This window comes from Streptomyces sp. NPDC056580 (genome assembly GCF_042793175.1).
Lineage (GTDB): Bacteria > Actinomycetota > Actinomycetes > Streptomycetales > Streptomycetaceae > Streptomyces.
The window spans coordinates 1-57033 of sequence record NZ_JBHTVE010000004.1; the positions used below are offsets into that span (position 1 = coordinate 1).

The 57033-nt window shown below is 72.5% G+C and carries 45 protein-coding genes, 1 tRNA gene and 5 pseudogenes (1 of these 51 only partly in view); 31 read left to right on the forward strand and 20 right to left on the reverse strand.

Annotation, left to right across the window (positions count from 1 at the left end):
* Positions 1-128: 128 nt before the first annotated feature.
* Positions 129-433, forward strand: a pseudogene (locus tag ACFQ9Z_RS08960) (DUF6158 family protein).
* A 4-nt stretch (positions 434-437) separates the two neighbouring features.
* Here the strand turns inward: ACFQ9Z_RS08960 and ACFQ9Z_RS08965 are convergent.
* From ACFQ9Z_RS08965 to ACFQ9Z_RS08980, 4 genes and pseudogenes are all read right to left on the reverse strand, one after another.
* A pseudogene (locus tag ACFQ9Z_RS08965) lies at positions 438-977 on the reverse strand (type 1 glutamine amidotransferase domain-containing protein); the annotation flags it as partial.
* Positions 978-1064: 87 nt separating this feature from the next.
* A complete protein-coding gene (locus ACFQ9Z_RS08970) occupies positions 1065-1442 on the reverse strand; it encodes a DUF2795 domain-containing protein (protein WP_383013146.1) in 378 nt (125 codons plus the stop codon).
* A gap of 249 nt (positions 1443-1691) precedes the next feature.
* Positions 1692-2706 (reverse strand): annotated as a pseudogene (locus tag ACFQ9Z_RS08975) (thiamine pyrophosphate-binding protein).
* A gap of 54 nt (positions 2707-2760) precedes the next feature.
* A complete protein-coding gene (locus ACFQ9Z_RS08980; protein ID WP_383013149.1) occupies positions 2761-3690 on the reverse strand; it encodes a hypothetical protein in 930 nt (309 codons plus the stop codon).
* A 368-nt stretch (positions 3691-4058) separates the two neighbouring features.
* Here ACFQ9Z_RS08980 and ACFQ9Z_RS08985 point away from each other — a divergent pair, with 368 nt between their 5' ends.
* Positions 4059-5315, forward strand: a complete 1257-nt coding sequence (locus tag ACFQ9Z_RS08985) for an aminotransferase class I/II-fold pyridoxal phosphate-dependent enzyme (protein ID WP_383013152.1) — start codon at positions 4059-4061, stop codon at positions 5313-5315.
* On the forward strand, positions 5312-6418 hold the full coding sequence (locus tag ACFQ9Z_RS08990; RefSeq protein WP_383013155.1) for an MBL fold metallo-hydrolase: 1107 nt from the start codon (positions 5312-5314) through the stop codon (positions 6416-6418). Before ACFQ9Z_RS08985 ends, ACFQ9Z_RS08990 begins: the two co-directional genes overlap by 4 nt.
* Positions 6419-6469: 51 nt before the next feature.
* Here ACFQ9Z_RS08990 and ACFQ9Z_RS08995 read toward each other — a convergent pair whose 3' ends face one another.
* Positions 6470-7114 carry a DedA family protein gene (locus ACFQ9Z_RS08995; protein WP_383013158.1) on the reverse strand — a complete coding sequence of 215 codons (645 nt, stop codon included), beginning with the start codon at positions 7112-7114 and terminating at the stop codon, positions 6470-6472.
* Positions 7111-7884 carry an MBL fold metallo-hydrolase gene (locus tag ACFQ9Z_RS09000; protein ID WP_383014420.1) on the reverse strand — a complete coding sequence of 258 codons (774 nt, stop codon included), beginning with the start codon at positions 7882-7884 and terminating at the stop codon, positions 7111-7113. Before ACFQ9Z_RS09000 ends, ACFQ9Z_RS08995 begins: the two co-directional genes overlap by 4 nt.
* 84 nt (positions 7885-7968) lie before the next feature.
* Between ACFQ9Z_RS09000 and ACFQ9Z_RS09005 the strand changes: the two genes are divergently transcribed.
* The 4 genes from ACFQ9Z_RS09005 (at position 7969) to dnaK (ending at position 13235) form a co-directional block, all read left to right on the forward strand.
* On the forward strand, positions 7969-8400 hold the full coding sequence (locus tag ACFQ9Z_RS09005; protein WP_281296018.1) for a hypothetical protein: 432 nt from the start codon (positions 7969-7971) through the stop codon (positions 8398-8400).
* Positions 8401-8560: 160 nt separating this feature from the next.
* Positions 8561-10639: a phage holin family protein gene (locus tag ACFQ9Z_RS09010; RefSeq protein ID WP_383013163.1), complete on the forward strand. Its 2079-nt coding sequence runs from the start codon at positions 8561-8563 to the stop codon at positions 10637-10639.
* Positions 10640-10739: 100 nt separating this feature from the next.
* Entirely contained in the window at positions 10740-11165 is a 426-nt protein-coding gene (locus ACFQ9Z_RS09015; RefSeq protein WP_383013166.1) for an OsmC family protein, read from the forward strand.
* Positions 11166-11345: 180 nt separating this feature from the next.
* A complete protein-coding gene (gene dnaK, locus ACFQ9Z_RS09020; RefSeq protein ID WP_383013169.1) occupies positions 11346-13235 on the forward strand; it encodes a molecular chaperone DnaK in 1890 nt (629 codons plus the stop codon).
* A gap of 15 nt (positions 13236-13250) precedes the next feature.
* Here dnaK and ACFQ9Z_RS09025 read toward each other — a convergent pair whose 3' ends face one another.
* Both ACFQ9Z_RS09025 and ACFQ9Z_RS09030 read right to left on the reverse strand, forming a co-directional pair.
* Entirely contained in the window at positions 13251-14114 is an 864-nt protein-coding gene (locus ACFQ9Z_RS09025) for a helix-turn-helix domain-containing protein (RefSeq protein ID WP_383013173.1), read from the reverse strand.
* Positions 14115-14212: 98 nt separating this feature from the next.
* Entirely contained in the window at positions 14213-15046 is an 834-nt protein-coding gene (locus tag ACFQ9Z_RS09030) for a helix-turn-helix domain-containing protein (RefSeq protein ID WP_383013176.1), read from the reverse strand.
* Positions 15047-15246: 200 nt separating this feature from the next.
* On the opposite strand from ACFQ9Z_RS09030, the gene ACFQ9Z_RS09035 reads away from it, so the two are divergent.
* Both ACFQ9Z_RS09035 and ACFQ9Z_RS09040 read left to right on the forward strand, forming a co-directional pair.
* Positions 15247-15552: a 4a-hydroxytetrahydrobiopterin dehydratase gene (locus tag ACFQ9Z_RS09035; RefSeq protein WP_360667652.1), complete on the forward strand. Its 306-nt coding sequence runs from the start codon at positions 15247-15249 to the stop codon at positions 15550-15552.
* 3 nt (positions 15553-15555) lie between these two features.
* Entirely contained in the window at positions 15556-16305 is a 750-nt protein-coding gene (locus ACFQ9Z_RS09040) for a class I SAM-dependent methyltransferase (RefSeq protein WP_383013181.1), read from the forward strand.
* A gap of 279 nt (positions 16306-16584) precedes the next feature.
* Here ACFQ9Z_RS09040 and ACFQ9Z_RS09045 read toward each other — a convergent pair whose 3' ends face one another.
* From ACFQ9Z_RS09045 to ACFQ9Z_RS09055, 3 genes are all read right to left on the reverse strand, one after another.
* The gene (locus tag ACFQ9Z_RS09045) at positions 16585-17319 is read right to left on the reverse strand and encodes a ferritin-like domain-containing protein (RefSeq protein ID WP_383013184.1); all 735 of its coding nucleotides are present in this window, start codon (positions 17317-17319) and stop codon (positions 16585-16587) included.
* Positions 17320-17423: 104 nt separating this feature from the next.
* On the reverse strand, positions 17424-20102 hold the full coding sequence (locus ACFQ9Z_RS09050) for a cellulose binding domain-containing protein (RefSeq protein WP_383013187.1): 2679 nt from the start codon (positions 20100-20102) through the stop codon (positions 17424-17426).
* Positions 20103-20243: 141 nt separating this feature from the next.
* Positions 20244-23159 (reverse strand): glycoside hydrolase family 48 protein, encoded by a 2916-nt coding sequence (locus ACFQ9Z_RS09055; RefSeq protein ID WP_383013190.1) that lies wholly within the window; start codon positions 23157-23159, stop codon positions 20244-20246.
* Between the two features lie 263 nt (positions 23160-23422).
* Between ACFQ9Z_RS09055 and ACFQ9Z_RS09060 the strand changes: the two genes are divergently transcribed.
* The 4 genes from ACFQ9Z_RS09060 (at position 23423) to ACFQ9Z_RS09075 (ending at position 28621) form a co-directional block, all read left to right on the forward strand.
* Complete coding sequence (locus ACFQ9Z_RS09060) at positions 23423-24913, forward strand: cellulose binding domain-containing protein (RefSeq protein WP_383013193.1); 1491 nt, start codon at positions 23423-23425, stop codon at positions 24911-24913.
* 33 nt (positions 24914-24946) lie between these two features.
* On the forward strand, positions 24947-26752 hold the full coding sequence (locus tag ACFQ9Z_RS09065; protein WP_383013196.1) for a glycoside hydrolase family 6 protein: 1806 nt from the start codon (positions 24947-24949) through the stop codon (positions 26750-26752).
* 146 nt (positions 26753-26898) lie between these two features.
* The gene (locus ACFQ9Z_RS09070) at positions 26899-27795 is read left to right on the forward strand and encodes a class I SAM-dependent methyltransferase (protein ID WP_383013198.1); all 897 of its coding nucleotides are present in this window, start codon (positions 26899-26901) and stop codon (positions 27793-27795) included.
* Positions 27796-27919: 124 nt separating this feature from the next.
* Positions 27920-28621 (forward strand): SDR family oxidoreductase, encoded by a 702-nt coding sequence (locus ACFQ9Z_RS09075; protein WP_383013201.1) that lies wholly within the window; start codon positions 27920-27922, stop codon positions 28619-28621.
* Positions 28622-28630: 9 nt separating this feature from the next.
* Here the strand turns inward: ACFQ9Z_RS09075 and ACFQ9Z_RS09080 are convergent, their stop codons facing one another.
* On the reverse strand, positions 28631-29365 hold the full coding sequence (locus ACFQ9Z_RS09080) for a glycoside hydrolase family 75 protein (protein WP_383013204.1): 735 nt from the start codon (positions 29363-29365) through the stop codon (positions 28631-28633).
* A gap of 186 nt (positions 29366-29551) precedes the next feature.
* Between ACFQ9Z_RS09080 and ACFQ9Z_RS09085 the strand changes: the two genes are divergently transcribed.
* A complete protein-coding gene (locus tag ACFQ9Z_RS09085) occupies positions 29552-30163 on the forward strand; it encodes a hypothetical protein (RefSeq protein WP_383013207.1) in 612 nt (203 codons plus the stop codon).
* 313 nt (positions 30164-30476) lie between these two features.
* Here ACFQ9Z_RS09085 and ACFQ9Z_RS09090 read toward each other — a convergent pair whose 3' ends face one another.
* The 3 genes from ACFQ9Z_RS09090 to ACFQ9Z_RS09100 form a co-directional block, all read right to left on the reverse strand.
* Positions 30477-31313, reverse strand: coding sequence for an aldo/keto reductase (locus ACFQ9Z_RS09090; RefSeq protein WP_383013210.1), 837 nt, complete (start codon positions 31311-31313; stop codon positions 30477-30479).
* A gap of 127 nt (positions 31314-31440) precedes the next feature.
* The gene (locus ACFQ9Z_RS09095) at positions 31441-33267 is read right to left on the reverse strand and encodes an AMP-dependent synthetase/ligase (protein WP_383013213.1); all 1827 of its coding nucleotides are present in this window, start codon (positions 33265-33267) and stop codon (positions 31441-31443) included.
* 249 nt (positions 33268-33516) lie between these two features.
* Positions 33517-34395 carry a LysR substrate-binding domain-containing protein gene (locus tag ACFQ9Z_RS09100; RefSeq protein WP_383013216.1) on the reverse strand — a complete coding sequence of 293 codons (879 nt, stop codon included), beginning with the start codon at positions 34393-34395 and terminating at the stop codon, positions 33517-33519.
* A gap of 171 nt (positions 34396-34566) precedes the next feature.
* Here ACFQ9Z_RS09100 and ACFQ9Z_RS09105 point away from each other — a divergent pair, with 171 nt between their 5' ends.
* A complete protein-coding gene (locus ACFQ9Z_RS09105) occupies positions 34567-35577 on the forward strand; it encodes a bile acid:sodium symporter family protein (RefSeq protein ID WP_383014423.1) in 1011 nt (336 codons plus the stop codon).
* A gap of 308 nt (positions 35578-35885) precedes the next feature.
* Here the strand turns inward: ACFQ9Z_RS09105 and ACFQ9Z_RS09110 are convergent, their stop codons facing one another.
* Positions 35886-36803, reverse strand: a complete 918-nt coding sequence (locus tag ACFQ9Z_RS09110) for a zinc-binding alcohol dehydrogenase family protein (protein ID WP_383013219.1) — start codon at positions 36801-36803, stop codon at positions 35886-35888.
* Between the two features lie 123 nt (positions 36804-36926).
* Here ACFQ9Z_RS09110 and ACFQ9Z_RS09115 point away from each other — a divergent pair, with 123 nt between their 5' ends.
* Together ACFQ9Z_RS09115 and ACFQ9Z_RS09120 are read left to right on the forward strand one after the other, a co-directional pair.
* Positions 36927-37364: a MarR family winged helix-turn-helix transcriptional regulator gene (locus tag ACFQ9Z_RS09115; RefSeq protein WP_383013223.1), complete on the forward strand. Its 438-nt coding sequence runs from the start codon at positions 36927-36929 to the stop codon at positions 37362-37364.
* A 19-nt stretch (positions 37365-37383) separates the two neighbouring features.
* On the forward strand, positions 37384-37911 hold the full coding sequence (locus ACFQ9Z_RS09120; RefSeq protein ID WP_383013226.1) for an isochorismatase family protein: 528 nt from the start codon (positions 37384-37386) through the stop codon (positions 37909-37911).
* 209 nt (positions 37912-38120) lie between these two features.
* Here the strand turns inward: ACFQ9Z_RS09120 and fdhD are convergent, their stop codons facing one another.
* Together fdhD and ACFQ9Z_RS09130 are read right to left on the reverse strand one after the other, a co-directional pair.
* A complete protein-coding gene (gene fdhD / locus ACFQ9Z_RS09125) occupies positions 38121-38969 on the reverse strand; it encodes a formate dehydrogenase accessory sulfurtransferase FdhD (protein WP_383013229.1) in 849 nt (282 codons plus the stop codon).
* Positions 38970-38976: 7 nt separating this feature from the next.
* A pseudogene (locus ACFQ9Z_RS09130) lies at positions 38977-39273 on the reverse strand (Fe-S-binding domain-containing protein); the annotation flags it as partial.
* Here ACFQ9Z_RS09130 and ACFQ9Z_RS09135 point away from each other — a divergent pair.
* From ACFQ9Z_RS09135 to ACFQ9Z_RS09160, 6 genes are all read left to right on the forward strand, one after another.
* The gene (locus tag ACFQ9Z_RS09135) at positions 39182-39406 is read left to right on the forward strand and encodes a hypothetical protein (RefSeq protein ID WP_383014487.1); all 225 of its coding nucleotides are present in this window, start codon (positions 39182-39184) and stop codon (positions 39404-39406) included. The pseudogene ACFQ9Z_RS09130 and the gene ACFQ9Z_RS09135 sit on opposite strands and share 92 nt — an antisense overlap.
* The gene (locus ACFQ9Z_RS09140; protein WP_383013232.1) at positions 39403-40728 is read left to right on the forward strand and encodes an OFA family MFS transporter; all 1326 of its coding nucleotides are present in this window, start codon (positions 39403-39405) and stop codon (positions 40726-40728) included. The genes ACFQ9Z_RS09135 and ACFQ9Z_RS09140 overlap by 4 nt, the downstream gene beginning before the upstream one ends.
* Positions 40703-40831, forward strand: a complete 129-nt coding sequence (locus tag ACFQ9Z_RS09145; protein WP_383013235.1) for a hypothetical protein — start codon at positions 40703-40705, stop codon at positions 40829-40831. Before ACFQ9Z_RS09140 ends, ACFQ9Z_RS09145 begins: the two co-directional genes overlap by 26 nt.
* Before the next feature lie 132 nt (positions 40832-40963).
* The gene (locus ACFQ9Z_RS09150) at positions 40964-41911 is read left to right on the forward strand and encodes a beta-ketoacyl-ACP synthase III (protein WP_383013238.1); all 948 of its coding nucleotides are present in this window, start codon (positions 40964-40966) and stop codon (positions 41909-41911) included.
* Positions 41912-42199: 288 nt separating this feature from the next.
* Positions 42200-42284: transfer RNA gene (locus ACFQ9Z_RS09155), tRNA-Leu, on the forward strand.
* 163 nt (positions 42285-42447) lie between these two features.
* Positions 42448-43053 (forward strand): class I SAM-dependent methyltransferase, encoded by a 606-nt coding sequence (locus ACFQ9Z_RS09160; protein ID WP_383013241.1) that lies wholly within the window; start codon positions 42448-42450, stop codon positions 43051-43053.
* Between the two features lie 184 nt (positions 43054-43237).
* Here the strand turns inward: ACFQ9Z_RS09160 and ACFQ9Z_RS09165 are convergent, their stop codons facing one another.
* Positions 43238-43990: a helix-turn-helix domain-containing protein gene (locus ACFQ9Z_RS09165; RefSeq protein WP_383013244.1), complete on the reverse strand. Its 753-nt coding sequence runs from the start codon at positions 43988-43990 to the stop codon at positions 43238-43240.
* Positions 43991-44273: 283 nt separating this feature from the next.
* On the opposite strand from ACFQ9Z_RS09165, the gene ACFQ9Z_RS09170 reads away from it, so the two are divergent.
* The 4 genes and pseudogenes from ACFQ9Z_RS09170 to ACFQ9Z_RS09185 all read left to right on the forward strand — a co-directional run.
* On the forward strand, positions 44274-44906 hold the full coding sequence (locus tag ACFQ9Z_RS09170; RefSeq protein ID WP_383014426.1) for a DUF4097 family beta strand repeat-containing protein: 633 nt from the start codon (positions 44274-44276) through the stop codon (positions 44904-44906).
* A gap of 32 nt (positions 44907-44938) precedes the next feature.
* Positions 44939-45901, forward strand: coding sequence for an ATP-binding cassette domain-containing protein (locus tag ACFQ9Z_RS09175; protein WP_383013247.1), 963 nt, complete (start codon positions 44939-44941; stop codon positions 45899-45901).
* Positions 45898-46689: an ABC transporter permease gene (locus tag ACFQ9Z_RS09180; RefSeq protein WP_383013250.1), complete on the forward strand. Its 792-nt coding sequence runs from the start codon at positions 45898-45900 to the stop codon at positions 46687-46689. Before ACFQ9Z_RS09175 ends, ACFQ9Z_RS09180 begins: the two co-directional genes overlap by 4 nt.
* Positions 46690-46833: 144 nt before the next feature.
* Positions 46834-47172, forward strand: a pseudogene (locus ACFQ9Z_RS09185) (SAM-dependent methyltransferase); the annotation flags it as partial.
* A gap of 47 nt (positions 47173-47219) precedes the next feature.
* Here the strand turns inward: ACFQ9Z_RS09185 and ACFQ9Z_RS09190 are convergent.
* Positions 47220-49205 carry an N-6 DNA methylase gene (locus ACFQ9Z_RS09190; RefSeq protein WP_383013253.1) on the reverse strand — a complete coding sequence of 662 codons (1986 nt, stop codon included), beginning with the start codon at positions 49203-49205 and terminating at the stop codon, positions 47220-47222.
* 140 nt (positions 49206-49345) lie between these two features.
* Here ACFQ9Z_RS09190 and ACFQ9Z_RS09195 point away from each other — a divergent pair, with 140 nt between their 5' ends.
* The 4 genes from ACFQ9Z_RS09195 to ACFQ9Z_RS09210 form a co-directional block, all read left to right on the forward strand.
* Positions 49346-50287, forward strand: coding sequence for a serine/threonine-protein kinase (locus ACFQ9Z_RS09195; RefSeq protein ID WP_383013256.1), 942 nt, complete (start codon positions 49346-49348; stop codon positions 50285-50287).
* Between the two features lie 184 nt (positions 50288-50471).
* The gene (locus tag ACFQ9Z_RS09200) at positions 50472-51737 is read left to right on the forward strand and encodes a protein kinase (RefSeq protein WP_383013259.1); all 1266 of its coding nucleotides are present in this window, start codon (positions 50472-50474) and stop codon (positions 51735-51737) included.
* A 145-nt stretch (positions 51738-51882) separates the two neighbouring features.
* Positions 51883-55125, forward strand: coding sequence for a DISARM system SNF2-like helicase DrmD (drmD, locus tag ACFQ9Z_RS09205; RefSeq protein WP_383013262.1), 3243 nt, complete (start codon positions 51883-51885; stop codon positions 55123-55125).
* A protein-coding gene (locus tag ACFQ9Z_RS09210; RefSeq protein WP_383013265.1) for an Eco57I restriction-modification methylase domain-containing protein crosses the window boundary here: on the forward strand, positions 55122-57033 show its beginning. Its footprint extends 2417 nt past the window's final position; 1912 of the gene's 4329 nt are visible here — the first part of the coding sequence; the start codon lies at positions 55122-55124; the stop codon falls past the right edge of the window. Before drmD ends, ACFQ9Z_RS09210 begins: the two co-directional genes overlap by 4 nt.

Below are 57033 nucleotides of genomic sequence, written 5' to 3' on the forward strand. Positions count from 1 at the left end.
CTCAACTCCCTCACCGACTACCTCACCAAGGTCGGCACCACCGGCCAGAAAACAGAGCAGAACTAACCCTCAGGATTTCTGGCGCATCACACTAGACAGGCCCGGGCGCCCGGATGTTCGTACAGTGGATGCAGGGGCGCGAGCCGCGGACACGACACGACGAGCGGGGCACACCATGACCGGAGTCGAGCCCAGCCGACTGGACGACCAGCAGCTCATGAAGGAGCTGGAGACGATCCACCGCACGCGTCACGACACCCTGCTGTACGGCTCCAACGACGCGCTGCGGGCCCACAACGAGCGGATGGCGCAGCTCGAGGGCGAGTACCTGCGCCGCAACCCGCGCCGTCTGGTGAGCGCGGGCCGCACCCGCGAGGGCGCCCGGGAGCGCGGCTGCGGCGAGGCGGTGACCCCGGGCGCGTCCGGCACCTGATCCGGGCCGCCTCACCGGCGAACACATGCAGGAACGCGTCGCAGAACGCCTTCAGGTCGTCCGGCTTGCGGCTGGTCACCAGCTTGTTCGACCCGTGGTCGCAGATCTTGACCTGCTCGTCCACCCAGGTGCCGCCCGCATTGCGGATGTCCGTACGGAGGCTGGGCCACGACGTCAGCTCCCGGCCGCGTACGACGTCCGCCTCGACCAGCGTCCACGGTGCGTGGCAGATCGCGGCTACCGGCTTGGCCTGCTCGAAGAACCCCTTCACGAAGGCGACGGCCTTCTCGTCCATCCGAAGGAAGTCGGGGTTGGCGACACCGCCGGGCAGCACGAGAGCGCCGAACCCGTCGGCCGAGGTCTCACCCACGACCTCGTCCACCGGGAAGGTGTCCGCCTTGTCCAGGTGGTTGAACGCCTGGATCTTGCCGGACGCGGTCGACACCAGCACCGGTTCGTGGCCGCCGTCGGATGCGGCCTGCCACGGCTCGGTCAGCTCGACCTGCTCGACACCCTCGGGGGCCACCAGAAACGCGATACGCATGACTTCTCACTTTCCCTTTCACAGTACGGACAACGGCCTCACCGGCCCGGGCACGCCGGCTCCTCGTCCCGGCCGCCCGGTCCCGGCTCAGGCCCCGCCGACCAGCGCCTCGGCCAGCTGCTGCACGTTCTCGTAACGGTTCGAGCGGGGCAGCCCCGCCACCGCGTCGATCAGCGGGCCGGGGGCGTTGCCACGGCGCAGTGCCCGGGCCAACTCGCCCGCGTTCGCCGGGAACGCGTGCCGTCCCAGGTGCCGTGCCAGCTCCAGCCGCACCTTCTCCAGCGACGCGCCCGCCTGGCCCGGCGCCACGGGCCCGGCCCACACCTCCGGGTCGTCGTCCGCGGTGGGCTCCGGGTCGTGCCACTCCTCGGTGCGCGTCGGGTGCCCGGACCTGAGCAGGCCCTGCAGCTCGTGTTTCATCTCGTCGTCCCGGTGGACGTTCAGCCGGTCACTGCCTCGCTGCATGTTCTCTCTCCAGAGAGTCGAAGGTCCGCACCCGTACCCGGCGACCGGGGCCCGACACCGGATCCCCGGGGATGCGCCGCCGCCGTGCGCACACGCGTACCCGGCAGGGCCGACGCATAACGGCCCGCGCCGGCGACGAGGGGCGGACGGCGGCCGCCGGGCCGTGCGGCCCGACGTCGTCCCGGCGCCGACGCGAGGGTCGGCCGGGTGCCGTACCACGGGTGAGAGGGCCTGGCGGGCCTCTCCCGGCTAATGCCTGTCGCCCGGCAGGAACTCCTGCACCTTGGCCTTCAGCCCCTGCTTGATCATCGACCCCCGGTCCTCGTCGCCCTTGAGGATCGACTCGGCCGTCGCCTCCATCTGCTCCCAGGAGGCGTGCGGCGGGATGGGCGGTACGGCGGGGTCGGTGACGAACTCGATCACGGCCGGACCGTCCGCCTCAAGGGCCGCCCGCCAGCCCGCCTCGACCTCCTCGGGCTCCTCCACCCGGACTCCGGTCAGGCCGAGGGTGCGGGCGAAGGCCGCGTACTGCACGTCCGGGATCTCCTGCGACGGCAGGAACGACGGGGCGCCCTCCATCGCGCGCATCTCCCAGGTCACCTGGTTCAGGTCGCGGTTGTTCCACACGCCCACCACCAGCCGGGGATCGGACCAGCGGTCCCGGTACTTGGCCGCCGTGATCATCTCCGCCAGCCCGTTCATCTGCATCGCGCCGTCCCCGACCAGCGCGAACACCGGCCGGTCGGGATGCGCGAACTTGGCACCGATCGCGTACGGCACGCCCGGGCCCATCGTCGCGAGGGTCCCGGACAGCGAGCCGCGCATGTCCCCGCGCATCGACGTTCGGCAGTTGCTCGGGCACCATCACCGTCTCGACGAACTCCGAGGCGACGTCCTTGTACAGCGTGTGCAGGTCGACTTCCTGCTGGTAGGAGCCGCCGATCGCGGTCCGGTTGGTCTGGCCGACGATCGCCAGCACCGGGACGTGGTCCAGCTTCGCGTCGTACAGGCCGTTGAGCAGGTGGATCGCGCCGGGACCGGAGGTGGCCGCGCACACCCCGAGCCGGCCGCTGAACTTGGCGTACCCGACCGCTTGGAACGCGGCCATCTCCTCGTGCCGGGACTGGATGAAGCGGGGCTGGTCGTCAGCCCGCCCCCAGGCGGCGAGAAGCCCGTTGATGCCGTCTCCGGGATAGCCGAAGACCTGTTCCACGCCCCAGACGCGCAGCCGCTCGAGGATGTGGTCGGAGACCTTGCTGCTCATGGAGGGGACCTCCCGGTGCGGCCGGTGGTGCGGTTCACGTCGGTCCGTGCCGAGTCACCTGCGGCGGGTGCGGAGAACCCGCGGGGAGCGGGTGCGCGGGCCGCCGGGCGGTGTCACCCGCCCGGCCCCCGGGGTCCCGCGAATGGGGTCCGGCCGCGCGCGGTACGGCGCCGGGCGGGCTGTGATGGCAGACGAGGGCACCTGGGTGTCCCGCCGACCGCCGACCGTCGACCGCCGTTTCGCCGAGGAGTCCGCCCCATGCGCCGCACCGCCCGTGCCCTGTCCGTCACCGTTCTGGCTGGCGCCGCGCTCGTCATGACCGGGCCCGCCGCGTCCGCGGACGCGGGGGCCGGGCAGAGCCCCGGCGCCGTCCGGCCCGGCGCCCCGCCCACCATGCTCGGCCCGCTGCCGCCACCCGCGACCTGCCCCGGCGGCACCGGTGCGGGTGCCGTGCCCGGAGGGGCCTGCGTGCCGGAAACTGTGCGCCCGACGCCGGCACCCCAGCAGGAGACGCCGGCACCCCAGCAGGAACAGGAACAGGGACAGGGGCAGGGACAGGGACAGGAAGCGGGGGAGGGGGACGGGGGCGCGGATACCGATGCGACTGTGCTGAGGGAGGAACCGGGGCAGGCCCTCGGGCAGTTCGGAGTGGGACAGGAGCAGGGCGAAGGGCAGGAGACGGGACAGGGAGAAGGACAGGGGCAGGGCCTGGGACAGGGCCAGGGTCAGGGCCAGGGTCAGGGCCAGGGCCAGGGCCAGGGCCTGGGCCAGGGCCAGGGCCAGGATCAGGGCCAGGGCCAGGGGCAGAGCCTGGGCCTGGGCCAGGGCCAGGGCCAGGGCCTGGGCCAGGGCCAGGGTCAGGGTCAAGACCAGGGACAAGACCAGGGACAAGACCCGGGACAGGACCAGGGCACGGACGACGGCGGGGACGACTGCCGGGCGTCCGACGGGGACGACGACTGCGCCCCCGCGCAGTTGGGGCACGGGGTACAGGCGGGACAGGGAGGCTCCTTCGGTGACTCGGTCCCGGCCCTGGTGGCCGGCGGTGTGCTGATCGCGGCCGCCTGCGCCGGCGCGGGCTACCGGCTCCTCGGCCGCCGGCGGAGCGCGTCCGGCTGACACCGGGCCGGACCGGCGGTGTGACGGGCGCGACCGTGCTCACCGGCCTTGGCGGGCCGCCCGGCGGGTACACACCCTCCCGAGGGCACTACCCATGCGCACCGGACGCACCGGTCACACGGTTGCCGTCACCGCGGTGGCCGCGGCGGCCGGCGGCCAGTGGTGGAGGCCGGCGGAGCGGGGCACGGACCGGGCGGGACGGCGGACGGCACCACGACAGCGCGGAGGCGGGCATGCGGCGGACGGACCCGGAGGGGCACGGCCCCGTCCGCTACGGGCCTCCGCTGCCCGGCGACGGCCTGCCCGTCCTGCCGGAGCTCTCCGCCGTCCTCGCCGCCGCCGCGGGCCGGGCCGGGGCCCAGCCGGTCGGCGGCGCCCCCGCCCTGCTGGAGGCGGCCTGCGGCTACTGGACCCGGCGCGGGCTGACCTGCGTCCCCGACCGGGTGGCCGCGGGTCCCGGCGCGCCCTCGCTGCTGCTCGCCGTGACCGCCGCGCTCGCCGGGGACGGCGGCGACGTGCTGGTGCCGCGTCCGTGCGCCGCCTGGTGGGCGCCCTACGCCCGGCTGCTCGGCAGACCCGTGTTCCACGTGCCGACCCCGGCCGAGAGCGGCGGCGTCCCCGACCCGTACGCGCTGCTGGAGACCGTCCGCCGGGTCCGCGCCGAGGGCGGCGACCCCAGGCTGCTGGTGCTCTCCGTCGCCGACGACCCCACCGCCACCGTCGCCCCGCCCGAACTGCTGCACGAGACCGCCGAGGCGGCCGTCGCCGAGGGCCTGCACCTGGTCAGTGACGAGACCTGGCGCGACACCCTGCACGACCCGCACGGGACCGTCCTGCTGAGCCCCGCCGAGATGCTGCCCGACCGGGTCACCGTCGTCGCCGATCTGGCCGGCGCCCTGCTGCCGCCGGGCTGGCCCGCCGCCCTGGTGCGCGTGCCCTCCGGTGCGGCGGGGGAGCGGCTGCACGCGCGCGTGCTCGACATCCTCACCGCCCTGGACGCCCGGGTCGCCACGCCCGTCGCCGCCGCCGCCGGGTACGCGCTCGACGAGCCCGCGCCCGTCACCGAGCGCCGTGAGGCCGCCGTACGCCTGCACGCGCGGGTGGCCGCAGCAGCGCATTCCGCGGTCGTCGCGGCCGGCGCGCTGGCCCGGCCCCCGCAGGCCGGCCGCCACCTGTACGCCGACCTCTCGCCGCTGCGCGGGGCGCTGGCCGCGCGGGGCGTGACGGACGCACAGGAACTTGAGGACTTCCTCACCTCCCGGCTCGGCATGCCCGCGCCCGGCGGCCACCGCTTCGGCGACGACCTCGGGGAGCTGCGGGTGCGGCTCGCCACAGGACCCCTGCTGGGCGGCTCGGACGAGGAACGCACGGAATCCCTCACGTCACCCTCACCGTTGGAACTGCCACACGTGCACCGCGCGTTGATCTCCTTGAGGTCGGTCTTCGACGGCCTCAGCGACGACGCTCAGCGACGGGAGCCTCCTCGATGACGCAGCAGACGCATGAGCCCGGGTCCACCGCCACGACGTCCACGACGACGACCACGTCCGCGCCCGACCCGGTCGGCCCGGCGGACGGCGCGCCCGCCGCCCCGGTGGCCCGGGCCGCGCTCGCGCCCCCCTTCCCGCCGCTGGCCGAGCCCCGCCCGCTGGGCGAGCACCGGGTGTGGCCGCGTACGTTCCACGACCGGCTCACCGCGCCGCTGCCCGGCCTCAAGGCGCTCGCCCGCTTCGCCCGCGAAGGCGCCGTACGCCCCGGTCCGGAGGGTCTCGCCGACATCTCCCTGGTCCCGTACGCCCCCGGCCCGCTGCCGAGCGCGGGCACCGACACCCTCGCCGTGACCTGGGCGGGCCACGCGAGCTGGATCGTCCGGGCCGGCGGGCTGACCGTCCTCACCGACCCCGTCTGGTCCCGCCGCATCCTCGGCACGCCGGCCCGCATCACCCCCGTCGGCGTTCCGTGGGAGAGCCTGCCGGGCGTCGACGCGGTCGTCATCAGCCACAACCACTACGACCACCTGGACGCCCCCACCCTGAGCCGGCTCCCGCGCGACACCCCGGTGTTCGTGCCGGCCGGTCTCGGCCGCTGGTTCCTGCGGCGCCGGTTCACCCGCGTCACCGAGCTCGACTGGTGGGAGGGCGCCGAACTGTCCGGCGTCCGCTTCGACTTCGTGCCGGCCCACCACTGGTCCAAGCGCACCCTCACCGACACCTGCCGCAGCCTGTGGGGAGGCTGGGTCCTCACCGCCCCCGACGGCCGGCGCCTCTACTTCGCCGGCGACACCGGCTACGGCCACTGGTTCGCCCGCATAGGCCGCCGCTACCCGGGGATCGACCTCGCCCTCATGCCCATCGGCGCCTACGCCCCCCGCTGGTGGCTCAGCGACGTCCACTGCGATCCGGAGGAGGCGGTACGGGCCACCCTGGACCTGGGGGCGCGCAGGATGGCCCCGATGCACTGGGGCACCTTCGTGCTGTCGGCGGAACCGGTCCTGGAGCCGCTGACCCGGGTCCGCGCGGCCTGGGAGAAGGCGGGCCTGGAACGCGAGGACCTGTGGGACCTCCCGGTGGGCGGCTCGCGCGTGCTCGAGTGAAGAGGGCCGCCTCCGCTACCACCGCCGGGACCTCAGGGAGCCGTCGCCGGGCTATCGCCCGGCCCCCCGGAGGCGGCGCATCGCACTCGGCGCGGCGCTGACCAGCACGGTCAGCGCCACCGCCGCGGCCACGCCCTCCCAGGGCTCAGGGAACAGGGAGCCCCCCAGGATCCCGATCACCTGGTACGTCAGCGCCCACGCCAGGCAGGCGGGCAGGTTGCCCCGCGAGAAGCGGCGCAGCGGCCACTCGGCCAGCAGGCAGGCCAGCATCACCGGTATTCGCCCCGCGGGCACGAGCCGGGACAGCACGAGCACCGCGACCCCGTGGTCGGCCAGCTTCCCCTGTGCCTGTTCCAGGCGTTCCTCCGGCGCCCGCGACCGGATCGCCTCCAGCCAGCGCGAGCCGTTCCTCGACGTCAGCCCGCGCCGCCCGAGCCAGTACAGCGCCGCGTCCCCGAGGAAGGCCGCGAGGGAGGCCGTGACGAACACCAGCAGCATGGACAACGGCGCCGTCTGATGGAACGCCACCACCGCCGCCGTGCTGACCAGGGCGCCGGTCGGCACCACCGGTACCAGTGCGCCGATCAGCACGAGCAGGAACAGCGACGGGTAGCCGAGCGCCTGCTGGGTGGATTCCGGGGGCACGGTCCGCACCGACGCGGCGGCCAGCGTCGCCGCGTCCGGCAGCCATCTCACCGCGCGACCTCCAGCCGCACCCGCTCGCCGTGCCCCAGCTTGTGCACCGCCACCTCCGGCGCGGCCGCGGCGGCCAGGCGCACGAACTCGTCACCCGGCGCGTGGAACTCGTGCGGGCGCACGGCGTCCATGCCGATCGGCCAGTACGTCCCGTAGTGCACCGGCACCGCGGCGCGCGGCGCGAGCCGGGCCAGCGCCTGCGCCGCCCGCCCCGCGTCCAGGTGCCCCGCCCCGAGGAACGGCCCCCAGCCGCCCACCGGCAGCAGCGCCGTGTCCACCGGCCCCACCTGCTCGGCCATGTCGTCGAACAGGCCGGTGTCCCCGGCGAAGTAGGTCCGGGCCTCGCCCGTGACGACGTATCCGAGCGCCGGCGAGCGGTGCGGGCCGACCGGCAGCCTGCGCCCGTCGTGCCGCGCGGGCACCACCTGGACCAGCAGGTCGCCGACCCGCACCTCGTCGCCCGGCGCCACCTCGGTGATCCGCAGCTGCCGCAGCCGGCGCAGTCCGGGCACCGCCCGTGGTGCGCCCCGGGGCACGAGCAGGCGCGTGCCCGGGGGCAGCGTGGCCAGCGAGGGCGGATGCAGGTGGTCGGCGTGGAGGTGGGACACCAGCGCCAGGTCCGCGCGGCGGGCCTCGGCGGGCGGCACCGCGCCCCGGCGGCGGCGCAGATGCGCGAGCCGGGCGGCGAACAGGGGATCGGTGATCACGCGTGCGTTCGCGTCCTCGAGTGTGCAGGTGGCATGCCCCCACCAGGTGATCTCCACCGGCACCTCCTTCGCCTCCTTCACGCGACTCCCCGAAGCCTACGGGCAGGAGTAGGGTCGCTGGCGAAACCCGGAGGTGAGGGGGACGCCATGGGACAGCCGCGGGGTGCCTCCGGCGGGCGCGCGCCGGTGCGGGTCACCGCCATCGCGAGCCTGACGCCGCTGGAGGAACTGGAGGCCGACCCCTTCCTGGTGGATTCCCGCAGCCAGCACGCGATGTGCGCCCGCTGGGCGGCGGAGCGCGGTTACGTCGTCGCGCGGGAACTCCTCGTGGGCGGCCTTCGTTTCGACCATTGCGCACTGTGGGACGGTGTGCGGCCCGGGGTGGACGTCTTCGTCGCGCCCAGCAGGCGCGTGCTGGAGCGCGCCCTGTCCTCGGTCGAGGAGTTCACCGCCGAGTGCGCGCGGCGCGGGGTGCGCGTGGAGACGGTGGGGCGGGCCGAGCCGTCGTACGACGCGCAGATGAAGGCACGGGTGCACCGCAGGCTGTCGATGCCGACGGCCGGCTACGACGGACGCTGACGGGACGGGCGCGGGCACGGTCCTCGGCACGGGCTTCGACGCCGGCACCCTGCACCCTGGCCCGGGGTGCCACGCCCGGGCCAGGTGCGCCCGGCCCGTGTGACAAGGTGGGAGCCGGGGCCCGGTCGGTCGAACGGGCGGGACGTGAGGTGTGCGGGGCGTGCGGGACGTGCGGTGGCGGCGGGTGGCCAGTCAGATCGGGCGAAGCGCCACGGTGTGGGCGGTCTCCACGCTCACCATGCTCGTGCTCGCCGGTCTGCTGCCCGACTTCAGGCTCCGGTCCACGGACGGTGACAGCGCCACCCACATAGCCATCACGGCCGCCTGCGGCGCCGGCGCGTTCGGTCTGCTGTCGGCCCTGGTGTGGCCGCTGCTGGTGCGGCTGCTGCTGCTCGTGCCCGCCCTCGTCCTCGGCCTGCTGGTCTTCTTCCTCAACGGCTCACTGCTGCTGCTCGCCCTCTGGCTCAACCCCTCAGGCCGCCCCGAGGCCGCCCCGGAGACCGCCGTCGTGGTGGCCGCCGTGATGTCCGCCGTCGCCTCGGCCACCGGCGGGGCACTCGCCGTACGCGACGACGACGCCTACCGCAGCCGGCTGCTGCGCCTCGCCGACCGCCGCCGAAGAACCGGGCCGCCCTGCGCGGACACGCCCGGTCTGGTCTTCATCCAGCTCGACGGCGTCGGCCACGACGTGCTCACCGACGCCGTCCGCAGGGGCCTGATGCCGACCGTCGGCCGCTGGCTGGCGACCGCCGACGGCATGCGGCCCACCCACCGGCTCACCCCGTGGCGCACCGACTGGTCCAGCCAGACCGGCGCCAGCCAGCTCGGCATCCTGCACGGCAGCACCTTCGACGTGCCCGCCTTCCGCTGGTACGAGAAGGACCGCGGCGAGGTGATCGTGTGCAACCGCCCGACCAGCGCCGCCGAACTGCAGCGCCGCGCCGTGCGGCGCACGGGCGACGGGGGACTGCTCGCCGTGGACGGCGCGAGCCGGGGCAACCTGTTCAGTGGCGGCGCGGGCGAACAGGCCCTCGTCCTGTCCATCGCCATCCGCCGCCGCGGCCGGGACAACCGTTCCCGCGCCGGCTACTTCGCCTACTTCTCCGACCCCGCCAACGCCGTGCGCACGGCCCTGTCCTTCGCCGCCGAGGTGGTCCGCGAGATCGTCCAGTCCACCCGGGCCCGTCTCCGCAAGCAGCGGCCCCGGGTCGGCCGCGGCGGCCTCTACCCGTTCGTGCGCGCCTTCGCCACCGTCGTCGAGCGCGACGTCGTGGTCGCCGCAGTGCTGGGCGACCTGCTCGCCGGCCGGAGCGCCGTCTACGCCGACCTCGTCGCCTACGACGAGGTGGCCCACCACTCCGGACCGCGCAGCCGGGACGCCGAGAAGGTCCTCCAGCGGCTCGACCGCTCCCTCGCCCTCGTGGAGAAGGCCGCCGAGCACGCGCCGCGCCCCTACCACGTCGTCGTCCTGTCCGACCACGGCCAGAGCCCGGGCGAGACCTTCCGCTCCCGCTACGGGCTCACCCTCGCCGACCTGGTCCGGGCCGGCTGCGGACTGCCCGTGCCGCGCCGCGCCGAGCGGACCCGCAGCGGCGCCGAGGCCCGCACCGCCGTCCGCGCCGCCCTGGGCAGGCCCGAGGAGGAGAACGGCGACGGGCGCCGGCCCGCCCGGGGCACCGAACCCGTCGTGCTCGCCTCCGGCAATCTGGGCCTGGTGTCCTTCCCGGACGTGCCGCACCGGATGACCCGGGAGGAGATGGACGCCCGCCACCCGGGCCTGCTCACCACCCTCGCCAACCACCCCGGCATCGGCTTCCTGCTGGTGCGCAGCGAGGAGCACGACGGCGTGGTGCTCGGCCCGTACGGCGCCGAGATCCCGCTGGCCCGCCTGGACACGGAGCCCGGACCGCTGGCCGGCTTCGGGCCCGGCGCCGCGGACGCCGTACGCCGCACCCACTCCTTCCCGCACACCGCCGACATCATGGTCAACTCCTTCCACGACCCCGCCGACGGCGAAGTCCTCGCCTTCGAGGAGCAGATCGGCTCCCACGGCGGTCTCGGCGGCGCCCAGTCCCGGCCCTTCCTGCTCTCCCCGCTCACCCTGTCCGCGCCGGCCGCCGACGGCGAGGAGCCGGTCGGCGCCGAGCACGTGCACCGGGTGCTGCGCCGCTGGCTGCTGGAGGCGGACGGCCCGCAGGTGCCGGTCACCCCGCGGACCAAGGAGGAGCGGGCCGCCTGAGCACGGCGGCGGCCCGGTCCGTGCGGTGTGCCGCGCCCGAGTGTGATCGGATGGGACGCGGTACCCGAACCACTCGGACTCCCATGGGAAAGGAACAGCCGTGGCAACCACGCGCACCGCACACACCGTCTGGGAAGGCAACCTGCTCGAGGGCAACGGCGTCGTCACCTTCGACTCCTCCGGCATCGGCCAGCAGCCGGTGTCGTGGCCGTCGCGCGCCGAGAAGGCGAACGGCCAGACCAGCCCCGAGGAGCTGATCGCCGCCGCGCACTCGAGCTGCTTCTCCATGGCTCTCTCGCACGGTCTGGCCGGCGCCGGCACTCCGCCCACCCGTCTGGAGACCAAGGCCGACGTCACCTTCCAGCCCGGCGAGGGCATCACCGGCATCCACCTCACCGTGCGCGGCGAGGTGCCGGGCCTGGACGAGGAGGGCTTCAGCTCGGCGGCCGAGGACGCCAAGAAGAACTGCCCGGTCAGCCAGGCCCTCGCCGGTACGACGATCACCCTGACGGCCGAGCTGGCCTGACGCTCGTACGTCCCGCCGATGCCGCGTGCCCGCTGCCGGGTGCGCGGCATCGGCGTTTCCTGGGAACCCGTGCATTGACAAGCGCGTACCCGCGTTCTGTGCTGGGAGGGCGGCAGGCGTCTCGCGGATGCGCCCCGGCGGAACCTCCTGGCGGAACCACCTGGCGGAAGGGGACGGACCATGGCACGTGCGGTCGGGATCGATCTCGGGACGACGAACTCGGTGGTGGCCGTCCTGGAGGGCGGCGAGCCGGCCGTCGTCGCCAATGCCGAGGGCGCGCGCACCACCCCGTCGGTGGTGGCGTTCGCGAAGAACGGCGACGTGCTGGTCGGCGAAGTGGCCAAGCGGCAGGCCGTCACGAACGTGGAGCGCACCGCCCGGTCGGTGAAGCGGCACATGGGGGACGCCGGCTGGCGCTTCCCGGAGCAGGGTTCCATCGACGGCAGCCGGCTGCGCGCGCAGGAGCTGTCGGCGCGGGTGCTGCAGAAGCTGAAGCGGGACGCCGAGGCCTACCTCGGCGAGGACGTCACGGACGCGGTGATCACCGTACCCGCGTACTTCGACGACACCCAGCGGCAGGCGACCAAGGAGGCCGGGGAGATCGCCGGCCTGAAGGTGCTCAGGATCATCAACGAGCCGACGGCCGCCGCCCTCGCCTACGGACTGGACCGCGGCGAGGAGCAGACCGTGCTCGTCTTCGACCTCGGCGGCGGCACCTTCGACGTGTCGCTGCTGGAGATCGGCGACGGCGTCATCGAGGTGAAGGCCACCAACGGCGACACCCATCTCGGCGGCGACGACTGGGACCAGCGCGTCGTCGATCACCTGGTCAAACGGTTCAGGGGGCAGCACGGCATCGACCTCGGCGCCGACAAGATGGCGGTGCAGCGGCTCCGGGAGGCCGCGGAGAAGGCCAAGATCGAACTGTCCGCGTCCTCGGAGACGTCGATCAACCTGCCCTACATCACCGCCTCCGCCGAGGGGCCGCTGCACCTCGAGGAGAAGCTGACGCGGGCCCAGTTCCAGGAGCTGACCGAGGACCTGCTGGACCGCTGCAGGAAGCCCTTCCACCAGGCCGTGAAGGACGCGGGCGTGCAACTGTCCGCGGTCGACCACGTCATCCTGGTCGGCGGCTCCACCCGGATGCCCGCCGTCACCGGCCTGGTGAAGGAACTCACCGGCAAGGACCCGCACAAGGGCGTCAACCCCGACGAGGTCGTCGCGGTCGGCGCCGCCCTCCAGGCGGGCGTCCTGCGCGGCGACGTCAAGGACGTGCTGCTGCTGGACGTCACCCCGCTGTCCCTGGGCATCGAGACCAAGGGCGGCATCATGACGAAGATGATCGAGCGCAACACCACGATCCCGACCCGGCGTTCGGAGATCTTCACCACCGCCACCGACAACCAGCCCTCGGTCGGCATCCAGGTCTACCAGGGTGAACGCGAGATAGCCGCCTACAACAAGAAGCTCGGCGTCTTCGACCTCACCGGACTGCCGCCGGCGCCGCGCGGCGTTCCGCAGATCGAGGTCGCCTTCGACATCGACGCCAACGGGATCATGCACGTCTCGGCGAAGGACCTCGCCACCGGCCGCGAGCAGAAGATGACCGTCACCGGCGGCTCCGCCCTGCCCAAGGACGACATCGACCGCATGATGCGGGAGGCCGAGCAGTACGCCGAGGAGGACCGCAAACGCCGGGAGACCGCCGAGACCCGCAACCAGGCCGAGCAACTCGTCTACCAGACCGAGCGGTTCCTCCAGGACAACACGGACCGCGTGCCCGCCGAGACCCGTGCCGAGGTCGAGGCGGCCGTCGCCGAGCTGAAGACGCTGCTCGGCCAGAACGCAGAGACGGCCGCCCTGCGCACGGGGGTGGAGAAGCTCGCCACGGTCAGCCAGCGGATGGGCCAGGCCATGTACGCCGACGCGTCCGGCGGTACGACCGGCTCCACCGGTTCACCCGGTGCGGCCGGGCAGCCGGGTCCGGCCGAGGAGGAGGACGGCGTGGTGGACGCGGAGATCGTCGACGACGAGCGGGACGAACGGGACACGCGGGGCGGCGCGGCCTGAGACGGCGGCCGGGCGTCACAGGGCCCCGCGGTGCTCCCGCAGCAGTTGCCGGGTGCGCCGCGCGGAGGAGGCCCGGGCGGTCATGTGGTCCAGCACCTCCAGATGGGTGGAGACCTCCTGACGGGAGTCGAGGTACAGGGCGCCCGTCAGGTACTCGGTGAACACCATGTCCGGCAGCTCCGGCTCGGCGAACCGGAACAGCGTGAACGGCGCGTACGTCCCCGGGTGCGGACCGGCCGCGAACTCGGCGAGCTGGAGGGTGACCCGGTCCCGGTCGGCGTACTCCAGCAGCCGGTCGAGCTGGTCGCGCATCACGGCGGCGTCGACGCTCACCGGACGCCGCAGCACCGTCTCGTCCATGATCACCCACAGGTGGGGCGGGTCGTCCCGTTCCAGCAGCCGCTGCCGAGCCATGCGCAGCGACACGTGCCGTTCGATCGACTCCGGCCCGCTCTGCCCGATCGTCCCGGCCTCCAGCACGGCACGCGCGTACGCCTCGGTCTGCAGCAGACCGGGCACGAAGTGCGGCTCGTAGGAACGGACGATCCGGGCCGCGCCCTCCAGACTCACGTACAGACTGAACCAGTCCGGCAGCACGTCGTGGAACCGCTGCCACCAGCCCGGCTGGTTGGCCTCCTCGGCCAGCCGCACGAACGCGGCCTGCTCCTCCCCGGCCGCCCCGTAGGCGGCCAGCAGCACCTGCACGTAGGGGATCTTCAGCGCGACCTCGGCCATCTCCATCCGCCGTACGGTCGCCGACGCGACCCGCAGCACCCGGGCGGCCTCCTCACGGCTGAGCCCGGCCGCCTCCCGCAGTTCCTGCAACCGCTTGCCCAGCACCACCTGACCCACGGTGGGCGCAGCCCGCCGCTCACTCACAGCCCGTCCTCCCCTACGCGCCGAAGTACGCGGGCAGTCTGCCACGCGGCGCCCCCGTCGCACACGCGATCGAGCGGACCCGCGGCCGGTGAGGGGCCTCAACCGGCCAGCGTGTGAAGGTACTTGGCGGTCGCCGGGTCGGCGGGCAGGAAGGTCTCGATGGCCAGTTCGGCGACCGTCACGTCCATGGGCGTGTTGAAGGTGGAGATCGACGACACGAACGACAGGATCCGCCCCTGGTGCTCGATGCGCAGCGGCAGCGCGAAGTACGCGACCGGGCCTGCCGGTTCCTCACCGGGCGCGTCCTCGGGCACCGGGTAGCCGGCGACCTCCTCGTACAGGGCCCGGAGCTGGTCCGAGCGGTCCAGGGCGATCTGCCGCTCCATCTGCGCCAGCAGATGCCCGCGCCACTCACGCAGGTTGCGGATGCGCGGCGCGAGGCCCCCGGGGTGCAGGGTCAGCCGCATCGCGTTGGGCGCCGGTGTCATCAGCTCCTCCGCGACTCCCTCCAGCAGCATGGCGATGCCCCGGTTGGCGGCGACCACCGTGTACCCGGCGTCGACCACCAGCGCGGGGTAGGGCTCGTAGCCCTGGATCAGCCGCTCCATGCCGTCGCGCAGGGCGTCCAGCGCCGGGTCGTCCAGCGGGGTCTCCGGGTAGTGCGGGGCGTAACCGGCCGCCAGCAGCAGCGCGTTGCGCTCGCGCACCGGCACCTGCAGGTGCTCGGCCAGCCGCAGCACCATCTCCTCGCTGGGCCGGGAACGGCCGGTCTCGATGAAACTGATGTGCCGGGCCGAGGAGTCGGCGCGCAGCGCCAGTTCGAGCTGGGAGACCCGGCGCCGCTCCCGCCAGGAGCGCAGCAGCCGGCCGACCTGGCCCTTGTCGGCGCTGGTGGCGGCGGAGGCGGCGGGGCCGGTCGCGACAATGGTCATGCGGTCGACCGTAGTCGAGCGGCGCGCCCGGTGAGGCGCCGCGCCACGAAACGGGCCACGCCCCGCCGGGCGGAGCGGGCGCGGAGCCGAACGGAGGGCCCGCACGGCCGAACGGAGTGCGCGACGCACCCGGGCGGGTGCCCGTACGCGCCGCGTGGCAGGCTGAACGCGTACCCGCACCCTCCGGAGGGAGACCGACCATGGCCGTGGAACCGCTGTCGCAGAAGGAGATCGAGGACCGGCTGGCCGAGCTGCCCGGCTGGTCGCTGGAGGGCGACCGGCTCACCCGCTCCTACCGGCTCCGCTCGCACGTCGCGGCGACGGCACTGGTCGTGCACATCGCCGCGATCCAGGACGAGCTCGACCACCACTCCGACCTCACCCTCGGCTACAACACCGTCCACCTGAGCGTGAACACGCACAGCGCGGGCGGCGTCGTCACGGAGAAGGACTTCGGCCTCGCCCACAGGGTGGAGGACATCGCCCCCGGTCACGGAACACACTGAGGGGTGCTCGACTATGACGACGAAGCGGACGCCTACGACGCCTCCCGCGGCGGCGAACCGCGCGCCGAGGCGGCGGCCGCGGCCGTCCTCGGCCTGATACCCGACCGGCCGGGCCGGCTGCTGGACGTCGCCTGCGGCACGGGTCTGGTCACCCGGCGCCTGGCCGCCGCCCGGCCCGCGCTGCGGGTGACGGGCGTCGACCTCGCCGCGGCGATGGCGCGCCGGGCGGCCCGGCGTCTGCCCGGCGCCGTCCTGCGGGCCGACGGGCGGCGCCTGCCCTTCGCGGACGGCTCCTTCGACGCGGTGACCGGGGTGTGGCTGCTCCACCTGCTTTCCGACCCCGCCGAGGTGCGCGCCGTCGTCGCCGAGTGCGCGCGGGTGCTCAGACCCGGCGGGGTCTACGTCACCACGGTCGACAAGGCCGCGGCGCACGACGTCGGCAGCGACATCGACGCCGTCCTCGCCCTGCGCCCGCGCCGCCCCGCCCGGGACGCCGCGGACGCCGTCACCGGACACGCCCTCGCCGCGGGGCTCCTCCCGGCGGGGCAGGCCGTCTTCCCCGGCCACGGCCAGGGCCGCAGCCCGCGCACCACCGTCGCCGACCTCAGGCGCGGCTGGTTCACGCTGCTGCCCCCGGACGACCCCCGCACCGAGGAGCTCGCCGCCCGGCTGGCCCACCTGCCGGACCAGGACCGCCGCCGCCCGGACCCGACCTTCCGACTCCACGCCTTCCGCAAGCCGGCCGACACCTGACATCACGCAACCGGCAACTCCTACGCGGCCGGCGGCCCTTGCGTGAACGGCACTCCCAGCGGGGCGGCGACTTCCGTCCGGTCCGCATTCCCGCCGGGCTGCACCGGCCTCCGTCCGGGCGGCCCGCGCGGGCGTCAACTCCCGCCGATGACGGGGCCGCCGCGCGGGTGGCTCCCTCCGTGCGGGCGGCAGAGCGCGCGGGCGGTGTCCTCCGTGCGGGCGGCAGGGCGCGGGCGGGCGTGGGCGCCGAGTCCTGGCCGTCGGCGGAGAGCGGCGTCGTCAGTCCCCGCGGCCCGACCAGGCGTCGGGCCGGGGCGCCAGGACAGCCCGGACCACCGGACCGGACGAGGCCATGACGTCGGCGAGGAACCGCCGGCGTCCGATGCCCAGATGGCGCAGGGCCGCGCCGTGGTCTACGGCGACGACGGCGCAGACCACGAACAGCAGCAGCCGCCACCCCGCCAGCACCGGGCGGCGCGCCGCGCGGGGCAGCTCGGCGAGGGAGGCGTGCAGCCGCGCGCAGTGGAACGGCACATGGCGCTCCTCGTCGGCGAGGACGCGGCCCGCAACCTCCGAGGCCAGCGGGTCGCCCGCGCCGTCGCGCAGCACGCGGTAGTAGCGCAGGGCCACCACCTCAGCGATCATCAGCACCAGCAGTTCGAGCCGCAGGCCCATCAGCCGCCGCAGCCGGACGAAGACCGTGTCGCTCCAGTGGCCGCTCAGCACCGGCATCCCGCCGGCGGCCAGCAGGCGGGCGAGCATCCTGGCGTGGTTCTGCTCCTCGGCGACGAACAGCCGGACCGCCCGCGCGTAGTCGGGGTCGCCCGCCTGGTCCGCCTTGGCCACGAGGTTGGCGCCGTCGCCGTCCTCCCCGACCTGGAAGCGCTGGACGCCGGCCCACACCGCCGGAGGCAGCACCGCGCCCCCGCCCCAGTCGGGATCGCCCAGGGCGATCCGGCGCTCCCGTTCGTCCTCGAAGTCCCGCACCCACTTGGCGAACTCGTCCACCGGCACCCGGATCTCCCTCCCAGGGCACGAGCGTTGTGCCCTGGACAGCAACGACGCCCGGGGACGGCGAAACGTTGCGTCGCCGCCCCCAGGCGTGGGCCCGGGCCCCGTCAGCTCACCGTGCAGCTCCGGTCGCCCAGCTTGAACGACCCTGGCCCGGTGTTGTTCCCCGCCCAGCTTCCGGTGAAGCCGAAGCTCACCGAGGAGCCCGCCGCGACCGTGCCGTTCCAGCCCACGTTCTTCGCGGTCACCGCGGCGCCCGACTGGGTCCAGTCGGCGTTCCAGAGCCGGCCGATCCGCTGGCCGTCCGCGAAGGACCAGGTCAGCGACCAGCCGCTCCAGGACGAGGAGCCGGTGTTGGCCAGTGTGACGTCCGCCTGGAAGCCGCCCGGCCACTGGTTGGTGACGCGGTAGGCGACCGTGCAGGCGCCGGCGGGCGGGGGAGTCGTCCCGCCGTCGCCGCCTCCGCCGCCTCCGCCGCCGTCCCCGCCCGCGGGGTCGGAGACGTCGCCGTAGATCACGCCCCTGCCGTTGGTGGAGACGTACACGCGGCCGTACACCCTCGGGTCACCGGTGATCGCCGCACCCGTCCAGCCCCACTGATGGGCGTCGTCGTTGATCCGGGTCCAGCTCGCGCCTTCGTCGGTGGAGCGGAAGATACCGCGCACGCCGCCGATCCGCGCGCTGGTGTAGAGCGTCTGGTACGACGCCCCGGCCGCCGCCTTGCCGAAGCCGATGGTGTCGGCCTGGTCGACGCCGGCCAGCCTGGCGAAGGACGCGCCACCGTCGGTGGAGTGCCACAGCCCGTACGCCCCGTCGCTCGCCCCGCCCGCCAGCCACACATCTCCTCCGGTGCCGGGCAGCGCCTTGAACCGCACGCTGTCACCGCCGGGCAGCCCGGTCGCGGCGGAGGCGGTGAAGGTGGCGCCGCCGTCCCTGCTCACGTAGAACCTGCCGGACTTGAAGCCGTAGAACGTCCTCGGGTCGGCCCGGTCGGACTCCACGACCGCGCCGGCCGGGATGCCGCTCGACGCCGACCAGGAAGACCCGAATCCCGTCGTGTACTGCACGCCGGCGCCGCCCGGGCTCCACACGAACCGGCTGCCGTCGGCGGCCGCCGCCACCGTTCCGCCGCCGCTCACGCCCGCGGGGTCGGTGCCGGCGAACCAGTTGGCGCCGTTGTCGGTGGAGAAGGCGATGTGCGGACCGGAGTCCAGGTCGCCGACGCGCACCACCGTGTCCGGGTTCGTCTCGGCGAAGTCCAGGCTGGTGGTCGTGGTGAAGGTGGGGGAGGTGTACATCATCGACGGCACCCTGGTCAGGTCCGTGTGCCGGAAGCCGCCGATGTCGCCGAGCGCGCTGAAGAGCCGGGCGCCGCCGGAGGGCGGTGCGGCCAGGTCGTTGACCGCCGTCTCCTCCAGGCCCCGCACCATCGGCTTCACCGTGAACCGGCCGCCGCTGTCCCAGTCGGTCAGGTTCTCGGTGCCGTAGAGGGTGGCGCCGGTGCCGTACATCATCCGGGACGAGTCGAACGGGTCGATCTCCAGGCTCTCGGTCATCCAGCCCAGCTTCGGCGTCTGCTCGGGCGGGGAGGGGTTCGCGCCGAAGGTCAGCCAGGGGGAGGAGGAGACGTCGATCGTGTAGCGGTTCGACCGCTCGGGGTAGGAGGTGTAGTCCCAGGCCCTGGTCCAGGTCGCGCCGCTGTCCGTGGAGCGGAAGATCTGGGTGTCGGGCCACCAGGAGCTGTACGCGGTCGCCATGACCGTGCCGGGGTGCTGCCGGTCGACGGTCAGCCCGCCGAAGCCGTAGTAGGTGTCGGCCTGCGCCACCGGGCTGATGTTCGTCCAGGTCCCGGTCGCGGTGGCGTACCGCCACAGCTCGCCCTTGCCGCCGTCGTACGGACCGCCCTTGTCGCTGTAGGCGACGTACAGGAACCCGTTCCCGGCGTCCAGGACGCCTTTGTGCGGCAGGTAGCCCGTCGGCTGCCCGGCCACCCGCTGCCAGGTCGCGCCCGCGTCCGTCGACCGGTAGACGGCGTTGTCCTTGTCGGCGACCCCGACGTAGATCGTCTTCGTGGCGCTGCCGGACGCGCCTGCCGACTCGTCGAACGTCACCCAGGCGATGCCCTGGTTGTCACTGGCGTAGCCGCTCGTATCGCCCGGGTCCTGCCGGTAGTTGCCGGGGTTGGGGAAGCTCGTAACCCGCGACCAGGTGGCCCCCGAGTCCGTCGACCGCCACAGGCCCTTGCCGCTGGGCGCGCCGAGGTAGAGCACGCTGTCCTTGTTCGGGTCGACGGCCAGCCGCTCGCCCATGCCCCGTCCGGGCATGTTGCCGCCCAGTTTGAACGGCAGGTCCGCCTTCAGCCAGCTCGCCCCCCGGTCCGAGGAGCGCAGCACGGCCCCGTCGCCGGGGTCCCAGTCGTTGGTGTAGGTGCCGACGGCCGCGTAGACCTTGTCCGGGTTCACGGCGTCCGAGGCCAGGCTGAACACGCCCGTGTGCCCCCAGTCGTTCCAGCCGACCGAGTCCAGCAGCGGGGTCCAGGTCTTCGTCGACTGCTGCCAGCGGTAGGCGCCGCCGATGTCGGTGCGGGCGTAGACCAGGTTCTTCTCGGACCGGTTGAACACGATCCCGGGGACGAAACCGCCGCCGTCGATCCGGGCGTTGCTCCAGGTGTAGCTGTCCGCGGCGAGCGCCGGCCCCGGGGTGGCGGCGGCCAGTGCGGGCGGGGTGCCGGCCAGCAGGCCTGCGGCCAGCGCCAGCGCGGCGGTGAGGATGCGGGTTCTGCGCACGGTGGGGGTCCTCTCGCGCGGAGGGGGTTGCAGGACCTGGGTTCATGACGGCCGGGCGGCCCCCTGTGGGATGGGGACCGCCCGGCCCGGTGACCCCGTCGCCCTGTGACGGGGTCGTGCACGCGGAGCGTCAGCGGGGACTTATTCGAGCAGCTCCGCGTACGAGCCCATGGCCAGGGCGATGTCCGCCTCGGCCCAGAAACGGTGGTACGTGAAGACGGGCGCGGCGCCGCCCTTGAGGTAGGCCTCGATCTTCGACCAGGCCGGGTCGTTCTTGTAGAAGGAACGGATCGAGGAGAACGTCGAGGACGAGTTGATCGCGTCGCCGTTGGGCATCTTGCCGCTCCAGCCGTTCGGCACGTACACGCTGTCGCCGAACCGGCTGTAGTCGCTGCGGGTCTCCGGGACGGCGATGCCGAGGCTGTCCTGGTAGTTGCCCCACATGCCGTCCAGCAGCGCCTTCGCCGTCGTCTTCGCCGCCGTGTCACCGGACTTGGCGGCGTAGTACGTGAGCGTCTTGGCGTACGCGGCCGCCACACCGACGTCGTCGGTGTAGTCGGCGACCGTGACGTGCAGTCCGCTGTTGGCGCCGGGGCTCGACGCGTTCCAGGTGTCGGGCTGGCCGGTCCACTGGAGGGTGGAGGGGATCCGGTAGGTGCCGTCCGGGTTGACCGTGGTCTTGGACAGCGCCCACTTGACCCACTTGTCGAGGACCGCCTTGGCCGTCGCGTTGCCGGTCTGCTGGTAGTACTCGGCGACCCGCTCCATCGACCACGCCTGGAAACCGAACCACTGGTTGGACGGCGGGTCGTGGTAGACCGGCTGCCAGTCGTAGTACATCCCGTAGAACGTCGGCGTGCCCGCCGGCGGGGTGGCGTACCGGCCCTGCCAGGAGTTGGTCGCGCCGCCCGCGATCGCACCCTCGGACGACTGCAGCCACTGGTAGAACTCCAGCTGCCGGGTCAGGGACTTGCCCCAGTCGGCCGCGCCCGTCGCCGACTTCGGCTTCAGGTCGGCGTAGTTGCTCAGCGCGTACGCGGCGAGCGGGTTCTGGTAGCCGCCGTGCACATGGCTGGAGCCGATGCGCCAGGCCCAGCCCGCGCTGGTGTCGGCGGCGCCGCCCCAGGCGTAGTACCAGGACAGCAGGTAGTGCGAGGCGTCCTTGCCGGTGCCGGCCGCGCAGGCGGACGGACCGACGCAGTTGCCGATCTTCTTGAAGTACTTGTCGTACATCGCGTACCGCAGGTAGTCGCCCATCTTCGCGGCCTTGGCCACGGTCGCGGAGACGTCACCGCCCTTGCCCTGCGCCTTCGCCCACACGTCCGCCCAGTAGGCGGCCTGCACCGCGCGCGCGTCCGCGTCCGGGGCGTCCGTGTACTTCCACTGCCTGGCGTAGGAGGAGTCGCCGGTGAACAGGTCCAGATAGCCGTTCGCGCCACCGTACTTGAAGGCGTCACAGGTCGGCTGCGGGACCGTCTCCCAGACGGACTCCTGCGGGCCGCGCTGGAAGGTGTTGATGTACGACGGTCCGGTGGCCGTCGGGCCGGCCTCGCACTTGCCGGGCTCGTCACCGTAGCCGTAGACGTTGTCCACGTCCTGGATCCAGTGCATGCCGTAGACGTCGTCCGTGCCGTAGGCGCTCTTCAGCTCACCGGCGATCGGGTCCGGACCCACCGGGACGCCGGTGTCCAGCTTCGCCGGGTACTCGTTCGGGGTGTCCTGCTCGGGCGCGTACGTGGCCGGCTTCGAGGCGTTGTAGGAGGAGTTCGTCGGCTGGTCGGCGTGCGTGGGGATCATGTACTTCTCCATGATCTCCCAGGCGCCGTTGAACTTGGACCAGTCGCCGGTCACCTTCCCGTACATGGCCTGCAGCCAGAGGAGGTAGCTGTACGCCTCGGACGTGGTCTCGTGGCCGTAGTCGGGTGCCTCGACGATCAGCGTCTCCACCGAGTGGTACGGGATGCCCTCGGGGGAGAAGTAGCCGTTCGCGGGGTTGGTGATCTTCCCGTAGAGGTCCAGGAACCGGGCGTCGTACGCCTTCGACGCGGCCAGCTCCGTCACCGTGACGGCCGCCTTGGTGTAGCCGGTCGCCGAGGCGGTGAAGGTGGCACTGCCGGTGCCCGTGGCGTCGGCGGTGACGGTGACCTTCTGCGCCGTGCTCCAGTTGGACGGCGTGAAGGTGAGCGAGGAGCCGCCGGTGACCGACAGACCCGTGTTGCCGGCCGTGCGGGCGACGCCCACCGTGACGTTGGCGCTCGGCTGGGTGGAGAGCTTCACGTCGAAGGTGCCGGTCTTGCCCTGCTGGACGCCGAGCTGGGTGGGCGAGGCGACGACCGCCGGGCCCGAGGCGACCGTGATGCCGGCCGGCGTGGACTCGGCGGACGCGCCGAGGCTGTCGTACGCCTTCGCCACCAGGGAATGACTGCCCACGGTCAAACCAGAGGCCGAGAGCGAGAACGGCGCGCTGGTGTCCGTGCCCAGCAGCGTGGTGTCGTCGTAGAACTCCACCTTGGTCACCGTCGCGCCGTCGGCCGCCGCGGCGGTCGCGGCGAGCGGCACCGCGTCCCCTTGCGCGTAGACCGCGCCCGCGGCGGGGCTGGTCAGCACGGTGACCGGCGGCTGGTGCGCGCCGGCGCAGGTCGTGCCGTTGACCGCGAAGGAGGCGGGCGCCGTGTTGGTACCGCTGTACGTGAACTGGGCGCCCGTGGAGACCGCGGCGCCGGCGGCGATGGTGCCGTTGTACGAGGCGTTCTTCACGGTGACCGTCTGACCGGACTGGGACCAGCTGCCGTTCCAGCCGTTGCTCAGCTTCTGGTTGCCCGTGTAGCCGTACGTCAGGGTCCAGCCGTCGATCGCGGCCGTGCCGCGGTTGGTGATGGTGAGGTCGGCCGTGAAACCGGACCCCCAGTCGTTGGTCTTGTAGTCGACGCTGCACTGGACGCCCGCCGCGTGTGCGGCGGTGGCGCCGGTGGCGAGCGTCGTCAGGGGCAGGGCGAGCGCCGCTAGGGCGGCGGTCCACCACCGGCGGGCGGCTCTGCGTCTGCGTCCGGGATCCATGGTGCTGGTTCCTCCTTGCGGCTTGCGGCTCGAGGGGGGATGTCAAGGCTTGAACCAGTGGGAGCGCTCCCATAGTGCGGACGGCCCCGTGAGCGGTCAAGGTGCTTGAAGAGTCGAAATCATTCGACAGGCCTCTCCCGGAAAAATTCCTCAACTCCCCTGTGCAATCACGTCACTTGCCGCTAACTTCCTTCGCACCAGTGGGAGCGGTTCCATTCAGACGACGCGCCGGTCACGGCGCGCCAAGCTGCAAGGAGTCGCTCATGCGACACCCCCCGCGTTCAGTGCTTTTAGCCGTCGCCGGGGCGACCACGCTGCTCGGCGGCGCGCTCGTCCCGGTGGTCACGGCCGAGGGAGCCACTCCCGCGTGCACGGTGGAGTACGCCGTCACCAGCCAGTGGGACAACGGCTTCCAGAGCTCCGTGAGGATCACCAATAACCAGGCCGCGATGAGCAGTTGGAAGCTCACCTTCGACTTCGCGGCCGGCCAGAAGGTCACCCAGGGCTGGAACGCGAAGTGGTCCCAGTCCGGCTCCACGGTGACCGCGTCCAACGAGAGCTGGAACGGCGGCCTCGGCTCCGGAGCGAGCGTCGGCGCCGGGTTCCTGGCCTCCTGGTCCGGCGGCAACGCCGTACCGGCCGCGTTCAAGCTCAACGGCACCACCTGCAACGTGGACTCCGGACCGACCACGCCCCCGCCGACCGACCCGCCCCCGAGCGATCCACCGCCGTCCGGCGGCACCGCGCCCGCCCTGCACGTCTCGGGCGGCAAGCTGGTGGACGCGGCCGGCCGGACCCGCAGACTGCTCGGCGTGAACCGCTCCGGCGGCGAGTTCATGTGCGTGCAGGGCTACGGCATCTGGGACGGCCCGGTGGACGACGCGGCGATCAAGGCGATCGCCGACTGGAAGGCCAACGCCGTCCGCATCCCTCTCAACGAGGAGTGCTGGCTGGGACTCCCCGACGTCAAGCCCGAGTACGGCGGCACGAACTACATCAACGCCGTCAAGGACCTGGTGGCCCGCGTCGAGGCGCACGGCATGACGCCGATCGTCGAGATGCACTGGTCCTACGGCCAGTACACCGGCAACTCGGCCGGCTGCTCCGACGTGCACGCCACCTGCCAGAAGCCGATGCCCGACATGCGTTACGCCCCGTCCTTCTGGGCATCCGTCGCCAGCACCTTCAAGGACGACAAGGCGGCCGTTCTCGACCTGTTCAACGAGCCGTACCCGGACCGGGCGACCACCGGCGCCACGGACGCCTGGAAGTGCTGGCGGGACGGCGGCACCTGCCCCGGTATCTCCTACGAGGTGGCCGGAATGCAGGACCTGGTGGACAGCGTCCGCGGCGCCGGCGCGAAGAACGTCATCATGGCCGGCGGGCTGGCCTACTCCAACGACCTCAGCCAGTGGCTGACGTACAGGCCGAACGACCCGGCGGGCAATCTCGCCGCCGCGTACCACGTGTACAACTTCAACACCTGCTCCAGCGAGAGCTGCTGGAACTCCACCCTCGCCCCGGTCGCGGCCCAGGTGCCGCTGATCGCCGGTGAGGTCGGGGAGAACACCTGCTCGCACGGGTTCACCGACCAGGTCATGAAGTGGTTCGACGACCGGAACCTGTCCTACCTCGGCTGGACCTGGAACACCTGGGACTGCTCCTCGGGCCCGTCCCTGATCTCCAGCTACGACGGCACACCCACCGCGTACGGCGCCGGCCTGCGCGACCACCTGCGCGCCCTCAACCCGTAGATCCCGACGGACGACAGAAGGAAACCCGCACTCATGAGTCCTACCAGAACCTCACTGCTCGCCGCCCTGGTGCTGGTCGCCGGTGCCTCCGGTACGGCGATGGTCGCCGGACCGGCCGGTGCCGCGGCGACCGCCGTTCCCTGCACCGTCGCGTACCAGATACAGAACCAGTGGGACACCGGCTTCACCGCCAACGTCACCGTCACCAACAACGGCGCCGCCAAGTCGGCCTGGTCGGTGAAGTGGTCCTACGCCGGCAACCAGAAGGTCACCAACGCCTGGAACGCGAAGGTCACCCAGAGCGGCACCGCCGTCACCGCCGCCAACGAGAGCTACAACGGCGCGCTGGCCAACGGCGGTTCCGTCAGCTTCGGCTTCCAGGGCGCCTACAGCGGCACCAACGCCGTTCCCGCCACCTTCACCCTCGACGGCGTCACCTGCAACGTCGACGGCGGCGGCACGGGTGGCGGCACGGGCGGCGGAACCGGCGGTGACACCGGCGGCGGCACGGGCGGCGGAACCGGCGGTGACACCGGCGGCGGCACCGGTGGCGGAACCGGCGGTGACACGGGCGGCGGCACCGGCGGCCGCGTCGACAACCCCTACACCGGGGCCAAGGTGTACGTGAACCCCGAGTGGTCGGCCCTCGCCGCCGCCGAACCGGGCGGCAGCCGCATCTCCAACCAGCCCACCGCAGTCTGGCTGGACCGGATCGCCGCCATCAACGGGGTGAACGGCGGCATGGGCCTGCGCGCCCACCTGGACGCGGCCCTGAAGCAGAAGGGCTCCGGCGACCTCGTCGTCCAGCTGGTCATCTACGACCTGCCGGGGCGTGACTGTTCCGCCCTCGCCTCCAACGGCGAACTCGGGCCGAACGACCTCGACAAGTACAAGAGCCAGTACATCGACCCGATCGCCTCCATCCTGTCCGACTCGAAGTACGCCGGCCTGCGGATCGCCACGGTCATCGAGCCCGACTCGCTGCCCAACCTGGTCACCAACGCGGGGGGCACCGCGGGCAGCACCGACGCCTGCGCGACCATGAAGGCCAACGGCAACTACGAGAAGGGCGTCAGCTACGCCCTCGACAAGCTGGGCGCCATCGCGAACGTCTACAACTACATCGACGCCGGCCACCACGCCTGGCTCGGCTGGGACTCCAACCTCGGCCCCACCGTCCAGGAGTTCTACAAGGTCGCCACCAGCAACGGCGCCAGTGTGAACGACGTGACCGGGTTCATCGTCAACACCGCCAACTACAGCGCCACCAAGGAGCCGTACTTCAAGGTCACCGACTCGGTGAACGGCCAGACCGTGCGCCAGTCGAAGTGGGTGGACTGGAACCAGTACGTCGACGAGCAGTCGTTCGCGCAGGGGCTGCGGGACAAGCTGGTCGCGTCCGGCTTCAACTCCGGCCTCGGCATGCTGATCGACACCTCCCGCAACGGCTGGGGCGGCACCGCCCGGCCCACCAAGTCCGGCCCGCTGACCTCCGTGGACGACTACGTCAACGGCAGCCGGATCGACCGGCGCATCCACGCCGGCAACTGGTGCAACCAGAGCGGGGCGGGACTCGGCGAGCGGCCCACCGCGGCGCCGGCCGCCGGCATCGACGCCTACGTCTGGGTCAAGCCGCCGGGGGAGTCCGACGGTGCCAGCTCCGCCGTCAGCAACGACGAGGGCAAGGGCTTCGACCGCATGTGCGACCCGACGTATGGCGGCAACGCCCGCAACGGCAACAGCCCCTCCGGCGCCCTGCCGAACGCGCCGCTGGCCGGGCACTGGTTCTCCGCCCAGTTCCAGCAGCTGATGCAGAACGCCTACCCGCCGCTCTCCTGACCGGCTGAACGACCGCCGGGGCACGGCCCGCACCGGCCGCGCCCCGGCGGATCCGTTTTTGCGGCCCCGGCAACAGAACTGGCTCCGGCCCCACCCCCCGGCGCAGTCTGTCCGATCAGGACACCGGCGCCCAGGAGGCCGAAGCCATGGCACACGAACACCACAGCCACCACCGCCCGCACCAGGGCCACCACCACGACGACGACGTCGACTGGGGTGCGCTGGCCGCGATGCTTGAGGCGGAGGCCGAGGTGTCCACGCCCGCGTACACCCAGGCGCTGGCCTGGCTGAGCGAGGACGTGAGCGAACCCGGCCTGGTCGTCGACGCGGGCAGCGGGCCCGGGGTGATCTCCGGCCTGCTCGCGCAGACGTTCCCCGGGGCCCGGGTGGTCGCCGTCGACAGCTCCGGGCCGCTGCTCGAGCGCGCCCGGGACCGCGCCGCCCGCCTCGGTCACGCCGACCGGTTCGGCACCCTGGCCGGTGAGCTTCCCGGCGTGCTGCGGGAACTCGGCCGGCCGGCCGGCCTGCTGTGGGCGAGCCGCAGCCTGCACCACCTCGGCGACCAGCGGGCCGCGCTCGCCGAGTTCGCCGAACGGCTCGCGCCCGGCGGCACCCTGGCCATCCTGGAGGGGGGACTGGCCGCACGCTACCTGCCCCGCGACATCGGCTTCGGCCGCCCCGGGCTGCAGGCGCGCATCGACGCGGTGCAGCACGACCGGTTCACGGCGATGCGTGCCGAGCTGCCGGGCGCCGTCGCCGAGACGGAGGACTGGCCCGCCCTGCTGGCCGCCGCCGGCCTGAAGCACACCGGCACCCGCAGCTTCCTGCTGGACCTGCCCGCCCCGGTCCCGGACCGGGTCCGCGCCCATGTCGCCGACGTCCTCACCCGGACCCGGGACATCCACGCCGACGCCCTCGAAGCGGACGACCGCGCCACCCTCGACCGCCTCCTCGACCCGGCCGACGAGCGCGGCGTCCACCACCGCCCGGACCTGTTCGTGCTGGCGGCCCACACCGTGCACCGGGCGGTCCGGCCGGTCTAGCGCCGCCGGGCGCCGGGTGCGGCACGGCGCCACCGGCGGCCACGCCCCGGAGGCGGGGCTTGACCTGGAGAGCGCTCCAAGTGATGGACTCCGGCGCGTTCACCGACATCCGAGGGGGAAGACCATGAACGACTCTCCGGTCGCGCTCATCACCGGCGGAGGCAGCGGGATAGGCGCCGCGGTGGCCCGGCGCCTGCTGGACGCCGGGTACCGGGTCACCGTCACCGGGCGCGGCGAGCGGCGGCTGCGGGACTTCGCCGGCGCCCTGGGAGACCCAGCCGGCCTGCTGACGACCGCCGGTGACGCGGCCTCCTACGACGACGTGCGCGGCGCGGTCGACCGCACGCTGGCGGAGTTCGGCCGGCTGGACACGGTCGTCTCCAACGCCGGTTTCGCCACCCACGACTCCGTCGCCGACGGAGACCCGGCCGGCTGGCCCGAGATGGTCCTCACCAACGTCCTCGGCCCCGCCCTGCTCATCCGCGCCTCCGTCGAGGCGCTGAAGGAGACCGGTGGCCGGATCGTCCTCGTCGGCAGCGTGGCCGGTCTCGTGCCCACACCCGGCAACCTCTACGGCGCCACGAAGTGGGCGGTCACCGGGCTCGCCGAGAACACCCGGCGCCAGGTCACGGAATTCGGCATCGGGGTCACGCTGGTCGCACCCGGCCGGGTCGGGACACCTTTCTGGGACAGCTACGGCAGCCTGCCCCCGGGGCGTCTGCTGACCGCGGAGCAGATCGCCGACTCCGTCGTCTGGGCGATCCGGCAGCCGGCCGGGGTCGACGTCAACACCGTCGTCGTACGCCCGCTGGGACAACCCAACTAGGCCCCAAGGTTAGTTGCTCTGCAGGAACTGCCTGGCCAACTGGTCCCCGAGGGTGACGGCCGCGCTGTGGCTCTCGATGGGGGAGACCTTCGAGTTCTTGAACAGGATGTACGTCACGCCGGTGTCGACTCCGCCGGTCGCCGGGTCGGGGTCGATGCCGAGCGCCTTGGCGGTGGCGTACGAGGCCTCGCCGATGATCCCGGTGGGGCCGGTGTCCCCGACGACGGCGTACTCGACCTTGCCGCCGTAGACGACGGCGACCACGCCGCCGCCCTTGATGCCGGCGCCGGAGTAGTTCCAGATGCTGCTGGAACTGGGCACCACGACATAGGGCAGGGACTCGGCCTTCAGGGGCTTGCCGTCGGACTGGTGGAACGCGGTGTCGTCCTGGTACCAGGGGTCGCGGTCCTCGTTGCAGTTGGCGGTGCGCTGGCCGTCGCAGTCGATGTCCATGTCGGCCTTCCAGAACACCGCGCCGTTCTTGCCGCACACGGGGACCGTCGCCGACGTCTCCTCGTCGGTCCGGTACTTGCCGTTCGAGATCTGGGAGCAGGACGTCACCTTGGCGAGCAGGTCGGCCGCGCTGACGGTGCCCTCCTGGACGGAGGCCGGCGGGGCGCCGGGGGTGGTGTCCGCCGGGTCGTCGGGGCCGGGGCCGGGGCCGGAGGCGTGGGCGGGGAGCACTCCGGCGGCGAGCAGGGCGGCTCCGGAGGCCGCGACGAGGGTCAGTGAACGCAGGCGCACTGTGGGGGGACCCTTCTGTTAGGAAAGTTTCCTTACCGGGCGTCTACAAGGTGGCGCATGCGCATGCCCTCGTCAAGCCTCTGTGCGAGAGTCGGCGTTGTGTTCGGCTTTGCGGGGTTATGCCTCCCACGAAAGACTGAACCCAGCGAAGTGAGAGGCCGGATCTCCACGCGGAGGCGACATGCCATGTTCGTACGCACCGTTTACGTGACCGGTGACCCCGCGAAGATCGACACGGCGGTCCGGGCCCTGAACACCGAGGGGCGTGAACTGCTCGAGGAACGTCCCGGCTACCTCGGGGCCGGCGTCTTCACCGACCGCGACCTCGGCAAGCTGCTGGCGGTGAGCTGGTGGGACTCCGCGGAGAGCCGGAGCAACAGCGACACCGTGATGCGCCGGCGCCGGGAGGCGCTGCTCGAGCCGTTCGCGGGCACCCTGGCGGTGGAGAACTTCGAGGCGGCGGTGTACCGCTCGCTGCGGGTGCCGCGCATGGGCGGCGGGCTGCGCGTGTCCCGGGTGGAGTTCGACCCCGCGGACACCGGCCTGTTCACGGACACCTTCCGGTCGACCGTACTGCCGCGGTTCGAGACCCTGCCGGGTCTCGCCCGGGCCGCGCTGCTCATCGACCGGGAGCGCGGCCGGGGCCAGGTCGGCACCCTATTCGTCGACCGCGCTTCGATGGCGGCCTCGCGGGCCGGCCAGGCGGCGGCCCGGCACGAGGGCGTGGCGAAGGCGCGGGTGAGCGTCGTCGGGCTGGAGGAGTTCGAGGTCGTGCACGCGGACGTGAACCTCGGCTAGGCCCGCGGCAGGCGCGGGGAGCCGGCGAAGGCGCGCGGAACCCGGAACCGGCCCGGCCCCCGCCGGGCCCGCGCGCCGGGGGGGGCGCCCCGCCCGCCCCGGCCGCGTGCCGGGGGCGCGCACCCCGCGGGCTCGGGGGGGCCGCGCGGCGGGGGACCACGGGGGGCGGGTGGTTTGCCCGGTCGGCCCCGCGGACGTCCACCGCGCCCCGCCCCGCGGCCGGCGGGGGCCGCGGCCCACGGCGCGCCCACCCCCCACCCGCCCGCCCGCCCGCCGCCCGGGCGGGCGCACGGCCGTGCGCCGTACGGGGGGCTCAGCCCACGTCGAAGGTGGCCGGGTCCGGGCCGAGGCGCCGGTCCTCGTTCAGGGCGCTGATGGCCGCGAGGTCCTCGTCGTCCAGGCTGAAGTCGAACACCTGGATGTTCTCCTTGATCCGCGACGGCGTCACGGACTTCGGGATCACGACGTTGCCGAGCTGGATGTGCCAGCGCAGCACGACCTGTGCCGGAGTCCGCCCGTGCTTGCGCGCGATGGCGACGATCGCCGGCACCTCAAGCAGGCCCTTGCCCTGGCCCAGCGGCGACCAGGCCTCGGTGACGATGCCCTGCTCCGCGTGCACCTCGCGGGCCTGGTGCTGCTGCAGGTGGGGGTGCAGCTCGATCTGGTTGACCGCCGGCACGACCGAGGTCTCCTCGATCAGCCTGCGCAGGTGCTCGGGAAGGAAGTTGGAGACGCCGATCGCCTTCGCCCGGCCGTCGGCGTACAGCTTCTCGAACGCCTTGTAGGTGTCGATGTAGGTCTCCCGGGACGGCAGCGGCCAGTGGATGAGGTACAGGTCCACGTAGTCGAGACCCAGCTTCTCCAGCGACACGTCGAACGCCCGCAGCGTGGAGTCGTACCCCTGGTCGCCGTTCCAGAGCTTGGTGGTGACGAAGACGTCCTCACGGGGCAGGCCGGAGGCGGCGATGGCCTTGCCGGTGCCCTCCTCGTTGCCGTAGATCGCCGCGGTGTCGATGCTGCGGTACCCGGCCTCGAGCGCCGTGGCGACGGCCTGCTCGGCCTCGTCGTCCGGCACCTGCCACACGCCGAAGCCCAGCTGGGGCATCTCGACGCCGTTGTTGAGGATGATCGGGTTGACCTTGCTGCTCACGAGCTCGTGATCCTTCGGTTGTCGACAGGTGGTGCAACCATCGTCAACGATCACGGGCCCCGATGCATTCCTCACGGCACGATCCGCGCCGGGGAATCCCGGCCGGCGCCGCCGGGCCCGCCGCCCCTCAGGCCTGGTACAGGGCCTCGACCTCGCTCGCGTACGCCTTCTCGATCGCCTTGCGCTTCAGCTTCAGCGACGGCGTCAGCAGGCCGTGCTCCTCGGTGAACGGCTGCGCCAGTATGCGGAAGGTGCGGATCGACTCGGCCTGCGAGACCAGGGTGTTGGCGGCCACGACCGCCCGCCGCACCTCGGTCTCCAGGTCCGGGTCGCGCACGAGCTGGGCGGGACTGAGCCGGGGCTTGCCGCGCATCTGCAGCCAGTGCTCGACGGCCTCCTGGTCGAGGGTGACCAGGGCGGCGATGTACGGCCGGTCGTTGCCGACCACGATGCACTGGTTGACCAGCGGATGCTCGCGCACCCGCTCCTCCAGCACGCCCGGGGAGACGCTCTTGCCGCCGGAGGTCACGAGGATCTCCTTCTTGCGGCCGGTGATCGTCAGGTAGCCGTCCTCGTCGAGGGCGCCGAGGTCGCCGGTGGCGAGCCAGCCGTCGTGCAGGGTGCCGTCGGTGGCCTTCTGGTTGTTGAGGTAGCCCTGGAACACGTTGCCGCCGCGCAGCCATACCTCGCCGTCGTCGGCGATGTGCACGGTGACACCGGGGACGGGCTGGCCCACGGTGCCGTAACGGGTGCGCTCGGGCGGGTTGGCGGTGGCGGCCGCCGAGGACTCGGTCAGGCCGTAGCCCTCGTAGATCTGCACCCCGGCGCCGGCGAAGAACAGCCCGAGCCGCCGGTCCATCGCGGAGCCGCCGGACATCGCGTTGCGGATGCGGCCGCCCATGGCCGCGCGCACCTTGGAGTACACGAGCTTGTCGAAGAGCTGGTGCTGCATCCGCAGGCCGGCCGACGGGCCGGGGCCGGTGCCCCACGCCTTGGCCTCGACGGCGTCCGCGTACTTCACGGCGACGTCGACGGCCTTCTCGAAGGGCCCGTCCCGGCCCTCCTTCTCCGCCTTGCGCCGGGCCGCGTTGAACACCTTCTCGAAGATGTACGGCACCGCCAGGATGAACGTGGGACGGAAGGCCTGCAGGTCGGGCAGCAGGGCGGCGGCGTGGAGCTGCGGTTGGTGGCCGAGGCGGACCCCGCCGCGGATCGTGGCGACCTCGACCATCCGTCCGAAGACGTGCGCGAGCGGCAGGAACAGCAGGGTGGAGGCCTCGTCGCCCTTCTTCGAGTGGAACACCGGCTCCCAGCGCCGGATGACGGTGTCCGCCTCGTACATCAGGTTGCCGTGGGACAGTACGCAGCCCTTGGGGCGGCCGGTGGTGCCCGAGGTGTAGATGATCGTCGCGACCGACTCCGGGGTGATGGCCTGCCGGTGCCGGTGCACCACCTCGTCGTCCAGGTAGGCGCCGGCGTCGTACAGCTCCTGCACACAGCCGGAGTCGAGCTGCCACAGCTCCCGCAGGCGCGGCAGCCGGTCGATGACGGTGGCGATGGTCATCGCGTGGTCCTCGTGCTCCACGATCGCCGCCGTGACCTCGGCGTCGTACAGCATCCAGAAACACTGCTCCGCCGAGGACGTCGGGTAGACGGGGACCACCTGGACGCCGATCGTCCACAGGGCGAAGTCGAACAGGGTCCACTCGTAGCGGGTGCGGGACATGATGGCGACCCGGTCGCCGAACCGGATGCCGCGGGCGAGCAGGCCCTTGGCCAGGGCGAGCACCTCGTCGCGGAACTCGGCGGAGGTCACGTCCCGCCACTGCCCGGACTCGTCCTTGCGGCCCAGCGCCGCGTGCAGGGGGTTCTCGAGGGCGTGTTCGAAGACGGCGTCGGCCAGTCCGCCCACCGGCGGCGCCGACGTCAACGGAGGGGTGGTGAACTCGTGCAAACCCGCGCTCCCCGTCCTTGCTCCTCGACTCACGCCCGCGATGCTCCGCTCAGCGCCGTGAAAGCTACCCCACCCGTCAGCCTGGCGGCAGGTGTGCGGAAAGCGAGCAAACCACGCCTTCCTACCGGCCGGCGATCGGAAAATACCCTCACATGGGTAAGGGCCGGACACAATACTGACGAGTCAGTAACTTACGGCGGCGTAATCTCCACCGAATCTGTACGACGCGTCTACGGCCGGCGGGTCCCGTCAGTGCCCGTCGCGCCGGCCGCGGCGCAGCCGGTCGCCGCCCGCGAGGATCGCCGCCGCCAGGGCGTTCGCCGCGGCGTCCGCCGCGCCCCGGCGCCTGCCGTGCGCCAGCACGAAGTCGACCTTGCCCAGTTCCGGCAGGGCCGGGCGCTCCGGCAGCCGGAACAGGCCCGGCGGGATCAGGCGCCTGGAGTGGGCCATGACCCCGAGACCGGCGCGGGCCGCGGCGATCAGGCCGTTGAGGCTGCCGCTGGTGCACACGATCCGCCACTCGCGGCCCCGCGCCTCCAGCGCCTCGAGGGCGCGGGCCCGGGTGATGCCCGGCGGAGGGTAGACGATCAGCGGGACCGGCCGGTCAGGGTCCAGGCGCAGGTGTTCGGAGCCGATCCACACCAGGTCGTCGCGCCACACCAGCTCGCCGCGCGGATCCTCGGCCCGCCGCTTGGCCAGCACCAGGTCCAGCTTGCCGGCCGCGAGCTGCTCGTGCAGCGTGCCGGACAGCTCGACGGTCAGTTCGAGGTCGACCTCGGGGTGGTCGTGCCGGAAGCCCTCCAGGATCTCCGGGAGCCGGGTCAGCACGAAGTCCTCCGAGGCGCCGAAGCGCAGCCGCCCGCGCACCCGGGTGCCGGTGAAGAACGCCGTCGCCTGCTCGTGCACCTCCAGCAGCCGGCGCGCGAAGCCCAGCATTGCCTCGCCGTCCTCGGTCAGCTCCACCGAGTGGGTGTCCCGGGCGAAGAGCTGACGGCCGGTGGCCTCCTCCAGCCGGCGCACGTGCTGGCTGACCGTGGACTGGCGCAGCCCCAGACGCCGGGCCGCCTGCGTGAAGCTCAGCGTCTGCGCCACCGCAAGGAAGGTACGCAGGTGGGTCGGGTCGTACACGCCCACAGACTATCCGGGCTCATCATGTGATGCGATGACAGTCAGAGTGGTATGCCGGATTCCCGATCGGAGTGCCGAGGAGGACGATGGAGGGGGGCCTTCCGGGCCCCGCGCACGTACCCGACGAACAGCGAGTGGAGCACCGTGAGACGCCCGCACTGGCCGAGCCGGCTGCCGATCGACCCGTACATCGTGCTGCTGATCGGCACGGTCGGGCTCGCGGCGCTCCTCCCGGCCCACGGCACCGGCGCGGACGTCGCCTCGGGGGCGTCCACGGCGGCGATCGCCTTCCTGTTCTTCCTCTACGGCGCCCGGCTCTCCACCCGTGAGGCGATGGACGGCCTGCGCCACTGGCGGCTGCACGTCACCGTGCTCGCCTGCACCTTCGTGGTCTTCCCGGTGCTGGGCCTGGCCGCCCGGGGGCTGGTCCCGGTGCTGCTGACCCAGCCGCTGTACCAGGGGCTGCTGTTCCTGACGCTGGTGCCGTCCACGATCCAGTCGTCGATCGCGTTCACCTCGATCGCCCGCGGCAACGTGCCCGCCGCGATCTGCGCCGGCTCGTTCTCCTCGCTGGTGGGCATCGTCGCCACCCCGCTGCTGGCGGCCGCCCTGCTGGGCAACAGCGGCGGCGGGTTCTCCGCCGACTCGCTGGTGAAGATCGTGCTGCAGCTGCTGGTGCCGTTCGTCGCCGGGCAGGTGCTGCGCCGGTGGATCGGCGCCTTCGTCGCCCGGCACAAGAAGGTCCTCGGCCTGGTCGACCGCGGCTCGATCCTGCTGGTCGTCTACACCGCGTTCAGCGAGGGCGTGACCCAGGGCATCTGGCACCAGGTCAGCGCCGTCCGGCTGGGGGCGCTGCTCGCCGTCGAGGCGGTGGTCCTCGCGGTGATGCTGCTGCTGACCTGGTACGGCGCCCGGGCGCTCGGATTCGGCCGGGGGGACCGGATCGCGATCCAGTTCGCCGGGTCCAAGAAGTCCCTCGCCTCCGGCCTGCCGATGGCGAGCGTCCTGTTCGGCGCCCACGCCTCCCTCGCCGTGCTGCCGCTGATGCTCTTCCACCAGATGCAGCTCATGGTGTGCGCGGTCATCGCCAAACGGCGCGCCCACGACCCCGAGGCCGCCGCGGCCCCGACCGGCCCGGCCGGGTCAGCCCGCCCGGCGGTCGGCACCGGCGACCGCCGCTGAGCCCCGCCGGCCCGTCACCGGAGCCGGCGCCGCGCAGGGGCCCGCCGCAGGTCCCGCGGTGCCGCAGGTCCCGCAGATCCCGCGGTGCCGCATGTTCCGCGAGGCCGCAGGTCCCGCGGTGCCGCAGGTCCCGCGGTGCCTGGGGCGGCCCGCCCGGCGGTCGGCACCGGCGACCGGCGCTGAGCCCTGCCGGCCCGTCACCGGGGCCGGCGCCGCGCAGGGGCCCGCCGCAGGTCCCGCGGTGCCGCAGGTCGCGCGAGGCCGCACGTTTCGCCGGCGGCACGCGCCGCCGGGGGCCCGTGGCGCGGCTACGGCCGCAGCACCACCTTGCCGAGGTTGCTCCGCGTCGCGATCGCCTCGTGCGCCTTCGCCGCGTCCTCCAGCGCGAACTCCGCGTGCACGGCGGGCCGCAGCGTGCCGTCGGAGAACAGCCGCCACAGCTCGCGCCGCCACCGCTCGTACAGGGCCGGCCGGTCGCGGGCGATCAGCGCCATCTGGAAGCCGATCACCGACTTGGCGCCGACCAGCAGGTCGTACGCCTGGATCGTGCCGCCGCCGGAGCTGTAGGCGACCAGCCGGCCGTGCGGGGCGAGCGCGGCCAGCGCCGGAGCGAGCAGGTCGCCGCCGACCGCGTCCAGAACGCAGTCGTACGGCTCCCCCCACCGCTCGTCCCCGTACCGGACGCAGTCGTCCGCGCCGAGCGAGCGGACGAAGTCCGCCTTCGCCGGGTCGGAGACGGCGCCCACCACCCGCCGCGCGCCCCGCGCCCGCGCCAGCCGCACCGCGAGCTGCCCGACCCCGCTCGCCGCGGCCGTGACCAGCACCGCCTCGCCGCGCACCGGGCCCGCCGCGTGCAGCGCGCCCAGGGCCACCAGCCCGCTGCGCACCAGCGCGACCGCGTCGACGAAGTTCGCGCCCGCGGGGACCGGGGAGGCCATCGCCTCGTGCAGCAGGGCGTGGTCGGCGTAGCCGTGGCCGAAGCACAGTCCCGTCACCCGGTCGCCGGCCCGGAAGCGGCTCACCCCCTCGCCCACGGCGACGACCGTGCCGGCGATCTCGCCGCCCAGCGGGACCGGCTCGGCCGCCTCGGCCACCTTGCGGACGACGGGCAGGGTGACGCCGATCGCCGCGCAGCGCACCAGCAGTTCACCGGGACCGGCCTCGGGAACCGCCGCCTCCTCGACGAACAGCGGGCCGCCGGCGGACTCGTACCGGACGCGACGCATCGCAGCCTCCAGACGCCGGGCAGGGGCCGGCAGGTCGTTGGGAACACCCACGTAATCGTTGGCGGCCCCAACGGTAGTGAGCGTTCATTGGGATGTCCAACGGTTCTTCGGTAGGGTGCCGTCATGGCCGAAGCACCCCTCCCCGCCATCCGCGCCCTGCCGAGCTGGATCCTCGGCCGGGCCGCCGCCCGCGGCCGCGCCCTGGTCGCCGACGCCCTCGCGGCCGAGGGCATGAAGATGTGGCACCACGTGGTCCTCTCCGCGGTCCGTGACCTGGCCCCCGTCGCCCAGGCCGATCTCGGCCGCGCGGTCGGCCTCGACCCCAAGGACCTGGTCGGCGTCCTCAACGACCTGCAGACCGCAGGCCTCGTGCTGCGCGCGCCCGACCCGAAGGACCGGCGGAAGAACGCCGTGTCCCTCACGGGGGACGGCGCCCGCCTGCTCGTCCGCTGCGAGAAGGCGGCCCGTGAGGCCAACGACGAGTTGCTCGCCCCGTTGTCGTCGACTGAACGCGATCAGTTCACGGCCCTGTTGATCCGGATTTCCGGCACCGTCGGCTGACGGCGGTTAACGTTCCGTCATGACCGCAGCCCCCGTGCTCGACCCCCGGCGCACCGCCCTCGTCCTCGTCGACCTGATGGACCGCGTCGTCGCGCTGCCCCTGGAACCCCGCAAGGGCACCGAGGTGCTCACCACCGCCGAGGAACTGGCGGCCGCCTTCCGGGCGGCCGGCGCGACCGTCGTGCTGATCCGGGTCGAACGCCCCGCGGTCGCCGAACAGCCGCCCGGCAGCGCACTGGTGGCCGGACTGCGCCGAGACGGCGACCTCGAGGTGGTCAAGCGCACCGTCGGCGGCTTCCAGGGCACGGACCTCGACGAGCGGCTGCGCGAACGCGGCGTCCGCACGCTGGTGTTCGGCGGCATCGCCACCAATCTCGGCGTGGAGTCCACCGCCCGCGCCGCCGCCGACCTCGGCTACGAGCTGGTCTTCGTGGAGGACGCCATGGCCGCGCTCACCGCGCCCGAGCACGAGGCGTCGGTCCGGCTCGACTTCCCGCGGCTGGGCACGGTGGTGCGGGCGCGGGACGTCGGTCTCACCGGCGGCTGAGCGGCCGGTCCCCCCGAGGGGTCCCCACGGCGCAGGAGGCGCTCCCCGCCTGCAGGTCCCCGCGGCGCAGGGGGCGCTCCCCGCCTGCAGGTCCCCGCGGCGCAGGAGGCGCTCCCCGCCTGCAGGTGCCCGCGGCACAGGGGGCGCTCCCCGCCGGCAGGGGCCCGCAGCGCACGGGGCGCTCCCCGCCGTCGTACCGCGAGAACCGGTCAGCCCTGCGCGGCAGCGGCCCGCAGGGCGACGCGGTCCTCGCCCGCGTACACGTTCATCGAGCTGCCCCGCAGGAAGCCCACCAGCGTCAGCCCCGTCTCGGCGGCCAGGTCGACGGCCAGCGACGAGGGCGCCGACACGGCCGCGAGCACCGGGATGCCCGCCATCACGGCCTTCTGCGCCAGCTCGAACGAGGCGCGGCCCGAGACCAGCAGGATCGTGCGGGACAGCGGCAGGTCACCGTTCTGCAGCGCACGCCCGACCAGTTTGTCGACCGCGTTGTGCCGGCCCACGTCCTCCCGGACGTCCAGCAGCTCACCGTCCTCGTCGAACAGGGCCGCCGCGTGCAGGCCACCGGTGCGGTCGAAGACCCGCTGGGCCGCCCGCAGCCGGTCGGGCAGGGCCGCCAGCAGCTCGGGGGTGACGCGGACCGGGGGAGTGTCGGCGATCGGCCAGCGCGTGGTGGTGCGCACGGCGTCAAGGCTGGCCTTGCCGCACAGCCCGCACGAGGAGGACGTGTACACGTTCCGCTCCAGACTGAACTCCGGCAGCGTCACGCCCGGGGCGGTCTTCACGTCCACCACGTTGTACGTGTTCGACCCGTCCGCCGTCGCCCCCGCGCAGTAGACGATGTTCAGCAGATCGGAGGCGGCGGCCAGCACGCCCTCGCTCACCAGGAAGCCCGCCGCCAGCGCGAAGTCGTCGCCCGGGGTGCGCATGGTGATCGCGAGGGGTCTGCCGTTCAGCCGGATCTCCAGCGGTTCCTCGGCGACGAGCGTGTCCGGCCGGGTGGAGACCGCCCCGTCGCGGATGCGGAGGACCTTGCGGCGTTCCGTGACTCGTCCCATGTCCTGATCAGCCCCGGTTCTGTGCGTGCTGGTGGCCGAAACGGCCCTTGATGCGGAGATTGCCGTTGGTCACCGGGTTGTCGCGCGGTGAGGTGACCTCGACGATCTCATTGTCCTGCACATGAAGCGTGACGGTGCAGCCCACTCCGCAGTGGGCGCGCACCGTCGTCGTCGCCGTCCGCGCCGACTCGTCCCTGGTACCCGCCGCCCGCATGTCGCACTCCGATCTGAACGACAGCGCCCCGGTCGGGCGCACCTCGACGCAGTTCCCGCAGTACACGCACGCCGAGCAGCGTCGAGGTGCGGTGGTCGCCGACACGTTCGGCGAAAGGGTCCGCGCGGCGACCGTTGAGCGCGTCGCGCACACCGTTCACCGCATACGGTCGACGGCGCGTCTTCTCAACTTCCGGAACGGGTCCTACCGTTCGGCGTCATGAGCAGCCCCCCTGTCGCACCTCCGGGCTGGAGCCGCTGGCTGGTCCCGCCCGCCGCCCTGTCCGTCCACCTGTCCATCGGCCAGGCCTACGCCTGGAGCGTGTTCAAACCGCCGCTCGAGTCCGCAATGCACCTCGACGGCACCCGCAGCGCGCTGCCCTTCCAGCTCGCGATCGTGATGCTCGGGCTCTCGGCCGCGTTCGGCGGCACGCTGGTCGAGCGCAACGGGCCGCGCTGGGCGATGACCGTGGCCCTCCTCTGCTTCTCCACCGGCTTCCTGCTCTCCGCGCTCGGCGCCCAGACGCAGCAGTACTGGCTGATCGTCCTCGGATACGGCTTCGTCGGCGGGATCGGCCTCGGCATCGGATACATCTCGCCCGTGTCCACCCTGATCAAGTGGTTCCCGGACCGGCCCGGCATGGCCACCGGCATCGCCATCATGGGCTTCGGCGGCGGCGCGCTGATCGCCTCGCCCTGGTCGGCGCAGATGCTGGAGTCCTTCGGCACCGGCCACTCCGGGATCGCGCTCGCGTTCCTCGTGCACGGACTGTCGTACGCCGTCTTCATGCTGCTCGGCGTGCTGCTCGTCCGCGTGCCCCGCGCCGGTGAAGCCGCCGGGGGGCCCGCCGCCGTCTCCGGCGTACGCGTCTCGGCCCGCGGCGCCGTGCGCACCCCGCAGTTCTGGCTCCTGTGGGTGGTGCTGTGCACGAACGTGACCGCGGGCATCGGCATCCTGGAGAAGGCCGCCCCGATGATCACCGACTTCTTCGCCGACAGCTCCACCCCGGTGTCGGCCTCGGCGGCCGCCGGCTTCGTCGCGCTGCTCTCGGCCGCCAACATGGCCGGCCGGATCGGCTGGTCCTCCGCCTCCGACCGGATCGGCCGCAAGAACATCTACCGCGTCTACCTCGGCGCCGGCGCCGTGATGTACCTGCTGATCGCGCTGTTCGGGGACACCTCGAAGCCGCTGTTCGTCCTGTGCGCGCTGGTGATCCTCTCCTTCTACGGCGGCGGCTTCGCGACGATCCCCGCCTATCTGAAGGACCTCTTCGGCGCCTACCAGGTCGGTGCCATCCACGGCCGGCTGCTCACCGCCTGGTCCACGGCCGGCGTGCTCGGGCCGCTGATCGTCAACTGGATCGCCGACCGGCAGGAGGAGGCCGGGAAGCACGGATCCTCGCTGTACGGGCTGTCCTTCGGCATCATGATCGGCCTGCTCGTCGTCGGTCTCGTCGCCAACGAACTCGTCCGTCCCGTGCACGCACGCCACCACGTCCCCGCCCAGAGGGAGGCAGCAGATGCCCAGCGACAGCAGCCCGCGTAGCCGGCCGGGCCTGATCCTCCTCGCCTGGCTGTGGGTGGGGGCACCGCTCGCCTACGGGGTGTACGAGCTGGTACGCAAGGCCACGCAGCTGTTCACGGGGTGACTGCCCGGGCATCCGAGCGTGTGACGGAAGCCGACAACTCGGATGCCCGATTCCTGTGCCCTCACCTGCCGCCGTACTCGCCGGTCACTGAGCAGACTGATGGATCCCGCCACCCACCGAGGGGATCCCGACATGCACGGCTCGCGCATCGCGGCCATCGGCCACTACCAGCCCGCCAGGGTGCTCACCAACGACGACCTGGCCGGCATGGTCGACACCAGCGACGAGTGGATCCGCGGCCGGGTGGGCATCAGGACCCGGCACATCGCGGGCCCCGACGAACCGGTCGACGAACTCGCCGCGCACGCCGCCGCCAAGGCCCTCGCCGCCGCCGGGCTCGCGCCCGGCGACATCGACCTGGTGCTGGTCGCCACCTCCACCGCGATCGACCGCTCCCCGAACACCGCCGCCCGGGTGGCCGCCCGCCTCGGCATCCCGCGGCCCGCCGCGATGGACGTCAACGTCGTCTGCGCCGGGTTCACGCACGCCCTGGCCACCGCCGACCACACGGTGCGGGCGGGCGCGGCGACCCGGGCGCTGGTCATCGGCGCCGACAAGATGTCCGAGGTCACCGACTGGACCGACCGCAGCACCTGCGTGCTGGTCGGTGACGGGGCCGGCGCCGCCGTGGTCGAGGCGTGCGCGCCGGGCCAGGCACCCGGGATCGGGCCGGTGCTGTGGGGCTCGGTGCCGGAGATGGGCAACGCGGTGCGCATCGAGGGCACCCCGCCCCGCTTCGCGCAGGAGGGGCAGAGCGTCTACCGCTGGGCCACCACCCAGCTCCCGCCCATCGCCCGGCGGGCCTGCGAGAAGGCCGGCGTGGACCCCGCCGACCTCGCCGCGGTCGTCCTGCACCAGGCCAACCTGCGCATCATCGAGCCGCTCGCGCGGAGGCTGGGCGCGGTGAACGCCGTGGTCGCGCGTGATGTCACCGAGTCCGGCAACACCTCGGCGGCCAGCATCCCGCTCGCCCTGTCCAAGCTGCTCGAGCAGGGCGCGGTGCGCAGCGGCGACGCGGCCCTGCTGTTCGGCTTCGGCGGCAACCTGTCGTACGCCGGACAGGTCGTCCGGTGCCCGTGACGCGGGCCGGCGCCGGTGTGTGACCGATCCGGCCCGGCGCGGACCCGCGGGGGAGCGCGACCCGCGGGGGAGCGGCTGCCGGGCGACTTCCCGGAGTACCGGCTCATGCCCCGACGCACCGCCTCGCGTACCCGCGCGCTCACTGTCCGTACGCCCTGGCAGGCGGCTCCCACACGGCTCCCCGCCGCCGTGCAGCACCCGGATACGCAGGTGAAACGCACTCCGAAGTCTTGGTATTGTTGTCCATGTCGCCGCGGGGAGCACCCCCGGTCAGGCGGCAGACACCTTGTCCGGGTGGCGGAATGGCAGACGCGCTAGCTTGAGGTGCTAGTGCCCTTTATCGGGCGTGGGGGTTCAAGTCCCCCCTCGGACACTCACCGTGAGAACACGGACGAGAGGGCCACGACCTGTTCGGTCGCGGCCCTCTCGGCGTTCTCGTGTCCATCTGCTCGCGTCGGCGTTCCCGTGTGCCGCGCGGCCGGGGAGCGGGCGGCCGCCCGGCCGCGCGGCACACGGCCCCCCGTATCGTTGGCCGCATGAGTCGCTGGAAGGAACTGACCGGGGGGACGTCCGGACAGGACTACGCCGCACGGTTCGCGGCCCTGGTCCGCAGCGGGACGGATGTGCACGGTGAGGCGCGCTTCTGCGCCGCGCTCGTGCCCGCCGGAGCGCGAGTGCTGGACGCCGGGTGCGGCACCGGACGGGTCATGATCCGGCTCGCGGAGCTCGGATACGACTGCGTCGGGGTGGACCTCGACGCGTCGATGCTGGCGGTGGCGCGGGAGCAGGCCCCGGAACTGCCCTGGTTCCAGGCCGATCTGACCGGGTTCGAGCCCGGCCTCCTCGGCATCGCGGCGGAGTTCGACCTCGTGGTCGCCGCGGGCAACGTGTTCCCGTTCCTCGCGGCCGGCACCGAGGCCGCGGTGGTCGAGCGCCTGACCGCGGCCCTGCGTCCCGGGGGTCTGCTGGTCGCCGGCTTCGGCCTGGACGAAGCCCACCTGCCCGTGCCGCCCGGCATCACGCTGCCGGAGTACGACGACTGCTGTGCCGCGGCCGGCCTCACCCTCGTCGACCGCTTCGCCACCTGGGACGCCGACCCCTACGACGGCGGCGGCTACGCCGTCAGCGTCCACCGCCGGTGAGGGTCCGCGGAACACCTTGATCAGTCCCGTCCACCGGGCACCGGTCGGACACTCGCCCTGAGGACACGAGCGCGCGCCCACCGGGCGCCCGTCGGAAACTCGCCCCGGGAACACGGGCAGGAAGCCCTCGACTCCCGCGGTCGGGGCCCCCGTTGCGCATGCGTGCGCGGCCCGCCTCAGCCGCTCACCGATCCGCCTCCGGCCCGGCGGTGCCGGCCTGGTGGGCCTCGGGCTGCGCATACAGGATGTCGCGCGCCTGTTCCGCGGCGCGGGCGAGGCTTTCGCCCACGAAGTCGACGAAGCGGGCGATGTTCTCCAGGCGGGCGGCGGCCGGGGTGTCGGGGCCGAGGAGGGCGACGCCCCGGCGTGCGGTCTCCGCGAGCTCGATGTTGGACCGGGCGGCGGCGATCATTCCCTGGTACCAGACGTCGTTGTCGACTATGTAGCGTTCGCGGCGGCGTTCGTCGCGTTCCCGCCGGATCAGGCCCTGGCTCTCGAGCTGGGTGATGGCCTTGGAGATCGACGCCGGGCTGACCTGGAGGTGCCGGGCGAGTTCCGACGCGGTGAGGCTGCCGGTGTCGTCGGTGTAGAGGCAGGTCAGGACCCGGGACATCATCTTCGGCAGGCCCTGGCGCATCAGCAGGGTGGTGAACGCCTCCTCGTACTCGCGCACCGCCTCCGCGTCGCGCCCGGCTGCCTGTGGGGCCGCCTTCGGGTCCCGGGGCGCCGCCGGCCTGCGGCGGTGCGCGCGGTGTTCGGTCGCGCGGTGGGCGAGGTCGGCACGGTAGGCGGTGGGGCCGCCGTTGCGCATCACCTCGCGGGTGACGGTCGAGGTCGGACGGTCCAGGCGCCTGGCGATCTCCGCGTAGGCGAGGCCGTCGGCCAGCCCCAGCGCGATCTGCTGGCGTTCCTGCTGGGTGAGTCGGCCTCCGGGCATCGCGGTCCCCTCCAAGTCTCGTGGTGCCGCCCACTATAGCGTTCACTCACCACTCCATTGCAACGAGTCTTGGGTGTGACGTTGCGTTAGCTGTACGCCCGTCGCAACGAAATGCACCCGTCTACCAGCGTCTTTTTCTCTACATCGCAACAATGGTGTTGCCGAGTTTATGAACGCAACGTAGCTTTTCCGTTGTCGGAAACAACGGGCCGCACCGCTCGGCGCCACCACAGAAGGAGCACACCATCAGAAGTTCGACACCCCCGCCCCGGTCTCCGCCGTCCTGGACATCCCCGCGGGGCACATCCGGTTCATCGCCGCCGACCGTGCCGACACGACGGTCGAGGTGCTGCCCGCAGACGCCTCCAGGGGGCGCGACGTGAAGGCGGCGGAGCGGACCGAGGTCGCCTACACCGAAGGCGTCCTGCGGATCGAGGTCCCGGCCCCGAAGAACCGGATCCTCGGCCCGTCCGGAGCCATCGAGGTGACCGTCCAACTCCCCGCCGGCTCCCGGGTCCAGGCGAAGGCGGCACTCGCCGAGCTCCGGGGCGTCGGACGCCTCGGCGACGTCGTCTTCGAGGGCGCGCAGGGCGCGGTCAAGCTCGACGAGACCGCCGCCGCCCGCCTCACCCTCCAGGCCGGCGACGTCTCGGTCGGCCGCCTGGGCGGATCCGCCGAGATCAGTACCCAGAAGGGCGACATCACCATCGCCGAGGCCCAGGGCGGCGAGGTCACCCTGCGCACCGAGCACGGCGATATCACCGTCGGCGCGGCCCGCGGGGCCTCCGCCTCCCTGGACGCCGGCACCGGCTACGGCCGGGTCCACAACGCGCTGCGGAACACCGACGGCGCCGCCGGCGGCCTGACCATCCACGCCACCACCGCCTACGGCGACATCACCGCCCGCAGCCTCTGAACCCGCAGACAGCGAACAAGGGGGAACCTCTCATGACAGACCTGGCCATCGCGGCGAACGGGCTGCGCAAGTCCTACGGCGACAAGACCGTCCTGGACGGCGTCGACCTGGCCGTACCGCAGGGGACGATCTTCTCCCTGCTCGGCCCGAACGGCGCCGGCAAGACCACCGCCGTCAACATCCTGTCCACGCTGATCTCACCCGACCCCGCCAGCGGTCCCGTCCGCGTCGGCGGTCACGACCTCGCCGCCGACGGACAGGCCGTGCGGGCCGCGATCGGGGTCACCGGGCAGTTCTCCGCCGTCGACGGCCTGATCACCGGCGAGGAGAACATGCTCCTCATGGCCGACCTGAACCACCTCACCCGGCGCGAGGGGCGCCGGGTGACCGCCGAACTGCTGGAGCGCTTCGACCTCACCGACGCCGCGAAGAAGCCCGCCTCCACCTACTCCGGCGGCATGAAGCGCCGCCTCGACATCGCCATGACCCTGGTCGGCAGCCCCCGCATCATCTTCCTCGACGAGCCGACCACCGGCCTCGACCCGCGTTCCCGGCACAACATGTGGCGGATCATCCGCGAACTCGTCACCGGCGGCGTCACCGTCTTCCTCACCACCCAGTACCTGGAGGAGGCCGACGAACTCGCCGACCGCATCGCCGTCCTGCACGGCGGGAAGATCGCTGCCCAGGGCACCGCCGACGAACTCAAGCGCATCGTCCCCGGCGGCCACGTACGGCTCCGCTTCACCGACCCCGCCGCCTACCAGAACGCCGCCACCGCCCTGCGCGACGTCACCCGGGACGACCAGGCCCTCGCCCTGCACATCCCGAGCGACGGCAGCCAGCGCGAACTGCGCTCCATTCTCGACCGGTTGGACACGGCCGGCATCGAGGCCGACGAACTCACGGTGCACACCCCCGACCTCGACGACGTCTTCTTCGCCCTCACCGGCGGCGCCGGCATCCCGAACCAGCCCAAGGAGAACGCCCGATGAGCACCCTCGCCCTCGCCCTGCGCGACTCCTCCACCATGCTGCGCCGCAACCTCCTGCACGCCCGGCGCTACCCCTCCCTCACCCTCAACCTCCTGCTCACGCCGATCATGCTGCTGCTCCTGTTCGTCTACATCTTCGGCGACACCATGAGCGCGGGCATCGGCGGCGGCAGACCGGACCGCTCCGCCTACGTCGCCTTCGTCGTCCCCGGCCTGCTGCTGATGACCATCGGCAGCACCGTCGTCGGCACCGCGGTCTCCGTCTGCAACGACATGACCGAGGGCATCATCGCCCGCTTCCGCACCATGGCGATCCACCGCGGCTCGGTCATCATCGGCCACGTCATCGGCAGCGTCCTGCAGTCCGTGATCAGCGTCGTCCTCGTCGGCGCCGTCGCCGTGGCCATCGGCTTCCGCTCCACCGGCGCCACCGTCTGGGAATGGCTCGCGGCGTTCGGACTGCTCGTGCTCTTCGCCACCGCGCTCACCTGGATCGCCGTCGGCATGGGCCTGATCAGTCCCAACGCCGAGGCGGCCGGCAACAACGCCATGCCCCTGATCCTGCTCCCGCTGCTGTCCAGCACCTTCGTCCCCATCGGCGCCATGCCCGGCTGGTTCCAGCCGATCGCCCGGTACCAGCCGTTCACCCCCGCCATCGAGACCCTGCGCGGCCTCCTCCTCGGCACCGAGATCGGTGACAACGGCTGGCTCGCCATCGCCTGGTGCCTCGCCCTCACCGTCCTCGGCTACCTCTGGTCCACCAAGAGGTTCAGCCACGACCCCAGGTAACCCCCATGCCCACGCGGCCCGCCCCGCGACGCGTCCCACCCCTGGGGCGGCGCACACCGACAACTGCCGGAGTGCGCCGCCCCGTTCGTTCGCGCCCAGGAAACCTCCGCTCTTGCACACACCCGACTCGGCGAAGCAGGAAGGATGGCCGCCATGACCGATGAAGGCCCCTTCATCGACCGCACGAGGCCGAGCATCGCCCGCGTCCGCGACTACCTGCTCGGCGGGAGTGACAACCACGCCGTGGACCGGGAGGTCGGCGACGTGTTCAAGCGTGACCTCCCCGGTTCGGTGGCGATCGCCTTCGCCAACCGAGCGGCGCTCGTCCGGGCGGTCGCGGAGATCGTGACGACGACCGGCGTGCGGCAGTCCATCGACCTCGGCAGTGGTCTGCCGACCGTCGGCAACGTCCACCAGATCACGCAACGGCACGCGCCGGAGTCTCGGGTCGTCCACGTCGACGACGACCCCCAGGTGCTACTGGCGCGGAAGTCGGGTTAGCCGCCGGGGGCCGGTTGCTCCCGTGTGGGTCAGATGGTGAGGCCGCCGGCCGCGAGGCGGTCGCTCATATCGCCGCCCAGGCTGGAACCCGATACTTGAGTCTCGTCGAGGAGCCGCTCGAAGGTCCTTAGGCGCCGGAACGTCTCTGCGTACGCCGCCTGCTTCTCCAAGGGAAGCTGCAGAACCTGCAGCCGCCGGATGTCTACCCGGGAGGAGCTTGAGGCGTGGGTGCCGGCCTGGCGACCGTTGGCTGGAGCGCGCAGACATCCGGCGAGGAAGTGGGGGTCGAGCTTCTCAGGGTCCACCCGCAGGGTGTAGAGCTGCGGACCGAGGGCCATCGGGGGGCCCTCGTGCACCCAGGCCTTGAAGGCCCGGATCACTCCCGCGACCACCACATCACCCTCTTCGGCGAGGGTGTGGGCTGATCCGGTGGCCAGCAGCGCGCCCGGAGTGCCGACATGCAGCAGATCGGCGATGGTGAGCAGTGGCACGGTGGCCCCGCTGACCGGTGCCGCCGTCTCCGGTGACTGCTGACCGGCACGCAATGTCAGCGCGCCCGCCTTGACGAGGTCGCCGACGGTCGTGGTGGTCTGCTGCGTGTCGGCCTCCACGTCGAGTACGGAGAGATGCCGCGCATGATCGGCCAGGTCGGTGAGCAGGGAACTGAAGGCGTCCCACCGGACGGCAAGCTCCTTCGGGGACGGCTCCGACGCCGAGGCCGTGTAACGACCCGGGGTGACGTCCACCTCGTCGTCCAGAAGGTCGATCAGGGGAACACGTACCGCGTCCTCAGGTGTCTCCCGGTCGGGATGGTCGAGGGCAGCCAGTGCGGTTAGGACGAACGAACCGAGAGCATCCCAGTCTGGGCTCGGCTCGCGCGTCCCTGGGCGTGCGAACCGCGTGGCGTCCACCAGAAGGGCGTCTTGGCTGGGGGCAGTCGCCGCAGGGCCGTCCGGCGCCGCGCGCAGGACCCACAACTGCAGTGAGACGCTGTGCGGTTGCGCGCTGCCGGGGGGCAGTGACACTACCGCCCTGAGCGATCCGGTGCGCAGCAGCGAGCCGCGGATACGGCGGCCCGCCTTGCGGGAGGCTACCGCGGGTGGGAGGACGACCACGGCGGTGCCACCGGGCTTGAGATGGGAGAGGAGGTGCTGCACCCAGGCCAGCTCGGGCTCGGTGCGTGGAGGCAGTCCATGACTCCAGCGCTGGTCGGTGGCGAGTTCCTCGTAGCCCCAGTCACGCTCGTTGAAAGGCGGGTTGCACAACGCGATGTCGGCTTTGGTTCCGCTGAAGGGGTCCTCGCGCAGTGCGTCGGCCGTGGCGATGCGCGTACGGACATCACGGTCCTCCGCGACGAACTCGAGCCGGGCGGCTGCCAGCGCAGCCAGTGCCGGATCTCTCTCGCAGCCGAGTAGTTCCAGGCTCGGGCCGTCGTACTCCTGAGCTGCCGCGGCGGCCAGGTGTCCCGTGCCGCATGCCGGATCGAGGATCGTCAGTCCGCCGTCCACCGGACGGATGTGAACGCCGAGGGCGATCCGGATCATGAGGGTCGCCAGTGGCGGCGGCGTGGTGCTGAGCTGTCTGACGTGTGTTTCCAGCCAACGTTGCAGCAGGAAGTCGAAGGTCTCGCGTGGTCCCTCCGCCCGCCCCAGCTTCGCAGCTTCGGCCACCAACTCACGAGCCTGTGAGGAGAGTTCCGGGTGCCCGATCCGCGCCCTGGGGGAACGCATCCGGCGGGCGGCCTCGGCCACGGCCAGCCCCGATTCCTTCCGGCTGCCGAGCACCTCGAAGCGCGGCCAGAGAAGTTCCCTGCCCCCCACGTCCTTGAGCTTGCCGTTGCCCCGCAGCCAGTGTTCGACCTCCGTCAGTGAGAACTGCGGGCTGACGTCGGTGCCCCCGATTCGTGTGGGAAAGGAGTCGTGGCGCCGCCGCCAGTTGCTCACCGCGGCCCGCCCGACACCGGCGATCCGGGCGATTTCGGCCAGGCTGACGGGTACGGCGTCCGGGGTACTCATCGATCAGTCTCCGAGGTACTTGGCGGCTGGGCTGGTCGGTTCCCAACAACCGTGATGTTGAGAGGCTACTACGCTCATTGACTTTGTTCACAGAGTTCGCGTTCCACCTTTATGTGTGGGGAATGTGGAGGTCAAGGAATATGCCGGGTCTGGCGCCTGGAGTGGTGCTCTGTGACCGCTATAGGTTGGAGTCGGTCCTGGGCCGGGGTGTGATGGGGCAGGTGTGGCAAGGCCGGGACCTCCCACTCGACCGGCCGGTCGCCGTCAAGACCGTCGCCACGGATCTTCTGGCCGTGGAGGGCAGCCGCGACGCGGCCCTGGCACGGTTCCGCAGAGAGACGAGGGTGGCCGCGCGCCTGGAGCACACCAACGTCGCCACCGTGTTCGACGCCTCGCTCGAGGATGACATCTGCTGTCTGGTGATGGAGCTGATCGAGGGCACCACCCTCGAGTACCTCTTCGACCAGCAGGAGGGCGGGCGGTTCGACGTCTCCTCGGCGGCTGCCGTCGCCGCCCAGCTGTGCGCGGGACTCTCGGCGGTCCATGCGGCCGATCTCGTCCACCGGGATCTGAAGACGCAGAACATCATGATCCGGCGGGACGGCATCGTGAAGATCCTCGACTTCGGCCTGGTCAAATTGCTCAGCGAAACGGATCCGCATCTGACGGCGACCGGTGAGGGAGTTGGAAATCTCTTCTGCGCCTCACCCGAGCTGCTGGCGGGCCGCGATCCGCTGGACGGGCGCAGTGACCTGTACGCCGTGGGTTGCCTGCTGCACCACATGCTCACAGGCGAGACTCCGTACCCGACCCACCAGCCGGCGCTCCTCGCTTCCCACCACCTCGCCACCCCCGCCCCGCTCGTCGCCGACGCGGGCGTGGACATTCCCGGCGATCTGCAACGGCTCATCACGGCCCTCCTCGCCAAGCGGCCGGACGACCGGCCCTCCTCCGCGGCCGAGGTCTACGCAGCGCTCGCTCCCCATCTGCCCGAGCCGCGTCCCGAGTTGGCCCTCAGGCGCGCTGTGCCCGAGGACCCCCGCAGGCCGTTCCTGGTACCGCAGGGGCCGATTCTCCTGTGACCCCTGCAGGTCCCGCCCCAGCGGCCCGGAAACGTGGTTGCAGGGATCATCTTTCTGGGTATCCAAGGCCTGGATGTGCGGTGACCGATGACACAATGATCGCGTCGGCCGGGGAGCCGTGAAGTTCCCGGCCGCCAGGAGGTGGCGGGCGCGCGGGGAACGCCGGGAATGGGGACGGGGCGCGATGCGGCGAAGCCTTGGGCGGTACGAGCTCAAGCACGAACTGGGCCGGGGCGGCATGGGCGTCGTCTGGGCAGCACACGACCGCGAACGTCACCGTGACGTGGCCCTCAAACTCCTCGCGACCAGCGGACGCGGTACCGAACCCGGCACGCTGGAACGGCGTTTCCTGCGCGAGATCCGCCTTACCAGCCGCCTGCGTCACCCGGGTGTTCCCGCCGTCCACGACCACGGTAACCGTGACGGCGAGCTGTACCTGGTCATGGATCTCGTTCCCGGCCGGGCCCTGGACGCCGTCCTCAAGAACGACGGCCGGCTCGGCATCGAACAGGTGGCGGATGTCGCCCGCCGCACGGCAGAAGTACTTTCCTACGCTCATGGTCAGGGTGTCGTGCACCGCGACCTGAAACCCTCGAACCTGATGGTCACCCCCGACGGGGAGATCAAGGTGCTGGACTTCGGGGTCGCCGCAGCCCTGGAACCGCAACCTGGTGAGACGCGCTTCACCGCCTCGAACGCCACCCCCGGCACGGTGGTCTACATGGCACCCGAACAGGCCGTGGGTCGAACCGTGCCCGCCAGCGACCTCTACTCGCTCGGCTGCGTCCTGTACGAACTGCTCACCGGCGCCCCGCCCTTCACGGACGGCAGCCCCTTCCTGCTGTACCACCGGCACGCCACCGAGCCGGCCCCACCGCTCGCCGACCGGCGTCCCGATGTACCGGACGGCCTGCGGACGCTGGTCGATCGGCTGCTGGAGAAGAAGCCCGAGGACAGGCCCGCCTCCGCCGAGGAGGTGGCGACCCTGCTTACCGCCTGGGCGCCTCGGTCGATTTCCGCCAGTGAGACCGCGCCGCCCCCTGATCCCCGGCTGGCTGAGATCGACGCCCGTCGCCGGGCCGGCCGTCCGGCCCAGGCCCTCGGGGAGTACCAGGAGTTGCTGGCCGCTTCCGACCTCGACCGCGCGGGCATGCTCACCGCGCGGGCCGGGGCCGCCCTGTGCGTGGGCGCGCTCGGTCGCACGCGGGAGGCCCTGGACGAGCTGAAATCGGTCCTTGCCGAACAGCGCAGCCTGCTCGGATCGGGCCACCCGGCGGTGATGGACACCCGCTACGAGATCGGCGTACTGCTGATCCGCGCCGGAGAGAGACGTGCGGCCGAGGAACTGCTGCGCCGCCTGGCCGACGAGGAGGACGCGATTCTTGCCGCTCCCTCCCCCGGGCACGGACGCAGCCGGGCCCTGCTGGAGCGGCTGCGGCGGATGCACTGAGGCAGTGGCGCCCCAACCACAAGAGAAGCACTTTGTAATCTCTGTTCACACTGCACGGAAAATGTTACGCTCCGTCGCGCCGTTCCGGTGGGGAGAGCGTTCACGGTCTACGGACGGCCAAGTGACACTGAGGGGAACGGCGTTCATGACGTCAGCGGTTCAGCGTGCGGCGATGGAGCGAGCGGGTGCCGGGGCCCTCCCCGAGGAAGGCAACCTCGTAGAGGTCCGCGGCCAGTCATGGGTGGTCGCCCGCGTCGAACCCTCTCCGGCGCCCGCCGGCGACGAGCGCCGGGGTGCGACGCTCGTCCACCTCCAATCCGTCGCCGACGGCCGCTTCGGTGACACCCTCTCCGTCATCTGGGAGGTGGAGCCCGGCCGCCGGGTACTGCCCGCGGGTTCACTCCCCGACGCCTCCACCGACTCCTACGACTCCCCGAACCGTCTTGCCGCGTTCCTCGACGCCGTCCGCTGGTCCGCAGTCGCCTCCGCCGACGCGAGGACCCTCCAGGCGCCGTTCCGTTCCGGCGTGGCCGTGGAGCCGTACCAGCTGGAGCCGGTGTCCCGCGCGGTCGGCGCACCCCGCGTCAACCTCCTCCTCGCCGACGACGTCGGCCTCGGCAAGACCATCGAGGCCGGTCTCGTCGTGCAGGAACTCCTGCTGCGCGGCCGGGCCCGCCGCGCCATGGTGGTCTGCCCGGCCGGCCTGACCCTCAAGTGGCGCGACGAGATGGCCGAGAAGTTCGGCCTGGAGTTCACCATCGTCGACTCCGAGCACTGCGCCCGCCTGCGCCGCACCCACGGCACGGCCGCGAACCCCTTCCGCGTCCACCCCCTCACCATCGTCTCCCTGCCCTGGCTGCGCGGCCAGAAGGCCCAGCGCCTCCTCGACGAGGTCATCGGCGCACCCGAAGAGAGCGACGACGGCGAGCACAAGCGGTTCTTCGACCTGCTCGTCCTCGACGAAGCACACCACGTCGCGCCCGCCGCACCCAAGCAGGTGTACGCCGTCGACTCCCAGCAGACCAAGCTGATCCGGCGCCTCGTCCCGCACTTCGAGCACCGGCTGTTCCTCTCCGCCACCCCGCACAACGGCTACCCCGAGTCCTACACCGCCCTGCTCGAACTCATCGACGATCAGCGCTTCGCCCGCGGCGTCGACCCCGACAAGGAAGCCCTCAAGGACACCGTCGTACGGCGTCTGAAGCTCACGGTCACCAACGCCGACGGCACGCCCCGCTTCCGCACCCGCCGGACCCGCGAACTCCCCGTCGACTACACGCCGCAGGAGCGCGAGATCCACGGCCTGCTGGGGGAGTTCGCCGAGCAGCGCCGCAGGAAGCTCACCCCGAAGGCGCGGGGTGGCCGCCGCGCAGCCGACCTGGTGACCTTGCTGCTGAAGAAGCGCCTGTTCTCCTCCCCGGCCGCCTTTCTGCACACGGTCCAGGTCTACCTCTCCCACCTGGAGGACACCGGCCCCACGAAGGGACGCGCGGCCGCCGCCGAAGTCCCCGAGTGGCTGGAGGAGTTCGCCGACCTCGTCGCCGACCTGGACGACACAGGCCTCGTCGACGCCGAGGACGACGCGCTGACCCGCTCCACCTCGCTCACGCCCGCCGAGGACGGCCGGGAACTGGACCTGCTGCAGGAGATGGAGCGCTGGGCCCTCACCCACGAGGCCGCGCCCGACTCCAAGGCGGAGGCCTTCATACGCGTGCTCAAGGCGATATGCCGGACGTCCAACGGCAAGCACTGGACGAACGAGCGGGTCGTCGTCTTCACCGAGTACCGCGACACCCAGGAATGGCTCCACGACCTCCTCCAGCAGGAGGAACTGACCGACGGCGGCCGCGTCGAGCGCCTCCACGGCGGCCTGTCCGCCGAGGAACGCGAGCGCATCCGCCTCGGTTTCCAGGCCGACCCCTCCCAGTCCGAGGGCAAGGTCCGCATCCTCCTCGCCACCGACGCCGCCGGCGAGGGCATCGACCTGCAGAACCACTGCCACCGCCTGATCAACTACGACATACCCTTCAACCCCAACAAGCTCGAACAGCGCATCGGCCGCATCGACCGCTGGGGCCAGAAGAACGACCCGGAGATCACTCACTTCATCGGCTCCGGATGGCAGCAGGCCCAGGCCGGCTCCTACGAGGCCGACCTGGAATTCCTCTCCCGCGTCGCCAAGAAGGTCGCGCGCATGGAGCAGGACCTCGGCTCCGTCAACGCCGTCCTCGCCGACGCCGTACAGCGCCGCATGACCGGCGACACCGCCCCCGTCGACATCGAGAACGCCAGGCCGAAGCCGATCAAGGGCCGCCGCACCGGCGGCGAGGTCGCACCCGAGCAGAACGTCACCGCCCAGACCAAGCGGCTCGCCGACCAGTACGAGGGCACCATCTCCGCCCTGGGCCTGACCCCGGCCAACGTCAAGCGCGTCGTCGACACGGCCCTCGCACTCGACCACCAGCCCCCTCTCCTGCCCTCCACCTTCCGGGCCGAGCAGTTCGAGCCCGGCGACCTCTTCGAGGTCCAGCCCCTCTCCGGCAGCTGGGAGCGCGCGACCCGCGGCCTCGCCCACAAACTCCGCGAGGGCGAGCAGCGCCCGCTCACGTTCTCCCCGGTGGTGGCCGCGCAGGCCGCCGACGACGTGGTCCTCGCCCACCTCAAGCACCCCCTGGTCGCCCTCTCCACCCGCCTGCTCACCGCCGCCGTCTGGAATGCCGACTCGGTCGGCCTCAGCCGCGTCACCGCCGTCGTGACCGACGACCCGGCGGTGACCACCACCCTGGTCTCCGCCTACGCCCGCTACGTCCTCGTCGGCACCGACGGCACCCGCCTGCACGAAGAAGTCCTGTACGCGGGCGGCTGGTTCGGCGACACCGGACGCTTCCGCCGCTGGGAGTCGGTGAACGAGCAGGGCCGGGTCCTCTCCCAAGCACTCACCGAGGGCGCCGAGGCCGCCCCGCACCTGCGCAAGGAACTCACCGAAGCCTGGCCGGTGCTGCGCGACCCGCTCTACCGCTCCCTGGAGGCCCGCGCGACCGAACTCGGCCGCCAGCTGGAGAGCCGGCTCGCCGACCGCCGGGCCGAGGAGGAGCGCCGCATCACCGCCACCCTCGACCGCTTCGAGGCCACCCTGCGCGCCAAGCTCAGGGAGGAGGGCGACGGCGACGGCGAACAGCTCGCCCTGCTCTCCACCCACGAGCTGACCGGCCACGAGCGCCGCCAGTTCGAGGACGACCGCCGCCGCTGGCGCGAACGCCTCGAAGGCCTCCCCGCCGAGCGCGAGCGCGAACTCGCCGCCATCGCCGCCCGCTACCGCGAGCCCCGCTCCCACCTCTTCCCCGCCGCCGTCGTCTTCGTCGTCCCCGCAAAGGAGGCCCGCCGATGAGCCCCCGCCGCCCCGCGAACTCCGGTATAGCCGCAGCCAAGGCCCAGGCCGCCGACGGCCGCCGCCAGCACCAGGAGTGGCTGGATCTCACCGAGGTCTCCGGCCCCTTCCTCACCATGCCCGTCCTGCTGCGCGCCTGGCCCCAGCTCGACGCCCTGGAGAAGGACGAGCGGGCCAGGCTGCGCGCCCGTCACGCGGACTGGCAGACGGACACGACGGCGGGCCGCGACGAGTGGGTGGCGTACATCCTGAGCCGCCTGCTCGGCTGGAACGACGCGCTGACGCTCCGCGTGGGGGAGTCGGAGCACCACGGCCTGGACCGCCTCACCCTGCGCGTCGCCGAGCACAACACCGAGGTCCGCCCCGACTTCGCCCTCGTCGACCCGGGCACCGACCTGGCGACCGAGCCCAGCACCGAGGCCGCCGCGAAGCGGGTACGGCTGCTCGGTATGACGGTCCCGGCGGGCACCGCGCCCACCGCGCGGGCCGGCGGAGGCGGCGACTGGGCTGCGGCACCGGCCGACCGCCTGGCCCGGTTGTTGCGCCACCACGGCGTGCCACTGGGCCTGGTGACGGACGGCCGCTGGTGGTGCCTGGTCTGGGCCCCGCTCGGCGGCGTCACGACCACGGCCGTCTTCGACGCGATCGGCTGGAACGAGGCGGCGGAACGCAACGTCGTCCGCGCCTTCGTCTCGCTGCTGCGCCGCCGCCGCTTCTTCGAGTACCACGAGCCCGAGACGCTCGTGGGCCTGCTCAAGGAGAGCCTCGCGGCAGGCGAGGACGTCACCGAGGCGCTGGGCATCCAGGTCCGCCAGGCGGTAGAGCTGCTGGTGGACGCGATCGGCCGCGCGGACGTACGGGCGATGGAGGACGGTGCCCCTGGCTTGCACGCGTCGGGCGTGAGCGCCGGTGAGGTGTACCGCGCCTCGGTTGCCGTGATGATGCGCATAGTGTTCCTGCTCTTCGCCGAGGAACGCGGCCTGCTCCCGGCGGACAACGAGGTCTACGCCCGGTCGTACTCCGCCCGCTTCCTGCGCGACGAGCTGAAGGCGCGCGCTGATGAAGAGGGCGAGGCGTCGCTGGAGCACACCAGGTCGGCCTGGCACCGCCTGATAGCCCTCTTCCACGCCGTACACGGGGGAGTGGACCACCCCGGCTCCGGCCTCCGCCTCCCCGCCTACGACGGCTCGATCTTCGACTCCGACGCCTACCCCTGGCTGGAGCGCACCACCCCGCTCCTCCCGATAGACGACCGCACGGTCCTGCACATGCTTCAGGCGGTGCAGGAGGTCCGCGTCGGCAAGGGCAAGGACCGCGAGGTCCGCACGCTCAGCTTCCGCGCGCTGGACGTCGAGCAGATCGGTTACGTCTACGAGGGTCTGCTGTCCTACGACGGCCGCCGCGCGACCGAGCACATGGTGGGGCTGATCGGCCCGGAGGGCCTGGAACACGAGGTGCCGCTGCGGGAGCTGGAGTCCCTGGCGGCGAAGTCCGGTGGCTCCCTGAAGACGCTGGCGAAGGCGATCCACGAGAAGTGGAAGGACCCGAAGCCGCCCGCGACGGCGGGGCAACTGGAGAAGAAGCTGGCGCCGGTGGGGGCCGAGGCCGCGGCGGAGACGCGACGCCGCCTGAACGCCGTGACCAAGGACCCGGCGCTGACGGAGCGCCTGCTGCCGTTCGCCGGCATCCTCCGCGACGACCTGCGGGGCCTGCCGACGGTCATCCCGAACGGCGCGCTGTACGTCACCGAGTCGTCCCTGAGGAAGAACACGGGCACGCACTACACGCCCCGCTTCCTCGCGGAGGAGGTCGTGCTGCACGCGCTGGAGCCCCTGGTGTACGAGCCTGGCCCGCTCCAGACGGCGGACACGGCGGAGTGGCGCCTGAAGTCGGCGGACCAGATCCTCG

Excerpts from the sequence above, each read along its gene's own strand:
- ACFQ9Z_RS08970 (WP_383013146.1), bottom strand. The coding sequence starts at position 1,442 with ATGCAGCGAGGCAGTGACCGGCTGAACGTCCACCGGGACGACGAGATG.
- ACFQ9Z_RS08985 (WP_383013152.1), top strand. The coding sequence starts at position 4,059 with ATGCGGCGGACGGACCCGGAGGGGCACGGCCCCGTCCGCTACGGGCCT.
- ACFQ9Z_RS08990 (WP_383013155.1), top strand. The coding sequence starts at position 5,312 with ATGACGCAGCAGACGCATGAGCCCGGGTCCACCGCCACGACGTCCACG.
- ACFQ9Z_RS09005 (WP_281296018.1), top strand. The coding sequence starts at position 7,969 with ATGGGACAGCCGCGGGGTGCCTCCGGCGGGCGCGCGCCGGTGCGGGTC.
- dnaK (WP_383013169.1), top strand. The coding sequence starts at position 11,346 with ATGGCACGTGCGGTCGGGATCGATCTCGGGACGACGAACTCGGTGGTG.
- ACFQ9Z_RS09030 (WP_383013176.1), bottom strand. The coding sequence starts at position 15,046 with ATGACCATTGTCGCGACCGGCCCCGCCGCCTCCGCCGCCACCAGCGCC.
- ACFQ9Z_RS09035 (WP_360667652.1), top strand. The coding sequence starts at position 15,247 with ATGGCCGTGGAACCGCTGTCGCAGAAGGAGATCGAGGACCGGCTGGCC.
- ACFQ9Z_RS09055 (WP_383013190.1), bottom strand. The coding sequence starts at position 23,159 with ATGGATCCCGGACGCAGACGCAGAGCCGCCCGCCGGTGGTGGACCGCC.
- ACFQ9Z_RS09060 (WP_383013193.1), top strand. The coding sequence starts at position 23,423 with ATGCGACACCCCCCGCGTTCAGTGCTTTTAGCCGTCGCCGGGGCGACC.
- ACFQ9Z_RS09065 (WP_383013196.1), top strand. The coding sequence starts at position 24,947 with ATGAGTCCTACCAGAACCTCACTGCTCGCCGCCCTGGTGCTGGTCGCC.
- ACFQ9Z_RS09070 (WP_383013198.1), top strand. The coding sequence starts at position 26,899 with ATGGCACACGAACACCACAGCCACCACCGCCCGCACCAGGGCCACCAC.
- ACFQ9Z_RS09075 (WP_383013201.1), top strand. The coding sequence starts at position 27,920 with ATGAACGACTCTCCGGTCGCGCTCATCACCGGCGGAGGCAGCGGGATA.
- ACFQ9Z_RS09085 (WP_383013207.1), top strand. The coding sequence starts at position 29,552 with ATGTTCGTACGCACCGTTTACGTGACCGGTGACCCCGCGAAGATCGAC.
- ACFQ9Z_RS09110 (WP_383013219.1), bottom strand. The coding sequence starts at position 36,803 with ATGCGTCGCGTCCGGTACGAGTCCGCCGGCGGCCCGCTGTTCGTCGAG.
- ACFQ9Z_RS09115 (WP_383013223.1), top strand. The coding sequence starts at position 36,927 with ATGGCCGAAGCACCCCTCCCCGCCATCCGCGCCCTGCCGAGCTGGATC.
- ACFQ9Z_RS09120 (WP_383013226.1), top strand. The coding sequence starts at position 37,384 with ATGACCGCAGCCCCCGTGCTCGACCCCCGGCGCACCGCCCTCGTCCTC.
- fdhD (WP_383013229.1), bottom strand. The coding sequence starts at position 38,969 with ATGGGACGAGTCACGGAACGCCGCAAGGTCCTCCGCATCCGCGACGGG.
- ACFQ9Z_RS09135 (WP_383014487.1), top strand. The coding sequence starts at position 39,182 with ATGTCGCACTCCGATCTGAACGACAGCGCCCCGGTCGGGCGCACCTCG.
- ACFQ9Z_RS09140 (WP_383013232.1), top strand. The coding sequence starts at position 39,403 with ATGAGCAGCCCCCCTGTCGCACCTCCGGGCTGGAGCCGCTGGCTGGTC.
- ACFQ9Z_RS09145 (WP_383013235.1), top strand. The coding sequence starts at position 40,703 with ATGCCCAGCGACAGCAGCCCGCGTAGCCGGCCGGGCCTGATCCTCCTC.
- ACFQ9Z_RS09150 (WP_383013238.1), top strand. The coding sequence starts at position 40,964 with ATGCACGGCTCGCGCATCGCGGCCATCGGCCACTACCAGCCCGCCAGG.
- ACFQ9Z_RS09160 (WP_383013241.1), top strand. The coding sequence starts at position 42,448 with ATGAGTCGCTGGAAGGAACTGACCGGGGGGACGTCCGGACAGGACTAC.
- ACFQ9Z_RS09165 (WP_383013244.1), bottom strand. The coding sequence starts at position 43,990 with ATGCCCGGAGGCCGACTCACCCAGCAGGAACGCCAGCAGATCGCGCTG.
- ACFQ9Z_RS09175 (WP_383013247.1), top strand. The coding sequence starts at position 44,939 with ATGACAGACCTGGCCATCGCGGCGAACGGGCTGCGCAAGTCCTACGGC.
- ACFQ9Z_RS09180 (WP_383013250.1), top strand. The coding sequence starts at position 45,898 with ATGAGCACCCTCGCCCTCGCCCTGCGCGACTCCTCCACCATGCTGCGC.
- ACFQ9Z_RS09190 (WP_383013253.1), bottom strand. The coding sequence starts at position 49,205 with ATGAGTACCCCGGACGCCGTACCCGTCAGCCTGGCCGAAATCGCCCGG.
- ACFQ9Z_RS09195 (WP_383013256.1), top strand. The coding sequence starts at position 49,346 with ATGCCGGGTCTGGCGCCTGGAGTGGTGCTCTGTGACCGCTATAGGTTG.
- ACFQ9Z_RS09200 (WP_383013259.1), top strand. The coding sequence starts at position 50,472 with ATGCGGCGAAGCCTTGGGCGGTACGAGCTCAAGCACGAACTGGGCCGG.
- drmD (WP_383013262.1), top strand. The coding sequence starts at position 51,883 with ATGACGTCAGCGGTTCAGCGTGCGGCGATGGAGCGAGCGGGTGCCGGG.